57 protein-coding genes and 1 tRNA gene (1 of these 58 only partly in view) are annotated in these 55,446 nt (G+C 66.2%); 25 read left to right on the forward strand and 33 right to left on the reverse strand.

Annotated features, from left to right (window positions below; all coding sequences use genetic code 11):
- The 5 genes from ACQR50_RS08540 to ACQR50_RS08560 all read right to left on the reverse strand — a co-directional run.
- A protein-coding gene (locus tag ACQR50_RS08540; protein ID WP_428970671.1) for a DUF885 domain-containing protein crosses the window boundary here: on the reverse strand, window positions 1–642 show its 5' end (the start). It extends 1,188 nt beyond the left edge of the window; only the first 642 of its 1,830 coding nucleotides appear in the window; it begins with the start codon at window positions 640–642; its stop codon lies off the left edge, out of view.
- A 141-nt stretch (window positions 643–783) separates the two neighbouring features.
- Complete coding sequence (locus tag ACQR50_RS08545) at window positions 784–1,254, reverse strand: hypothetical protein (RefSeq protein ID WP_428967971.1); 471 nt, start codon at window positions 1,252–1,254, stop codon at window positions 784–786.
- A gap of 52 nt (window positions 1,255–1,306) precedes the next feature.
- A complete protein-coding gene (locus ACQR50_RS08550; RefSeq protein ID WP_428967972.1) occupies window positions 1,307–1,558 on the reverse strand; it encodes a DUF3618 domain-containing protein in 252 nt (83 codons plus the stop codon).
- A complete protein-coding gene (locus ACQR50_RS08555) occupies window positions 1,555–1,911 on the reverse strand; it encodes a phage holin family protein (RefSeq protein ID WP_428967973.1) in 357 nt (118 codons plus the stop codon). Before ACQR50_RS08555 ends, ACQR50_RS08550 begins: the two co-directional genes overlap by 4 nt.
- Complete coding sequence (locus ACQR50_RS08560; RefSeq protein ID WP_428967974.1) at window positions 1,908–2,441, reverse strand: hypothetical protein; 534 nt, start codon at window positions 2,439–2,441, stop codon at window positions 1,908–1,910. The genes ACQR50_RS08555 and ACQR50_RS08560 overlap by 4 nt, the downstream gene beginning before the upstream one ends.
- Before the next feature lie 157 nt (window positions 2,442–2,598).
- On the opposite strand from ACQR50_RS08560, the gene eno reads away from it, so the two are divergent.
- A complete protein-coding gene (gene eno, locus ACQR50_RS08565; RefSeq protein ID WP_428967975.1) occupies window positions 2,599–3,879 on the forward strand; it encodes a phosphopyruvate hydratase in 1,281 nt (426 codons plus the stop codon).
- A gap of 65 nt (window positions 3,880–3,944) precedes the next feature.
- Window positions 3,945–4,226 (forward strand): FtsB family cell division protein, encoded by a 282-nt coding sequence (locus ACQR50_RS08570; protein WP_089413591.1) that lies wholly within the window; start codon window positions 3,945–3,947, stop codon window positions 4,224–4,226.
- 34 nt (window positions 4,227–4,260) lie between these two features.
- Here the strand turns inward: ACQR50_RS08570 and ACQR50_RS08575 are convergent, their stop codons facing one another.
- Window positions 4,261–5,085 carry an alpha/beta fold hydrolase gene (locus ACQR50_RS08575; RefSeq protein ID WP_428967976.1) on the reverse strand — a complete coding sequence of 275 codons (825 nt, stop codon included), beginning with the start codon at window positions 5,083–5,085 and terminating at the stop codon, window positions 4,261–4,263.
- 219 nt (window positions 5,086–5,304) lie between these two features.
- On the opposite strand from ACQR50_RS08575, the gene ACQR50_RS08580 reads away from it, so the two are divergent.
- Window positions 5,305–7,422, forward strand: coding sequence for a prolyl oligopeptidase family serine peptidase (locus ACQR50_RS08580; RefSeq protein WP_428967977.1), 2,118 nt, complete (start codon window positions 5,305–5,307; stop codon window positions 7,420–7,422).
- 88 nt (window positions 7,423–7,510) lie between these two features.
- Window positions 7,511–7,870, forward strand: coding sequence for a hypothetical protein (locus ACQR50_RS08585; protein WP_380773262.1), 360 nt, complete (start codon window positions 7,511–7,513; stop codon window positions 7,868–7,870).
- Between the two features lie 52 nt (window positions 7,871–7,922).
- On the opposite strand, the gene ACQR50_RS08590 is transcribed toward ACQR50_RS08585, so the two are convergent.
- A complete protein-coding gene (locus ACQR50_RS08590) occupies window positions 7,923–8,483 on the reverse strand; it encodes a glycine zipper 2TM domain-containing protein (RefSeq protein ID WP_428967978.1) in 561 nt (186 codons plus the stop codon).
- A gap of 235 nt (window positions 8,484–8,718) precedes the next feature.
- A complete protein-coding gene (locus ACQR50_RS08595; RefSeq protein WP_428967979.1) occupies window positions 8,719–11,010 on the reverse strand; it encodes an ATP-dependent helicase in 2,292 nt (763 codons plus the stop codon).
- Between the two features lie 213 nt (window positions 11,011–11,223).
- On the opposite strand from ACQR50_RS08595, the gene ACQR50_RS08600 reads away from it, so the two are divergent.
- From ACQR50_RS08600 to ACQR50_RS08610, 3 genes are all read left to right on the forward strand, one after another.
- The gene (locus ACQR50_RS08600; RefSeq protein ID WP_428967980.1) at window positions 11,224–11,532 is read left to right on the forward strand and encodes a UrcA family protein; all 309 of its coding nucleotides are present in this window, start codon (window positions 11,224–11,226) and stop codon (window positions 11,530–11,532) included.
- 131 nt (window positions 11,533–11,663) lie between these two features.
- Window positions 11,664–13,304 (forward strand): inorganic phosphate transporter, encoded by a 1,641-nt coding sequence (locus ACQR50_RS08605; protein ID WP_428967981.1) that lies wholly within the window; start codon window positions 11,664–11,666, stop codon window positions 13,302–13,304.
- A gap of 46 nt (window positions 13,305–13,350) precedes the next feature.
- On the forward strand, window positions 13,351–14,625 hold the full coding sequence (locus tag ACQR50_RS08610) for an MFS transporter (RefSeq protein WP_428967982.1): 1,275 nt from the start codon (window positions 13,351–13,353) through the stop codon (window positions 14,623–14,625).
- Here ACQR50_RS08610 and rsmD read toward each other — a convergent pair.
- Window positions 14,616–15,152 (reverse strand): 16S rRNA (guanine(966)-N(2))-methyltransferase RsmD, encoded by a 537-nt coding sequence (gene rsmD / locus ACQR50_RS08615; RefSeq protein ID WP_428967983.1) that lies wholly within the window; start codon window positions 15,150–15,152, stop codon window positions 14,616–14,618. The genes ACQR50_RS08610 and rsmD overlap by 10 nt on opposite strands.
- A complete protein-coding gene (locus tag ACQR50_RS08620; RefSeq protein ID WP_428967984.1) occupies window positions 15,152–16,717 on the reverse strand; it encodes a pseudouridine synthase in 1,566 nt (521 codons plus the stop codon). The genes rsmD and ACQR50_RS08620 overlap by 1 nt, the downstream gene beginning before the upstream one ends.
- Before the next feature lie 108 nt (window positions 16,718–16,825).
- Here ACQR50_RS08620 and ACQR50_RS08625 point away from each other — a divergent pair, with 108 nt between their 5' ends.
- Entirely contained in the window at window positions 16,826–17,296 is a 471-nt protein-coding gene (locus ACQR50_RS08625) for a response regulator (protein WP_428967985.1), read from the forward strand.
- A 32-nt stretch (window positions 17,297–17,328) separates the two neighbouring features.
- Complete coding sequence (locus ACQR50_RS08630; RefSeq protein WP_428967986.1) at window positions 17,329–18,657, forward strand: AmpG family muropeptide MFS transporter; 1,329 nt, start codon at window positions 17,329–17,331, stop codon at window positions 18,655–18,657.
- Here the strand turns inward: ACQR50_RS08630 and ACQR50_RS08635 are convergent.
- The 13 genes from ACQR50_RS08635 to ACQR50_RS08695 form a co-directional block, all read right to left on the reverse strand.
- Window positions 18,647–19,075 (reverse strand): DUF6628 family protein, encoded by a 429-nt coding sequence (locus ACQR50_RS08635; protein ID WP_056434913.1) that lies wholly within the window; start codon window positions 19,073–19,075, stop codon window positions 18,647–18,649. The genes ACQR50_RS08630 and ACQR50_RS08635 overlap by 11 nt on opposite strands.
- 94 nt (window positions 19,076–19,169) lie before the next feature.
- Window positions 19,170–20,489, reverse strand: coding sequence for a bifunctional folylpolyglutamate synthase/dihydrofolate synthase (locus tag ACQR50_RS08640; RefSeq protein WP_428967987.1), 1,320 nt, complete (start codon window positions 20,487–20,489; stop codon window positions 19,170–19,172).
- 85 nt (window positions 20,490–20,574) lie between these two features.
- Window positions 20,575–21,429, reverse strand: a complete 855-nt coding sequence (accD, locus tag ACQR50_RS08645) for an acetyl-CoA carboxylase, carboxyltransferase subunit beta (RefSeq protein ID WP_056434911.1) — start codon at window positions 21,427–21,429, stop codon at window positions 20,575–20,577.
- Window positions 21,426–22,238 (reverse strand): tryptophan synthase subunit alpha, encoded by an 813-nt coding sequence (gene trpA / locus ACQR50_RS08650; protein WP_056434910.1) that lies wholly within the window; start codon window positions 22,236–22,238, stop codon window positions 21,426–21,428. Before trpA ends, accD begins: the two co-directional genes overlap by 4 nt.
- Window positions 22,235–23,467, reverse strand: coding sequence for a tryptophan synthase subunit beta (gene trpB / locus ACQR50_RS08655; RefSeq protein ID WP_428967988.1), 1,233 nt, complete (start codon window positions 23,465–23,467; stop codon window positions 22,235–22,237). The genes trpA and trpB overlap by 4 nt, the downstream gene beginning before the upstream one ends.
- Before the next feature lie 47 nt (window positions 23,468–23,514).
- Entirely contained in the window at window positions 23,515–24,156 is a 642-nt protein-coding gene (locus tag ACQR50_RS08660) for a phosphoribosylanthranilate isomerase (RefSeq protein WP_076716258.1), read from the reverse strand.
- A gap of 36 nt (window positions 24,157–24,192) precedes the next feature.
- Window positions 24,193–24,867, reverse strand: coding sequence for an orotidine-5'-phosphate decarboxylase (pyrF, locus tag ACQR50_RS08665; RefSeq protein WP_428967989.1), 675 nt, complete (start codon window positions 24,865–24,867; stop codon window positions 24,193–24,195).
- 7 nt (window positions 24,868–24,874) lie between these two features.
- Window positions 24,875–25,186: a lipopolysaccharide assembly protein LapA domain-containing protein gene (locus ACQR50_RS08670; protein ID WP_184104363.1), complete on the reverse strand. Its 312-nt coding sequence runs from the start codon at window positions 25,184–25,186 to the stop codon at window positions 24,875–24,877.
- 65 nt (window positions 25,187–25,251) lie between these two features.
- Window positions 25,252–27,534 carry a patatin-like protein gene (locus ACQR50_RS08675; RefSeq protein WP_428967990.1) on the reverse strand — a complete coding sequence of 761 codons (2,283 nt, stop codon included), beginning with the start codon at window positions 27,532–27,534 and terminating at the stop codon, window positions 25,252–25,254.
- Window positions 27,534–28,229, reverse strand: coding sequence for an endonuclease/exonuclease/phosphatase family protein (locus ACQR50_RS08680; protein ID WP_428967991.1), 696 nt, complete (start codon window positions 28,227–28,229; stop codon window positions 27,534–27,536). Before ACQR50_RS08680 ends, ACQR50_RS08675 begins: the two co-directional genes overlap by 1 nt.
- A gap of 57 nt (window positions 28,230–28,286) precedes the next feature.
- Window positions 28,287–28,361 (reverse strand) — tRNA-Thr (locus ACQR50_RS08685).
- Window positions 28,362–28,379: 18 nt separating this feature from the next.
- The gene (locus ACQR50_RS08690; RefSeq protein WP_428967992.1) at window positions 28,380–29,240 is read right to left on the reverse strand and encodes a hypothetical protein; all 861 of its coding nucleotides are present in this window, start codon (window positions 29,238–29,240) and stop codon (window positions 28,380–28,382) included.
- Window positions 29,224–30,564, reverse strand: coding sequence for a replication-associated recombination protein A (locus ACQR50_RS08695; RefSeq protein WP_428967993.1), 1,341 nt, complete (start codon window positions 30,562–30,564; stop codon window positions 29,224–29,226). The genes ACQR50_RS08690 and ACQR50_RS08695 overlap by 17 nt, the downstream gene beginning before the upstream one ends.
- A gap of 126 nt (window positions 30,565–30,690) precedes the next feature.
- On the opposite strand from ACQR50_RS08695, the gene ACQR50_RS08700 reads away from it, so the two are divergent.
- Window positions 30,691–31,290 carry a PadR family transcriptional regulator gene (locus tag ACQR50_RS08700; RefSeq protein WP_056434904.1) on the forward strand — a complete coding sequence of 200 codons (600 nt, stop codon included), beginning with the start codon at window positions 30,691–30,693 and terminating at the stop codon, window positions 31,288–31,290.
- Window positions 31,287–31,577, forward strand: a complete 291-nt coding sequence (locus tag ACQR50_RS08705; RefSeq protein WP_184104357.1) for a DUF2218 domain-containing protein — start codon at window positions 31,287–31,289, stop codon at window positions 31,575–31,577. The genes ACQR50_RS08700 and ACQR50_RS08705 overlap by 4 nt, the downstream gene beginning before the upstream one ends.
- On the opposite strand, the gene ACQR50_RS08710 is transcribed toward ACQR50_RS08705, so the two are convergent.
- Complete coding sequence (locus ACQR50_RS08710; protein ID WP_428967994.1) at window positions 31,574–32,710, reverse strand: glycosyltransferase family 4 protein; 1,137 nt, start codon at window positions 32,708–32,710, stop codon at window positions 31,574–31,576. The genes ACQR50_RS08705 and ACQR50_RS08710 overlap by 4 nt on opposite strands.
- A gap of 96 nt (window positions 32,711–32,806) precedes the next feature.
- Here ACQR50_RS08710 and radA point away from each other — a divergent pair, with 96 nt between their 5' ends.
- The 10 genes from radA (at window position 32,807) to mazG (ending at window position 41,827) form a co-directional block, all read left to right on the forward strand.
- A complete protein-coding gene (radA, locus tag ACQR50_RS08715; protein ID WP_056434901.1) occupies window positions 32,807–34,180 on the forward strand; it encodes a DNA repair protein RadA in 1,374 nt (457 codons plus the stop codon).
- A 130-nt stretch (window positions 34,181–34,310) separates the two neighbouring features.
- Window positions 34,311–34,814: a CvpA family protein gene (locus tag ACQR50_RS08720; protein WP_428970672.1), complete on the forward strand. Its 504-nt coding sequence runs from the start codon at window positions 34,311–34,313 to the stop codon at window positions 34,812–34,814.
- Window positions 34,814–35,251 (forward strand): iron-sulfur cluster assembly scaffold protein, encoded by a 438-nt coding sequence (locus tag ACQR50_RS08725; RefSeq protein WP_428970673.1) that lies wholly within the window; start codon window positions 34,814–34,816, stop codon window positions 35,249–35,251. Before ACQR50_RS08720 ends, ACQR50_RS08725 begins: the two co-directional genes overlap by 1 nt.
- Complete coding sequence (locus ACQR50_RS08730) at window positions 35,251–36,999, forward strand: cation:proton antiporter (RefSeq protein ID WP_428967995.1); 1,749 nt, start codon at window positions 35,251–35,253, stop codon at window positions 36,997–36,999. The genes ACQR50_RS08725 and ACQR50_RS08730 overlap by 1 nt, the downstream gene beginning before the upstream one ends.
- 2 nt (window positions 37,000–37,001) lie before the next feature.
- The gene (locus ACQR50_RS08735) at window positions 37,002–37,328 is read left to right on the forward strand and encodes a DUF423 domain-containing protein (protein WP_428967996.1); all 327 of its coding nucleotides are present in this window, start codon (window positions 37,002–37,004) and stop codon (window positions 37,326–37,328) included.
- 50 nt (window positions 37,329–37,378) lie between these two features.
- Window positions 37,379–38,935, forward strand: a complete 1,557-nt coding sequence (gene metG / locus ACQR50_RS08740) for a methionine--tRNA ligase (protein ID WP_428967997.1) — start codon at window positions 37,379–37,381, stop codon at window positions 38,933–38,935.
- A complete protein-coding gene (locus ACQR50_RS08745) occupies window positions 38,935–39,711 on the forward strand; it encodes a TatD family hydrolase (protein ID WP_428967998.1) in 777 nt (258 codons plus the stop codon). The genes metG and ACQR50_RS08745 overlap by 1 nt, the downstream gene beginning before the upstream one ends.
- The gene (locus ACQR50_RS08750; protein ID WP_428967999.1) at window positions 39,708–40,472 is read left to right on the forward strand and encodes an MBL fold metallo-hydrolase; all 765 of its coding nucleotides are present in this window, start codon (window positions 39,708–39,710) and stop codon (window positions 40,470–40,472) included. The genes ACQR50_RS08745 and ACQR50_RS08750 overlap by 4 nt, the downstream gene beginning before the upstream one ends.
- Window positions 40,469–41,044 (forward strand): retropepsin-like aspartic protease family protein, encoded by a 576-nt coding sequence (locus tag ACQR50_RS08755; protein WP_428968000.1) that lies wholly within the window; start codon window positions 40,469–40,471, stop codon window positions 41,042–41,044. The genes ACQR50_RS08750 and ACQR50_RS08755 overlap by 4 nt, the downstream gene beginning before the upstream one ends.
- A gap of 66 nt (window positions 41,045–41,110) precedes the next feature.
- Entirely contained in the window at window positions 41,111–41,827 is a 717-nt protein-coding gene (gene mazG / locus ACQR50_RS08760; RefSeq protein ID WP_428968001.1) for a nucleoside triphosphate pyrophosphohydrolase, read from the forward strand.
- Here mazG and hflX read toward each other — a convergent pair.
- From hflX to dusB, 7 genes are all read right to left on the reverse strand, one after another.
- Complete coding sequence (gene hflX / locus ACQR50_RS08765) at window positions 41,808–43,100, reverse strand: GTPase HflX (RefSeq protein ID WP_428968002.1); 1,293 nt, start codon at window positions 43,098–43,100, stop codon at window positions 41,808–41,810. The two genes, mazG and hflX, sit on opposite strands and share 20 nt — an antisense overlap.
- Window positions 43,097–43,588, reverse strand: a complete 492-nt coding sequence (gene hfq / locus ACQR50_RS08770) for an RNA chaperone Hfq (protein ID WP_042482301.1) — start codon at window positions 43,586–43,588, stop codon at window positions 43,097–43,099. The genes hflX and hfq overlap by 4 nt, the downstream gene beginning before the upstream one ends.
- A 128-nt stretch (window positions 43,589–43,716) precedes the next feature.
- Window positions 43,717–45,093 (reverse strand): sigma-54-dependent transcriptional regulator, encoded by a 1,377-nt coding sequence (locus ACQR50_RS08775; RefSeq protein ID WP_056434891.1) that lies wholly within the window; start codon window positions 45,091–45,093, stop codon window positions 43,717–43,719.
- A gap of 7 nt (window positions 45,094–45,100) precedes the next feature.
- Complete coding sequence (locus ACQR50_RS08780; protein WP_428968003.1) at window positions 45,101–47,335, reverse strand: ATP-binding protein; 2,235 nt, start codon at window positions 47,333–47,335, stop codon at window positions 45,101–45,103.
- A 64-nt stretch (window positions 47,336–47,399) separates the two neighbouring features.
- Window positions 47,400–48,854 carry a nitrogen regulation protein NR(I) gene (gene ntrC / locus ACQR50_RS08785; RefSeq protein WP_428968004.1) on the reverse strand — a complete coding sequence of 485 codons (1,455 nt, stop codon included), beginning with the start codon at window positions 48,852–48,854 and terminating at the stop codon, window positions 47,400–47,402.
- A gap of 24 nt (window positions 48,855–48,878) precedes the next feature.
- A complete protein-coding gene (locus ACQR50_RS08790) occupies window positions 48,879–49,946 on the reverse strand; it encodes a two-component system sensor histidine kinase NtrB (protein ID WP_428968005.1) in 1,068 nt (355 codons plus the stop codon).
- Window positions 49,930–50,931 (reverse strand): tRNA dihydrouridine synthase DusB, encoded by a 1,002-nt coding sequence (dusB, locus tag ACQR50_RS08795; protein ID WP_428968006.1) that lies wholly within the window; start codon window positions 50,929–50,931, stop codon window positions 49,930–49,932. The genes ACQR50_RS08790 and dusB overlap by 17 nt, the downstream gene beginning before the upstream one ends.
- 92 nt (window positions 50,932–51,023) lie before the next feature.
- On the opposite strand from dusB, the gene ACQR50_RS08800 reads away from it, so the two are divergent.
- The 3 genes from ACQR50_RS08800 to ACQR50_RS08810 are packed head-to-tail and all read left to right on the forward strand — an operon-like array spanning window position 51,024 to window position 53,207.
- Window positions 51,024–52,184 carry a bifunctional 2-C-methyl-D-erythritol 4-phosphate cytidylyltransferase/2-C-methyl-D-erythritol 2,4-cyclodiphosphate synthase gene (locus tag ACQR50_RS08800; protein WP_428968007.1) on the forward strand — a complete coding sequence of 387 codons (1,161 nt, stop codon included), beginning with the start codon at window positions 51,024–51,026 and terminating at the stop codon, window positions 52,182–52,184.
- Window positions 52,181–52,705, forward strand: coding sequence for a hypothetical protein (locus ACQR50_RS08805; protein WP_428968008.1), 525 nt, complete (start codon window positions 52,181–52,183; stop codon window positions 52,703–52,705). The genes ACQR50_RS08800 and ACQR50_RS08805 overlap by 4 nt, the downstream gene beginning before the upstream one ends.
- Before the next feature lies 1 nt (window position 52,706).
- Window positions 52,707–53,207, forward strand: coding sequence for a CinA family protein (locus ACQR50_RS08810; RefSeq protein ID WP_056434885.1), 501 nt, complete (start codon window positions 52,707–52,709; stop codon window positions 53,205–53,207).
- On the opposite strand, the gene ACQR50_RS08815 is transcribed toward ACQR50_RS08810, so the two are convergent.
- Together ACQR50_RS08815 and lipA are read right to left on the reverse strand one after the other, a co-directional pair.
- A complete protein-coding gene (locus ACQR50_RS08815; RefSeq protein ID WP_076716368.1) occupies window positions 53,168–53,626 on the reverse strand; it encodes a type II toxin-antitoxin system RatA family toxin in 459 nt (152 codons plus the stop codon). The two genes, ACQR50_RS08810 and ACQR50_RS08815, sit on opposite strands and share 40 nt — an antisense overlap.
- Complete coding sequence (lipA, locus tag ACQR50_RS08820) at window positions 53,626–54,549, reverse strand: lipoyl synthase (protein ID WP_076718178.1); 924 nt, start codon at window positions 54,547–54,549, stop codon at window positions 53,626–53,628. Before lipA ends, ACQR50_RS08815 begins: the two co-directional genes overlap by 1 nt.
- A 152-nt stretch (window positions 54,550–54,701) precedes the next feature.
- Here lipA and ACQR50_RS08825 point away from each other — a divergent pair, with 152 nt between their 5' ends.
- Window positions 54,702–55,352, forward strand: coding sequence for a carbonic anhydrase (locus ACQR50_RS08825; protein WP_428968009.1), 651 nt, complete (start codon window positions 54,702–54,704; stop codon window positions 55,350–55,352).
- Window positions 55,353–55,446 lie beyond the last annotated feature (94 nt).

Raw genomic sequence — 55,446 nt, forward strand, 5'->3', positions numbered from 1 at the left:
ATTGTCGAATTGGGCGATCATGTTGCGCACGACCAGCTTGGGCTGGACGATGCCGCTTGCCATGCCCTGCCGAAAGCGGGTGATCGCTTCGTCCAGCAGGCGGGCATATTCGACGTTGCGCTTCAGGTTGTTTTCGTAATCGGCCACCGTGTTGAACGGCGCTGCGCCCTGGCCCGAGGCGAATTCGGGGTAGAAGGTCTGGATGCCGTAAAAGTGATCCATGGGCCGTACGATCGTCAGCGCGACGATGGCGGGATCAAAGCCCCTCAGCGTCGTCTCGCCCTGCTGCTTGAAGACGTCATAGGCGACCTGGTTGGTCGGGGTCAGCCTGGCCCGATCGATCTGGCCCAGGGCCTTCAGATCCTTTTCGGTCGCCGCGCGCTCGGCCGCGATATAGGCGTCGGAAAAGAAATCGCCGATCCGGTCGGCTCGGCGCATGTCGCCACGGAAGATGCCGCTGATCGGGTTTCGCGCCAGGCTCGCTTCGTCGCTGTCATGGAAAAGCTGCTTGAGCCAGGCGTCCTCCTTGCCCTCGCCGGGTTGAGGCGCCGCGATGGGGGTGGCCTGCGCATGGACGATGGCGGGGGCGCTCAGCGAGAGGGCGGCGAGGACGATGGCGAGGGAGGAAGAGCGCAAGCGGATATCCCGGTGAGAGCGTTGGAGCGATATTGGTAGAAAGCCCCGTTCGCACCCGCAAGCCGTTGCGGCATAACCCCAAAAAAGAAGCGCCCCGCGATCGCCATCGGATCGCGGGGCGCCGTCTGCCCAGCTGAAGGGGCGAACTTAGACCGAGGTCTTGTTCGTGGCAGCCTTGGCAGCCGCCGAACCGGCATTGCTGGCGGCCTTGACCACATCGTCGAACAGCGACTTGGCGCGGTCCTTGGCGGCGTCCTTGGTCAGACCGGCATCTTCCAACTCGCGCAGGCCCGTCTCGCGCGCGGCCTGGGTCGCCTGGCGGATCGTCTCGCCCAGCTTCTTGCCGAGCGGAGTGAGCAACTCTTTCTCGCGTGCCGAACGCGGGATCAGCGCACCTGCGATCACGCCGACGACCAAGCCGCCGACGAGGATGCCGAGCGGATTGCTTTCAATCGTGCGAGCCGTCTTGTGCGCCAGCTCGCCCGCCTTGTCCTTCGAGGTGTGGAGTGCGGTTGCCGCCTTGTCCTTCGCATCGTGATAGGCCTGCGACGCGGTCTCGCGCGTATGGTCGATCTTTTCGCGGAGGGCGGTCTGCTGATCGTGGGTTTCGGTGGTCATTGCGAACATCCTTCTGGGCCGTGTCGCGAGGGCGCGCCCCCCGCGAACCAAATCAGCGTTTACGCTTGAACAGGCGGGCGATCCGCCGACGATTGAGGAAGAGGCCGACAACGGCCACGCCGCCAGCGACGGCGGCAGGGTTGCTCTTGGCGGACTCGAGGCCGCACTTCGCGGCCGTGACGCTCGCCTCGCGTGCCTGCGCGGCCAGTGCCTGCGGCTCCAGCTTCGCCTGGATGCGCGATGCGGTGGCGTTCAGCCGTTCGCGCGCCTCGGCCGCGCGGATTTCCGCTTCTGCGACGGTCATGCGCCACCTCCCGACAGACGGGACTTGCCCATCATCGCCAAGACGCCGGCAATGATGACGACCACGCCGACGACGATCAGCGTCGCCGCGAACGGCCCGGTCGCCGGTGCCAGCGCGAAGATCAGGCCGACCAGCAACGCGATCAGTGCCGACAGACCCAGCACCGCTGCTACCCCGAAAAAGATCGCCGCGCTGCGATAGCGCCCGATCTTGTCGGTCGCGCGGGCCTTCGCCAGATCGATCTCGGCGGTGATGAACGTCCGCCCATCATCGACGAGCTGCGACACCAGCGAGGTCAGCGTCTCCGGCTCGGGCGATACCGCCGTCCGCAGGGTTTCGACGACGCGGGTCACGCGGAGGCGTCGACCGACTGGCTGGTTTCGACACCCGACTGGACCACGCGCGCCAGCGCGAAGCCGAGGGCGGCGGCAATGCCGATCGCGACGGCCGGGCTCTTGGTGACGAAGGCGCGGGCGTCGTCGAGCAGTTCCTCGACGTCCTTGTCCTTGATCGCACCCGACAGCGAGGTCACGGAGTCGGCAGCCGAGCGGGCATATTGGCCATATTGGTTGCCTAGCTTTTCGTCGACTTGCCCGGCCGCGTCGTTCAGCAACTGCGCCACCTGATCGAGCGCCGACCCGGCCTTGGCCTTGCCGTCTCCGGCCAGTGCCTGAATCTTGTCGACGGCCTGCTGCTGGAACTTGCTGGCGCCGTCCTTCACCTGCTGCTTGGCGTCGGCCAGACCGGCTTTCGTCGTCGAAGCATCGGTGTCCGATACCAGCGGGGCGTTCGGGGCGGCCACTTCCGGCGCGACCGCGATGTTGGCGCCGAAACCGGGCGTCGCGGTGTCAGCGGCGGGGAAGGTGCTGTCGGTGTCAGCCATCGAAAAACCCTTTCGTTACGGCCCGGGCGAACGGGCGGTTTGCGTCTTAACCCCGGCAATGGAAGCACGGTTCCATGATTTTACCGCAATTGCCCTTCGCACAGTCACACGGTAGAGCCGCGCCGAGACCACTAGGCTGATGTAGGAGCATCGTTACGTGACCGCAATCATCGACATCCACGCGCGTCAAATCCTGGACAGCCGGGGCAATCCCACCGTCGAAGTCGACGTGCTGCTCGAAGACGGCAGCTTCGGCCGCGCCGCCGTTCCCTCGGGCGCATCGACCGGCGCGCATGAAGCCGTCGAGAAGCGCGACGGCGACAAGAGCCGCTGGATGGGCAAGGGCGTCGAAGCCGCGGTCGAAGCGGTCAACGACGAGATCACCGACGCGATCCTGGGCATGGATGCCGAGGATCAGGCCGATCTCGACCGCGCGATGATCGAGCTGGACGGCACCGAGAACAAGGGCCGCCTGGGCGCCAACGCCATCCTGGGCGTCAGCCTGGCGGCGGCCAAGGCCGCGTCCGAAGCGCGTGGCCTGCCGCTCTACAAATATGTCGGTGGCGTCTCGGCGCATCTGCTGCCGGTGCCGATGATGAACATCATCAATGGCGGCGAGCATGCGGACAATCCGATCGATTTCCAGGAATTCATGATCATGCCGGTCGGTGCGGCGAACATCATGGAAGCGGTCCGCTGCGGTTCGGAAATCTTCCACACGCTGAAGAAGGCGCTGCACGAAAAGGGCCTGGCGACCGGCGTGGGCGACGAGGGCGGCTTCGCCCCCAACATCGCCTCGACCACCGAAGCGCTCGACTTCATCATGGCCTCGGTCGAGAAGGCCGGGTACAAGCCGGGCGACGACGTCATGATCGCGCTCGACTGCGCCGCGACCGAGTTCTTCAAGGACGGCAAGTACAATATCTCGGGCGAGGGCAAGATCCTGTCGAGCCATGAGATGGCCGAGTATCTCGCCGAACTGACCCGCCAGTATCCGATCCTGTCGATCGAGGACGGCATGGCCGAGGACGACTGGGAAGGCTGGAAGGCCCTGACCGACCTGATCGGCGACAAGGTGCAGCTGGTCGGCGACGATCTGTTCGTCACCAACCCGAAGCGCCTGAAGAAGGGCATCGAGGGGGGCTATGCCAACTCGCTGCTGGTGAAGGTCAACCAGATCGGCACGCTGACCGAGACGTTGGAGGCCGTGTCGCTGGCGCAGCGTTCGCGCTATACCGCCGTCATGTCGCACCGTTCGGGCGAAACCGAGGACGCGACCATCGCTGACCTGGCGGTCGCCACCAACTGCGGTCAGATCAAGACGGGCTCGCTGGCGCGTTCGGACCGGCTCGCCAAGTACAACCAGCTGATCCGCATCGAGGAAGAGCTGGGTGACTCGGCGCGCTATGCCGGTCGCGATATTCTCATCCGCGCTTGAAATCGGAAGGCGACGGGACGATTATGGTTGCCGTGACCAAGAAACCGTCGCCTTTCATCCGGACCATGCGGCGGGCCGCGTTGCCCGCCCTTGGCCTGACGATCGTTGCCTTCTTCGGTGCCTATGCGGTGCTGGGGCGCAACGGCCTGCTCGCTTATGGCGAGTATCAGCGCCAGCTGGTCAAGCGCGAGCATGACTATGCCGCGCTCGACAAGCGACGGACGGTGTTGAAGAACAGGGTGGCGCTGCTCGATCCGGACCATGCCAATCCGGACATGGTCGACGAGATGGTCCGCAAGGAACTGAACGTCGCCCATCCGGACGAGGTCATCGTTCCCCTGAAGTGAAACCGGGCGGCCCCGCAAGGCCGCCCTTTTCGTATCACCGACCCAGGAAGGTCAGCAGATCGCTGGTCAGGCGGTCACTGTGCGTGACGTTCAACCCGTGTGGCGCGCCGTCATATTCGACAAGTTGCGAATGCGCGATGTCCGCCGCTGCGGCGCGGCCCGCCGCATCGATCGGAACGGTCTGATCGCCGGTCCCATGCACGATCAGCGTCGGCACCCGGAACGCGGACAGGTCGGGGCGGAAATCCGTCTGGCTGAACGACTCGGCGCAGGCCAGCGTCGGCTTGAGCCCCGCCTGCATCGCCACGCTCGTCGCCCAGTCGAGCACATCGTCGCTGACCGGGCTGCTGATGAAGCCCACGCCGAAGAACTGCTTGAAGAAGGTGTGGCGCAGGAAATTGGCGCGGTCGTCGCGCAGGCCCTGGCCGATCTGATCGAACACCGACTGGTCGGTGCCGTGGGGATTGTCGTCGGTCTTGAGCATATAGGGTACGACCGAGGCGATGAGGCCCGCCGCGATCACGCCCTTGCCGTCATGGCGGCTCATATAGCGGGCGACTTCGCCGCCCCCCATCGAGAAGCCGATGACCGCCGCGTCCTGTGCGCCCGTCGCCTCCAGCACATCGGCCAGATCGTCGGACAGCGTGTCATAGTCATAGCCCGACCACGGCTGGCCGGACCGCCCGAAGCCACGCCGGTCATAAGCGATGGCGCGGAACCCGGCCTCGGCCAGCGCCATCATCTGGGCGTCCCACATGTCCGCCGAGAACGGCCAGCCATGGAGCAGCACGACAGGGCGTCCTTCACCCCAGTCCTTGACATAGATGTCGGTTCCGTCGCGGGTCTTCACATAAGGCATCGTCTGCTCCTGCGCATATGGCGATAAGGCGGGACGTGAACGGGCCGGTCGTGCGGCCGTTCCGTATCCCCCGCGATTGCAGAGCGTCACGGAGTCCAACGATCCCATCGACTTCGATGGGGCCGATCAGAAGGGTAATAAAGCGGCAGTCCCGCATTGCCTTCGTTACGTGATGAAGTCACATTCCCATCATTCGCGATTGAGACGGAGCGTGACGGAATGCGGGGATGGCGTGGACTGCTGGCGGGCACGATGCTGGCCGGGCAGCTTGTGGCGGGGACTGCGATGGCGCAGACCAGCCCTATGACCGAGAACGATCCCTATATCTGGCTGGAGGACAAGGACGGCGCGAAGGCGCTCGCCTGGGTCGAGGCGGAGAATGCCAAGACCTTGCCACGTCTCCAGAACGATCCGCGTTATCAGACCTTCTATTCCGAAGCGCTCGCCATCGCCTCTGCCAAGGATCGCATTCCGATGCCGGGCCAGATCTATGGCCGCATCGTCAATTTCTGGCGCGATGCCGATCATCCGCAAGGGCTATGGCGCTGGACGACCGAAGCCGATTACGCCTCTGCCGCGCCGAAATGGACGACGTTGCTCGACCTCGACGCGCTCAGCAAGGCGGAGGGCAAGAAATGGGTCTGGAAGGGCCTGTCCTGCCTCAGTCCGGAGGATCGGCTGTGCCTGATCGCCCTTTCGGAAGGTGGTGAGGATGCGATCGAGTATCGCGAGTTCGATCTGGAAACCGGTCAGTTCGTCCCGAACGGTTTCCGCCTCTCCACCTCCAAGCAGGGCGCGGCCTGGCTCGACAAGGATACGCTGCTGGTCAGTCGTGACTGGGGGCAGGGGACACTCACGAAATCCAGCTATCCCTTCGTCGTGAAGATGGTGAAGCGCGGAGCACCGGTCGAACAGGCGACCGAGATTTTCCGTGGCGCACCGACCGACGAACTGGGCACCTATGCCAGTGTCCTGACCGATGCGAAGGGCAATCGGGCGGTCGTGATCGAGCGGCGCCAGACCTTCTTCGGCGGCAGCAAGCTGTTCTGGACGCCAGGCGGCGGGGCCAAGCCGATCGCGATGCCCGCCCGCGCCTTTCCGGCCGGGATGGTCGACGGCAAGGTGATCTTCCAGACCAGCGACGCTTGGGGCCAGCACCCGGCGGGTTCAGTCGTCTGGGCGCCGTTATCCGAGCTGGAAGCGGGGCAGATCACCCCGCGCGCGCTGTTCACGCCGACCGACCGACAGGCCGTGGAGGGGGTTTCGACCACGAAGGACCGCGTCGTCGTCACCTATATCGACAATGTCCGGGGCCGGGCCAGCGTATTTGCCCCGACCGGCAACGGCTGGGCGGCCACGGCCGTGCAGGTGCCGGACAACATGGCGGTCGATGTGGTCAGCACCAGCGACCGCTCGAATACCGTCTATCTGTCGACCTCGGGCTTCACGACGCCGACCGTGCTGTCGCGCTTCGACGCCAGCCGTCCGGCCGCGCCGCAAGTGCTGAAGACGCTCCCCGCCCGTTTCGACGCCGCGGGCACGACGGTCCATCAATATGAAGCCGTCTCAACCGACGGGACCAAGGTCCCCTATTTCGTCGTCCTGCCCAAGGGCGCGAAGCTGGACGGGACGACGCCGACGCTGATGACGGCCTATGGCGGGTTCGAGATTGCCCGCCTGCCCAATTATCTCGGTTCGACCGGCAAGATCTGGACAGAGCGGGGCGGCGCATTCGTGCTCGCCAATATCCGGGGTGGCGGCGAGTTCGGGCCGAAATGGCATGATGCAGGCCGCAAGACCAAGCGTCAGATCATCTATGACGATTTCGCGAGTGTGGCAAAGGACCTGTTCACGCGGCGCATCACCAACCCGCAAAAGCTGGGCATCTATGGCGGGTCGAATGGCGGCCTGTTGATGGGTGTCGAACTGACCCAGCATCCCGAGCTGTGGAAGGCGGTGACGATCCAGGTGCCGCTGCTCGACATGGTGCGGTATCAGAAGATCGCGGCGGGCGATTCGTGGAAGGACGAATATGGCTCGATCGACGTGCCGGAGGAGGCTGCGTTCCTGCGCAAGATTTCGCCCTATGCCAATATCCGCAAGGGCGTCGCTTACCCCGAGCCCTATATCTGGACCACGACTAAGGATGACCGCGTCGGCCCGCAGCATGCGCGCAAATTCGCCGCGCGCTTGTCGGAATATGGCATACCCTATCTTTTTTACGAAGACACGGCAGGTGGCCACTCGGGCGACGCCGACATTGCGCAAGGTGCGCGGTTGAGTGCGCAGCAGATGGTATATTTCGCGCAAAAGCTGATGGACGCGCCGAAGCGATAGCCGGTGAGGCCGGGCGTCTCGCACGTCCGGCCTTTCCATGGCCCCATGCGGCAATTATGCTCTTGCTGCGCCGCGACAGGATCGGCAAATGCAGGGGATGACCGATATGACGACGACCGAGCGCCGTCCGGCTGAACCGGCGGCAGGCGCTCCCGCCATCATCTTCGAAGCGATCGTCAAGATGCAGGCGGTGTCCGCCATGTATAATCGCGGCGAAGTGGTGCTGGCGCCCCATGTGATCTTCACGCGACACGACGAGCTGTATGTCGACGCGACGACCATCGAACGGGACGGAAAGCCGCCGCGCGAGGAAAAGATGGGCACGTTCAAGCTCGCCGGGCTCGGCGCGCTGCGCCTGACGCCCCGGCGGTTCACCGCAAGCGCCCTGTTCGAGCGCGATGCCGAGAAGTATCAGGGTGCGGCCCTGATGATGGTCGAGCCGGGCTGATCCTGCACAAACCAGGCACCGCGCTTCGATTGAAACGCGGTGCCTGGGCGCCTTAGCGGCAGCGGACCTGGTTCTGTTCGATCGAGCGACCGGCCAGCGCGCCGCCTGCCGCCCCGAGCAGCGTCGCGATCGTGCTGCTGCGCCCGCCGACCAGATTGCCCAGCACGCCACCGGCCGCGCCGCCGATGATCAGGCCGGTCGTGCCGTCTGGGCGACGGCAATAATAGCGACCATCGGTCCCCGCATAGACCCGGTCCTGCGGTTGCAGCACCCGCTCGCGATATTGCGAACCGTCGCGATAGTCGCCGACCGGATCGTAATAAGGTTCGGAATTGCGATCATATCCATCGGCCGGAATAGGCGGCGCGACCCGATATCCACCGGGACCAGCCTGTGGCGGGGCGGGGCGATAATCGCCATCGTCATAGCCGCCCTGGCTCCGCTCGGACTGGTACAGGTCCACTTCCTGACGATAGATCTGATATTCCCGATCGAAGCGGGCCTGCGCCGCCCGGAACCGCGCATCCTGTGCGGCGGTCTGAGCCGTCGCGGGAATGGCCGTTGCGGTGACGGCGGTGGTGATCGCCAAGATGGTCAGACGACGAAAGCCCATCGTTCCTATCCCTCCATACCCCGACAATCGGGGGAGGCGAGCGATACGGTCACGAAAGGATATGGTTCCTGAACGACATCAACCATTCCTGCCCTGCAAGGGGAGGGAGACCATGCGCAGCATGGTGGAGGGGTGTAACCGGTCGTAAGTTTGCCCGATCTCTCTAACGGTGACACCCCTCCGCCAGGGCTTCGCCCTGCCACCTCCGCTTGCAGGGGAGGAATGCGAAGGCTTTTCACCCCTTGGTGACGAAACTGTCCATCACCCGCTTGCGCCCGGCCTGCTCGAAATCGATCTCCAGCTTGTTGCCCTCGATCGCCGCGATCTCGCCATAGCCGAACTTCTGGTGGAACACGCGCTCGCCGACACGCAGATCGTCACGCCCCTTCTGCCCCAATCCGACGGAGGGCGAACGCGACTCGACGATCCGAGCGGGACGGGCAGGGGCCGCATTCTGCCCCGTCGCCGCCCGCTGCCAGCCCGGACCGCGCCCGGTGCCGCGCCCGACATTGGCGAAGGGGTCGGCATGTTCGGACCAGTTGGCCCGCCAAAGGCTTTCGCCGCCGGTCATGCTCGTCTCGCTCTCGATATGCTCGGGCGGCAATTCGCCGACGAAGCGGCTCGGCAGGCTCGACGTCCATTGGCCATAGATACGGCGATTGGCCGCGTGGAGGATCACCGCCTTGCGCCGCGCGCGGGTGATCGCGACATAGGCGAGCCGCCGCTCCTCCTCCAGGCTGCGCGTGCCGCCCTCGTCGATCGCGCGCTGCGACGGAAACAGACCTTCCTCCCAGCCCGCCAGGAACACCGTGTCGAACTCCAACCCCTTGGCGGCATGGATCGTCATGATCGTCACCTCGGGCTCGCGCTGGTCGCCGTCGCGGTCCATGACCAGCGAGACATGCTCCAGGAACGCGCCGAGCGACTCGTAATCCTCCATCGCGCGGACGAGTTCGGACAAATTCTCCAGCCGCCCGGCCGCCTCCGCCGACTTTTCGTTCTGGTACATGGCGGTATAGCCGCTCTCGTCGAGCAACTGCCGCGCCAGCTCCGGATGCGCGAGGTCGCGGGCCATGTCGCGCCAGCGGGCGATATCGCCGATCAGATTGCCCAGGCTCCGCCGCGCCTGCGGGGTCAGTTCGTCGGTGTCGAGGATGCGCGCCGAGGCGATGGTCAGCGGCAGCCCTTCGGCCCGCGCCAGCTGATGAATCTTGGCCAGCGCCTTGTCGCCCAAGCCGCGCTTGGGAACGTTGACGATCCGCTCGAACGCCAGATCGTCCGATGGCTGGTTGACGATACGCAGGTAGGCGAGCGCATCGCGGATTTCGGCGCGCTCGTAGAAGCGGAACCCGCCGACGATCCGATAGGGAAGGCCGATCGCGATGAAGCGATCCTCGAACTCGCGGGTTTGATGCGAGGCGCGGACCAGAATGGCGATATTGTCATAGGAGGTGCCAGCGCGTCGCGCCGACTCGATCTCCTCGCCCACCCGCCGCGCTTCCTCCGGGCCGTCCCAGACGCCCAGCACCTGCACCTTCTCGCCGACGTCCAACTCGGTCCAGAGCGTCTTGCCGAGCCGCCCGCCATTATTGGCGATCACTCCTGATGCGGCGCCCAGAATGTGCGGCGTCGACCGGTAATTCTGTTCCAGCCGGATGACCTTGGCGCCCGGAAAGTCCCGCTCGAAGCGCAGGATATTCTCCACCTGCGCGCCACGCCAGGAATAGATGGACTGGTCGTCATCGCCGACACAGGCGATGTTCTTGCGCGCCTGGGCGAGCAGTCGCAGCCAGAGATACTGGACGCTGTTGGTGTCCTGATACTCGTCCACCATGATATAGCGGAAACGCTGCTGATACTGCTCGAGCACGTCGCGATGCGTCTTCAGGATGGTCAGCATGTGGAGCAGCAGGTCACCGAAGTCGCAGGCATTCACGCTGCGCAGCCGGTCCTGATATTGGCGATAGAGCTCGGCGCCCTGGCCGTTGGCGTATCGCTCGGCTTCGCCCGCATCGATATCGCCGGGGACCAGCCCCTTGTTCTTCCATTCGTCGATCAGGCCACCCAAGGCGCGCGCCGGAAACCGCTTTTCGTCAATGTCCGCCGCCACGATCAACTGCTTGAGCAATCGCAGCTGATCGTCGGTGTCGAGGATGGTGAAGTTGGATTGCAGCCCGACCAGTTCGGCATGACGGCGCAGCATCTTGGCCCCGATCGCGTGGAAGGTGCCCAACCACGGCATTCCCTCCACCGCGTCGCCGACCAGCCGCCCGACGCGCTCGCGCATCTCGCGCGCGGCCTTGTTGGTGAAGGTGACCGACAAAATTTCCGACGGCCAAGCCTTCCGGGTATAGAGAAGGTGCGCCAGCCGCGCGGTCAGCGCCGCCGTCTTGCCCGTTCCGGCGCCCGCCAGCACCAGCACCGGCCCGTCCGTGGTCAGCACCGCCTCGCGCTGCGCGGGGTTCAACGTCCGAAGATAGGGATAGTCGGCCAGCGAAGCGGCGGGATCGGTAGAAGGCACGGTCATCGCGAACAGTTAGGGAACGTTTGCGGCGGGGGCAACCACCCGTAATCTTCACCCGGCCTTGTTTCATCGCGGGACTCGTCATTGTGCCGTCTTTTGCCCGACGCGAAAGCGACATGTGCGCTGCCTAGAGGCCCGGCGTGCCGACGAGCGGCGGAGTGATCCCATCACTCACGCCGCCGTGACGGGCACGATCCGATGCAGGAGCACCACAAGATGAAGAAGTTTACGGCAGCCGCCATTGCGGCTTCTCTGTTTGCGTCCGCAACCGCTCAGGCCGAAATCCGCGAGCCCGTCACCGTCACCGTTCGTCACGCCGATCTCGATCTGCACCGTGCCGCTGATCGCGCCCAGCTCGACGCGCGTATCCGCCGTGCCGCGATCATGGCGTGCGGCCATGTAACGGCCGATCTGCGCCGCAACGCCGACATCACGCGCTGCCGCCGGGAGATGATGGCGGACGCCGCGATCAAGGTCGCGGCATTGTCGACCGCCGCGCCGGTCGCGCTGGCCAGCAAGAACTGAGATCATCAACGGCACTCGGCCGGGCGGTCCAATGCACCGCCCGGTCGCGTTCCAATGCGAGACGGCATGAACCGGAAGGCACCGGGCAGCCGTCATGAAAATGTCACCGGAAAGGCGCAACGCGATTGGTCATGACATCCTATGCGCTCGCCGGTGGCCAATCCGAATCCCGCGTTCGCGGGCCGCGTCTCGATGCCGGGCTCCATCCGATGGGCCGTTGGGTGTTCACCGCCCTGTTGATCGGCGGCCTCGCCTATGCCGGCTATAGCATTGCGGTCGACACTGCCCGCGTCGGGGAGCCGATGGCGATGGGCGTGTTCGCTTTTCTCGGGCTGGCGCTGCTGATCGCGCTGGGCTTCGAGTTCGTGAACGGCTTTCACGATACCGCCAATGCCGTCGCCACCGTCATCTACACCCATTCGATGCCCGCCCCGCTCGCGGTCGTCTGGTCCGGTTTCTTCAATTTCCTGGGCGTTCTGACCTCGACGGGGGCCGTCGCCTATTCGATCATCACGCTGTTGCCCATCGACCTGATGCTTCATGTCGGCTCGGCTGGCGGGTTCGCGATGATCTTTGCGCTGCTGCTGGCAGCCGTTCTCTGGAACCTGGCGACCTGGGCGGTCGGGCTGCCCAATTCGTCGAGCCATGCGCTGATCGGATCGATCCTGGGCGTCGGGCTCGCCAACCAGCTGCTGTCGAGCGTTCCCGGCACCTCCGGGGTCGATATGGCACAGGTGTGGAAGGTCCTGTCCGCACTGCTGTTCAGCCCGCTGATCGGTTTTGCCGGGGCCTTGATGCTGCTCCTCGTCATGAAGCGTTTCCTGCGCGACAAGCGGCTCTATCGCGAGCCGGAGGGTGACACGCCGCCGCCGCGCGGCATCCGCGCACTCCTGATCTTCACCTGCACGGCAGTCAGCTTCGCGCATGGCGGCAATGACGGGCAGAAGGGCATGGGGTTGATCATGCTGATCCTGATCGGCTGCGCGCCGACCGCCTATGCGCTGAACCGCACGCTGCCCGAGAGTGCCATGCCCGCCTTCGTGCGCAGCGCGCAGGTTGCGGCGACCGCCTATGCGGCCCATGGTGCGCAAGGCACCCCCTCGGTCGATCAGGCGCGCGCGGACGTAGTCGATGCCGTCCGCAAGAAGGCGATCGATACGCCCAAGGTCTATGCGGGCCTGTCCGCGCTGTCGCGCGACATCGGCGAGCGGATCGGCAATTACGGCGCGCTCAGCCGTGTCCCCGCCGCCGTCGTGCCCAATCTGCGCAACGACATGTATCTGGTCCTCGACACCACCCGCATGGTGACCAAGAGCGAGACGGCCAAGCAGCGCTTCACCGCCGCCGAGATCGAATCGCTGAACAGCTATGCCGGGTCGCTGGAGCGGGGCACCCGCTATATCCCTCTCTGGGTGAAGGTCACGGTCGCGCTGGCGCTGGGCCTGGGTACCATGGTCGGCTGGCGGCGGATCGTGGTGACGGTCGGCGAGCGCATCGGCAAGACGCATCTGACCTATGGCATGGGTGCCGCGGCCGAACTGATGACGGCAGCGACGATCTTCGGTGCGGAGTATATCGGACGTCCGGTGTCGACCACGCATATCCTGACATCGGGTGTCGCCGGGGCGTCCGTCGCCAATGGGGCAGGCCTTCAGTTCCGGACGATCCGCAACATGCTGCTCGCCTGGGTCCTGACCCTGCCCGCCGCGATGCTGCTGTCGGGCACCCTCTATTGGCTGCTGCTGCAACTGGCCCGCGTGCTGGCGGGGTAAGCGGATAAGGCTTTACGCCGGGCGTCCGCTTCTGCACGAGCGAGGCATGACCCATGCCTCGCCTCCGTCGCATCGCCATATCCTGCTGGCCAGCCTGACCGGCACGGCGGTCGAATTCTACGATTTCTACATCTATGCGACCGCAGCGGCGCTGGTGTTCGGGCCACTGTTCTTTCCGGCATCTTCGGCGACGGCGCAGTTGCTGCTCTCCTATGCCAGCTTCGGTCTCGCCTTTGTGGCCCGACCGGTGGGGGCCATCGCCTTCGGCCATTTCGGCGACCGGGTAGGGCGCAAATCGACCCTGGTGGTCAGCCTGATGCTGATGGGCGGATCGACCGTCGCCATCGCTTTCCTGCCGACCTATGCGCAGGCCGGATGGATCGCGCCGCTGCTGCTGTGCATCGCGCGGTTGGGGCAGGGGCTTGGGCTGGGCGGCGAATGGGGCGGCGCCGCCTTGCTGGCGGTGGAGAATGCCCCGCCCGGCAAGCGCAACACCTGGGGCATGTTCCCGCCGCTCGGCGCGCCCGTGGGCTTCATCCTGGCCAATGGCTTTTTCCTGATCCTGGGGCTGATCCTGACCGACGAGCAGTTCCGCGCCTGGGGCTGGCGCCTGCCGTTCCTGGCGAGCGCGGTACTGGTCCTGCTGGGCCTGTGGGTCCGCCTGCGCCTGACCGAGACGCCCGATTTTGCCGAGGCGAAAAAGGCCGAAGCATTGCCCCGCGTGCCGATCGCGACTCTGCTTCAGGGCCATGGCCGTGCGCTGCTGGCGGGAACGGGCGGGGTGGTCGCCTGTTTCGCGATCTTCTATCTCGCGACCGCCTTTGCGCTCGGGCATGGGACGACGGTGCTCGGCTATCCGCGCGAGGCGTTTCTGAGCATTCAGCTGGTGGCGATCCTGTTCCTGGCGCTCGGCGTCGTCGTCTCCAGCGTGATGGCCGACCGGCATGGTGCGCCCTTCATGCTGCGGCTGGGCTTTGCGGGCTGCGTGCTGGTCGGGATCGCGATGGGACCGATGCTGGGATCGGGGTCGCTCGCCGTCGTGTTCGTCTGGCTGGCCGCCGCGCTGTTCGTGATGGGCTTTGCCTATGGCCCGTTGGGCGGATGGCTACCCGCGCTGTTTCCGGCGGGCGTGCGCTATACCGGCGTGTCGATGACGTTCAATCTGGGCGGCATCATCGGCGGCGCCCTCGCCCCCATCGCGGCCCAGGCATTGACCGAGCGCGGCGGGCTGAACTTCGTCGGTGGCTATCTGGTCGCCGCCGGTCTGCTCAGCCTCGCCGGGCTCGCCCTGATGCGTGGGCGCGGTGCCTATCAGGCCTGACGGAGAAGGGTCAGCCGCGCCTTTCCGTGGACGCGGGAGGCATCGACGGTGAAGCCCGCAATCTCGACCTCTTCCTGCTTGGCCGTCTCGATGCTGACCCAAGTCCCGGCGCCGACCCAGCCGAGCCGGGCCAGCTTGTCGAGCGCGACGCTGCCCGCACCCGTCGCATAGGGCGGATCCATCAGGATCAGGTCGAGCGGCGCGCGCGCAGGCCCCAGCGCCATCACCGACGAGGCCCGGACATCGCCCTTGGCCTCCAGCTTGGCAAGATTGGCCCGCAGCGCATCGAGGGCTGCGCGGTCCTGCTCCACGAACAGGCAGGACGCCGCCCCCCGCGACAAGGCCTCGATCCCGAGCGCCCCCGAACCGGCGAAGAAATCGCCGACCGCCAGCCCCTCGAAATCGCCCAGCCGGGCTGTGAGCATCGAGAACAAGGCCTCGCGCGTTCGGTCGGCGGTCGGGCGGGTCACGTCACCCTTGGGGGCGACGAGCGGGCGTCCGCGCCATTGTCCGGCGATCACACGCATCAGCGCTGCCCTCCCGGACGACCGGGACGCGAGCCGCCACCGTTAGGACGTCCTCCGCCGCGTGTGTCCGGTCGCGACGGTCCGCCGGAGCGTCCGGACGAACCCTGTGGGCCACGCGACGGACGGGCGGGGCGATCGCCACGATCGTCGAAACGCGGCTGGCGTGGACCACCCGCGGGCTTGCCAAAGGGCTTGGCATCGCCACGCGAACGGTCGGAGCGAGCGCCGTCCCGTGCCGGGCGTTCGCCCCGGTCGTCAAAGCGCGACGCCCGCTGTCCACCGGAGCCGTAGCGCTCGCCGGTGGCAGCGCTGCCGAAAGGCTTGGCATCCCGACGCGACCGATCGGAACGACCGCCCTCGCGAGCAGGGCGCTCGGCCCGGTCATCGAAACGCGATGGCCGCTGACCGCCGGAACCCGACCGATCGCCCGTTGGGGATTTGGCAAAGGGCTTGGCCCCCGGCCGCGCCCGATCCGACCGGACACCGTCACGCGCCGGGCGTTCGGTACGGTCCTCGAAGCGGGATGGGCGTTGTCCGCCAAAGCCGGACCGCTCGTTGGTCGGTGACTTGCCATAGGGCTTCGCGCCCTCACGCGGTCGGTCGGACCGAGCGCCTTCGCGGGCCGGGCGTTCGTTTCGGGTATAGGCCGACGACGGACGCGCGTCGTCACGGCGGCTCCGCTCGCCAGCTCCCATCCGCTCCTGCGACCGGGGGCGGTCGCTTGCTCCACCACGGGCCTCGCCTGCACCAGCGCGTGCCGGGCGCTCACCTGCGGCGCGCGTCGGCGGCGTGCGGAAGCCGGGCTTGATCTTCGCGGGCTTGACCGCGTCGGCGGGGATGCCGCCCTCCAGCGAACGTCGGAACTCGACGATATCGGCACCCCGGACCTCGCCGATGTCACCGACCGGCAGCTCGTCCAGCACGAACGGGCCATAGCGGAGGCGGATCAACCGGCTGACCTGCAACCCCAGATGCTCGAGCACGCGGCGAACTTCGCGGTTCTTGCCTTCGCGCAGCGTCATCTCGATCCAGACGTTCGCGCCGGTCCGCCGCTCGAGATTGGCGTCGATCTGGCCATAGCGGATGCCGTCGATCTCGATCCCGTGGATCAGCTCTTCCAGCTGCGCCTGGGTGATGTCGCCATAAGCGCGGGCGCGATAGGTGCGCTCGACGCCGGTGGCGGGCAATTCCAGCTGACGCTTGAACCCGCCATCGGTGGTCAGCAGCAGCAACCCCTCGGTATTCAGGTCGAGCCGCCCGACCGGCACCAGACGCGGCAACCCCTCGGGCAGGCGATCATAGATGGTCGGCCGCCCGGCGGGATCATGCTCGGTGACGAGCAGGCCGGTGGGCTTGTGATACAGGAACAGGCGCGTCGGTTCGGGCGCGGCGACAGGATCGCCATCCACGGTCACGCCGTCAAGCGAGGAAAGAAGCGTCGCAGGGGTGTCGATGGTCACGCCGTTCAGGGCGATCCGGCCCTCGGCGATCATCCGCTCGACCTCTCGGCGCGACGCGACTCCTGCCCGCGCGAGCAGCTTTGCTATACGTTGATCTGGTGTCATGATCCACGCTGATACAGAGGGTGTCGATCAAAGGAAATTAATTGCGTCGTTTCCCGCAGACAAAGCGTTACGCGAGCGAGCGGGACAGCAGGACAGGCCGATAGAGGGATGAGATTCTTCGGGCGAAAGAAGCGACAGCTGGTCAAGCTGCTCGTCGTTGAGGACGAGCCGCTGGTCGCGTTCGACACCGAACACGTCCTGACCGATGCGGATTTTGAGGTGGTCGCCACGGTCGACCGCGTCAGCAAGGCCGTCACCCTGATCGACGGCGGTGCCGGGATCGATCTGGTACTGGCGGATGTCCGGCTGGCGGACGGCAGCGGCGTCGACGTCGCGCGCGCGGCCCATGCCCGCGACATCCCCGTCCTGTTCATTACCGGCACGCCGCCCGATGGCGTCGAACAACTCGCCGAGGGGCTGTTGATGAAACCCTATGGCTCGCGCGAGCTGCTCGGCGCGATCGATGCGATCGAGGAGCGCCGCGCGGGCAAGGCGCCGGGTCGCCTGCCCTCGGGCTTTCGTCTTTTCACACGGGGCGGGACGTCCGGCCCCGTTGCCCCTGATGGCCAAGCCTTATAGGGTCCCCGCTTTCCGATAGGGTGAGCGGTTCTATGGCGAGTGGGCGTTGGTTGGATGGAGTGCGGCCCTATGTCGAGCCTGCGCCGCTGGCCTCGCTTGCGCTCGGCATATCGTCGGCCTTTCCGCTGACCATGATCAACGCCACGCTGGCCAGCCGGTTGGCGGAAGCGGGGATCGAGAAGAAGAGCGTCACCGCCTTCGCGCTCGTCATCCTGGCCTATAATCTGAAATGGCTCTGGGCCTGGATCGTCGAGGGGGTAAAGATCCCCCTCCTCCACCGGCTGGGCCAGCGCGTCTCGTGGCTGCTGGTCGTGGCGGCGCTGGTATGTGCGGCTGCGATCGGGCTAGGCCTGGCCGATCCGCGCGTATCGCTCGCGCAGACGGCGATGGCCGCGCTGGCGCTGGGCATAGCTGGGGCGACCTTCGACATTGTGATCGACGCGTACCGCATCGAACTGCTCGAGCCGCGCCAGCTGGGCGTGGGGGCGGGCATGGGCCAATATGGCTGGCGGATCGGATCGGCCTTGGTCGCGTCGCTCTCGCTGGTCATCGCGACGCGCGCGGGGTGGAGCGTGGCCTATATGGTCAGCTGCGCCTTCGCGCTGCCCGCAGTCCTGACCGTGCTGTTCATGGGCGAGCCGAAGCGGCATAGCGAGATCACCGCAAAACGCCCGACCGAGGGGATCGTCCGCGCGGTCGTCGGCCCTTTTGCCGAGTTTTTCCGCCGTCAGGGCGCGCTTATCATCCTGACCTTCATCCTGGTCCACAAGATCGGCGACACCCTGGCGAACCTGACCTTCCGCCTGTTGTTCAACGACCTGGGGTTCAGCAAGGACGAGATCGCGCTGTATGATGTCGGTGTCGGCTTCTGGGCGCTGCTGATCGGCGTGTTCGTCGGCGGGGTCCTCTATGCGCGACTGGGGATGAAGCGATCCGTGCTGATCAGCCTAGTGCTGATGGCCGTGTCCAACCTGTCCTTCGCGGGCCTGGCGGCGCTGGGTCATTCCAACTGGGGCATGGCGGGCGCGATCGGGTTCGAGAATTTTTCGAGCGGGATCGGCGGGGTCACCGTTGTCGCCTATTTCTCGGCGCTGACCGACCTGCGCTTCACCGCCGCGCAATATGCGCTCATCTCGGCGGCGGCGAGCGTGGTCGGACGTATCCTGAGCGGCACGACGGCGGGGGCGTTGGTCGAGCAGTTCGGTTATGTCGACTTCTATCTGCTGACGACGGTCGTCGCCGTGCCGGGCGTCCTGCTGTTCTGGTGGATGGCGCGGTCGGGCCTAGTCGACCGTTCGATCGGCAGCGCAGGCGTCGCCGGAGAGGGCGACGCCCGTCGCGAGGTACCGGTCAGTAACTGATCGGCCGCCCTTCGTCCGCGAAGGCCGCCGAGACGGCGGCGGCGCTCGCCAGGACGCTGTCGACCCGCCGCACGCCGAGCAGATCGGTCATCAGGAAATGCGCCTTTTGCGGCGCCGCTTCCATTTGGGAGAGGATGGTCATCAGGGCCGCCTCCGCCGCCGTCATCCGCGCACAGCAGCAGGGCGCAATGGCGATCTGGCCTGAGGCATGGGCGGCCAGATCGGCCATCAGCGTCCGCATCAGGATCAGCGGGCGCCGGAAATCCTGCCCGAACATGGTGAACAGCGTGTGCGACGCACGGGCATCCGCCAGCCCGTGCGCGCCCATCCGACGTATCGCGAACAGGGCAATCCGGGCGTGGGGGCAGGCCGGCAGCATGTGCGGCAAAGCTGCGGCGAGGGTGGTGGTTTCGGCCATCGGCGGGGGACTCCGTGATTACGGTCCCCATGCTAGACGGTCGCTATTGATAGTCAATCGCAAATAAAGCGGTTGGTGGGATCGGCTCGTCGCATCATTGCGGCGCCTCGTCATTCTGGGCAAGAACCTGTCCGGCCAGGTAAAGCGATCCCGCGATCAGGACATGGGACGGGGCTTCGAGCCGCTCGGCAACCAAGGCGAGCGCATGGGAAGGGTCACGGGCCGGAACCGCCTTGAGGCCCAAGGCATGGGCCTGTTCCGCAAGGCTTTCGGGCGGGTGGCAGGCGTGATCGGGTACGGGCACGGTGACGATCAGGTCGACCATCCCGCCCAGCTTTTCCAGAACCGGCCCGGCCTCCTTGTTCGCGAGCATCCCCAGAACGAGCGCGGTCGGCCCTTCGGAACGCCAGCCCGCCATGGCCCGCGCCACCGGCGTCGCAGCGGAAGGGTTGTGCGCGCCGTCCAGCCAGCATTGCGTCCCGGCGGGCAGCGCTTGGGTGAGCGGCCCATGCCCCAGACGCTGCATCCGCGCAGGCCACTGCGCGCCGGTCGCCGCCTTCTTCAAGGCCTCATCCGAAACGGTCACCTTCTGTTGATGCCGTAGCATCGCCACCGCCAGCGCCAAATTGCGTGACTGGTGCCCGCCTGTCAGGCTCGGCCGGGGCAAGGCGATTTGACCCCGCTCGTCCTCATAGGACACGCCGCTGCGCGTGGACGCGCTCGACCAAGCCTGTCCCCGTGCGAAGACGGGAGCCCCGGCGGCGGCCGCCACCTCGGCGATCGCGTCTCGCAGCGGGCGGGCATAGTCCATGGTCACCAGCGGCGTGCCAAGCTTGGCAATCCCCGCCTTTTCGCGCGCGATGCCGGTCAGCTTGCGACCCAGAAACGCCTCGTGATCGATGCCCAGCGCCGCGATGCCACAGACGGCGGGCGGCGGCAGGATATTGGTCGCGTCCAGGCGGCCGCCCAGACCCACTTCGATGATCGTAGCGGCGGCCGGATTGCGCGCGAAGGACAGGAACGCGGCCGCCGTCGTCACTTCGAAGAAGCTGGCACCGATCCCCTCGGCATGCCCCAGCACTTCGTCGAGCACCGCCGCCAGCGCATCGTCCGTGATCAAGCGGCCGTTCAGTCGGATCCGCTCGTTGAACCGGACGAGATGCGGGCTGGAATAGACATGCACGCTCTGCCCCGACGCCTCGATCGCGGCGCGCAGAAAGGCGCAGGTCGAGCCCTTGCCGTTGGTGCCCGCAACATGGAAGACCGGTGGCAGATGATGCTGCGGATCGCCCAGCCGCCCGAGCAGGGTCGTGATCCGCTCCAGACCCAGGACATCCGCACCCGGCGACAGGCGCCACAGCCGGTCGAGCTGCGCCTGGACGGCCGGATGGTCGGAACGGGCATGGTCGGGCATCGGCCGGTCTCTTGGGTAGTGGATATGAAAGAGGCGGACCTCTCGGCCCGCCCCTCTAATGCGATCGATGGGAAAACGCGACGGCTCAGGCGGCCTGACGCGACCCCGTCAGATAGCCGATCACGGTCGCCAGACGCTCACGCAGGTCGCGGCGATGGACGACCATGTCGAGCATCCCGTGGTCCAGATAATATTCCGAGGTCTGGAAATCGTCGGGCAGCTTCTCGCGGATCGTATTCTCGATCACGCGGCGGCCGGTAAAGGCCAGGGTTGCCTTCGGCTCGGCGATCTGGACGTCGCCCAGCATCGCATAGGCCGCCATCACGCCGCCCGAGGTCGGGTCGGTCAGCACGACGATATAGGGCAGGCCCGCATCGTGCAGCATCTGGATCGCCACGGTGGTACGCGGCATCTGCATCAGGCTGAGAATGCCTTCCTGCATGCGCGCGCCGCCCGAAGCGGTGAAGATGACATAGGGGCAGTTGTCCGCAATGGCCGCCTCGACGCCGCGAACGAACGCCTCACCGACCGCCAGGCCCATCGATCCGCCCATGAAGGCGAAGTCCTGCACGCCGACCACGACCTTGTGGCCCAGGATGGTGCCGCGTGCATTGACCAGCGCGTCGTTCTCGGCGGCGCTGGTCCGTGCCGCCTTCAGGCGATCGGCATAGCGCTTGGAGTCGCGGAACTTCAGCGGATCCTCGGGCACCTTGGGCGCGGGCAGCTCGTTGCAGCTGCCTTCGTCCAGCAGATGGCGGAAGCGCGCCTTGGGCCCGATGCGGTCGTGATGATCGCATTTCGGGCAGACGTTCAGATTGTCTTCCAGCTCCTTGGTGAAGACCATCTGCCCGCATCCCTTGCACTTATGCCAAAGATGATCGGGCGTCTCCTTCTTGACGACGAAGGGGATGACGTTGCGGACGCTGTTGAGCCAGCTCATGCGAGTTCCTTGCGTGCATCGGCCAGCGCCGACGACAGGGTTTGAATATAGGCGCGGACCGGGGCGGGGGCGTTCGCCCCATGCTCGCCCACCAGATCGACGATCGCCGAGCCGACGACGACGCCGTCCGCCACGCGACCGATCGCCGCGGCCTGTTCCGGGGTACGGACGCCGAAGCCGACCGCGACCGGCAAATGGGTCGCCGCCTTCAGACGGGCGACCGCATCCTCGATCGAGGATTGCGCCGCCTGCTGCTGCCCGGTGATACCCGCGACGGAGACATAATAGAGGAAACCGTCGGCGCCCGTCAAAATCGTCGGCAGGCGCACGGCATCGCTGGTCGGGGTCGCCAGCCGAATCGAGGCGATCCCCTTGCCGCGCAGCGCGACGCCCAGCGCATCGTCTTCCTCGGCGGGCACGTCGACGCAGATCACGCCGTCGACGCCCGCTTGTGCCGCCGCCTCGGCGAACCATTCGGGGCCGCGTACCGTCATCGGGTTGGCATAGCCCATCAGGACCAGCGGCACGTTCGGGTGACGGGCGCGAAAGGCCGTGGCGATCGCCAGCACGTCGGCGGTGCGGGTGCCCGCGCCCAGGCTGCGGATATTGGCCTTCTGGATCGCCGGGCCATCGGCCATCGGATCGGTGAAGGGCATTCCCAGCTCGACCACATCCGCACCGCCCTCGACCAGCGCGTCGAGGATGGCGGCGGTGTCGCCCGGCGTCGGATCGCCCGCGGTGACGAAGGTGACGAGGGCGGCACGGCCCGCATCGGCGCAGGCCGCAAAGCTATCGGCGATCCGGCTCACATCTTGGCTCCCAGCGCGTCGGCGACGGTGAAGATGTCCTTGTCGCCACGACCCGAAATATTGACCAGCACGATCTGGTCCCGGTCCATCAGCGGCGCACGACGGATCAGCCCGACCAGCGCATGGCTGCATTCCAGCGCGGGGATGATCCCCTCGACCTTGCAGCACAGCTGGAAGGCGTCGAGCGCCTCGGTATCGGTCACGCCTTCATAGACGACGCGGCCGGTATCGTTGAGCCAGCTATGCTCGGGCCCGATCCCCGGATAGTCGAGCCCGGCCGAGATCGAATGCGCCTCGGCGATCTGCCCGTCCTCGTCCTGCAACAGATAGGTCTTGTTGCCGTGGAGGATGCCGGGCTTGCCGCCGGTCAGGCTGGCCGCATGCTGGGTGGTGTCCAGGCCGTGTCCGGCCGCCTCGATGCCCAGCATCGCGACTTCGGCGTCGTCCAGAAAGGGGTGGAACAGGCCGATGGCGTTCGATCCGCCGCCGACCGATGCGATCAGCAGGTCGGGCAGGCGGCCTTCGGCCTCCAGGATCTGCGCCTTCGACTCGGCGCCGATCACCGACTGGAAGTCGCGGACCATCTCCGGATAGGGGTGGGGACCGGCCGCCGTGCCGATGATGTAGAAGGTGTCGTGGACATTGGCGACCCAGTCGCGCAGCGCCTCGTTCATCGCGTCCTTCAGCGTCTGTGCGCCCGACGTGACTGGGCGCACTTCCGCACCCAGAAGCTTCATGCGGAACACGTTCGGTGCCTGACGCTCGATATCGCGCGCGCCCATGAAGATGGTGCAGGGCAGGCCGAAGCGCGCCGCGACGGTGGCGGTCGCCACGCCATGCTGGCCCGCGCCCGTCTCGGCGATGATCCGCGTCTTGCCCATCCGCTTGGCAAGCAGGATCTGGCCGATGCAGTTGTTGATCTTGTGCGCGCCGGTGTGGTTCAGTTCCTCGCGCTTGAAATAGACCTTCGGCCCCTTGCCCTCGGGCGCGCTTGCACGAAGCGTCTCGGTCATGCGCTCGGCATAGTACATCGGGCTGGGACGACCGACATAATGGGTCATCAGATCGTCGAACTCGGCCTTGAAAGCCGGATCGACCTGCGCGGCGCGATATTCGCGCTCCAGGTCGAGGATCAACGGCATCAGCGTCTCGGCGACGTAGCGCCCGCCGAAATCACCGAAATGGCCGCGCTCGTCGGGCTGGGCACGGAAGGAATTGGGGGCGTTCATCTCGTTTCCCTTGAGCATTTGCGGGGCGACCCCTGCAAACGATCCTGTCACTGATTTGTCGCAACGGCTTTAAGGAACGTCGCGATCTTGTCCATATCCTTGACGCCCGGCGCGCTCTCGACGCCAGAGGACACATCGACCAAGGGCGCGCCCGTCCGCCGGATCGCCTCGGCGACGTTGCCGCCATCCAGCCCGCCGGACAAGGCCCAGCGCAGCGGATGGCGAACCCCGTCGAGCAGGCTCCAGTCGAAGCGCAGGCCCATGCCGCCGGGCAGCGACGCGTCGTCCGGGGTCTTGGCATCGTACAGGATCAGGCTGGCCGCCCCCGCATAGTCGCGGGCCTTCTCGACATCGCCACGCAGCTTGATCGCGACGGCCGCCCAGACCTCGCGGTCGAACTTCGATCGGATCGCGGCCACGCGCGCCGGTGCCGTGCGATGAAGCTGGATCGCGTCGAGCATCCCGGCACGCACCGCCGCCTCGAGCAACTGGTCATCGGGGTCGACGAAGACGCCGACACGCTGGACATGATCGGGCACCCGTCCCGCCAGTCCTGCCGCGACGTCGAAGGTCAGGTGCCGGGGCGAGGCGGGGAAGAAGACGAAGCCGACATGGCTCGCCCCGCCGCCCAGCGCGGCGTCGAGCGTGGCGGGCGACGTCAATCCGCAGATCTTGGCAGTGGTCGGCATGGTCGTTTCCCGAATGGGAGGGTCCGAAAAACGTATTTAGAGCGTGGCCGCGATCGCCCGAGCGGCCGCGTCGGGGTCCTCGGCCTGCGTGATCGGACGGCCGATGACCAGGATCGAGGCGCCCGCATCGACCGCCGCGCGCGGGGTGACGACGCGCTTCTGGTCGCCGATCACGCCATCGGCCGGACGCACGCCGGGGACGACGAAAAAGCCCTTGGGCCACGCCTTCTTGACGGCGGCGACCTCTTCGCCCGAGCAGACGATGCCATCCACGCCCGCCTCGGCCGCCAGGTCGGCCAGACGGCGGACATGATCCGCCGGAGAGCCGATGACGCCGGTGTCGCTCAGGTCGCTGGCGTCCAGGCTGGTCAGCATGGTGACGGCGACGACCTTCGTGCCGGTCGGCGCTGCCGCCTTGGCATCCTCCAGCATGGCGCGGCCGCCGCTGGCATGGACGGTCAGGATGGCGGGGGCGAGCGGGCCGAGCGACTGGACGGCCTTGGCCACCGTGTTCGGGATGTCGTGCAGCTTCAGGTCGAGGAAGATGGGCAGGCCGATATGCGCCATTTCGCGCACGCCGGTCGCACCGTGCGCACAGAAGAATTCCAGGCCCAGCTTCAGCCCGCCGACATGATGGCGGACCTTCTGGGCCAGCGCCTGTGCGCGAGCGAGATCGGGGGTGTCGATGGCGACGTAGATACGATTGCTCATGAAGGGATCAGACCGTCGGCTGGATATTGGTGGTAACAGGGGCAGTCGGGGCGACATAGGCGCTGGTCTCGGCCGACACGGCGGCCAGCGAGCGCTCGGCGGCGCTCAACCGCTGACGCAACCTCCAGCGCGCGGCATGCTGCCAGATCAGCGTCGGCACCAGACCGAGCAGGAAGGTCAGGAACAGCAGCAGCGGCAGGTTCACGTCCGCGACCAGCCCGCCGACCAGCCGGATCGGCACGGTCGTCCAGTTCCCCAGCGTGAAGGCCGCGGCCAGAAAGGCCAGCAGGCACCAGAAGAGCATTTTCAGGAACTGCATGGGTTTCTCCGCATCACCGGGTTCGGCGATGCGGTCTAGCGGCGTTGACCGGGCATGACCAGCCTTCAGCCGATCTCCCGGCGAAGCGAGGCGATCAGGGGCGCGATGGCGGTCAACCGCGCCTCTTCCTCGTCGAGTATGGCCAGGAAAGCGCGCCGCTTGAACGCGGCCACCGCGCCGGGTTTCAGCCGGATGGTCGGGGGCAGGGTGGAGACGGCGATGTCGATCATCCGCTCCGCGCCGTGCAGCCGCCCCCAGAGATAGTCGTTCTCGCGGTAGCTGCGGCTGAAGAACGCGCCGAAGGTCAGGAACTGGATGCCCTTCAAGGTCGCTTCGGCACCGCCTGCCCGGATGGCGGTGGCATCGTCGGGGGAGATGCGGTCGACCTTGATGGGGTCGAACTCGTCCAGCCCCTCGCCTTGCAGCAATGGCAGCGTCGCCACGTCGAAATAGGGGAAACCCAGATAGGTGAGCAGCAACGTGCGCCGGGCGGCCCGGGGCAACCCCGAAAAGGCCGCGGCCAGCCGGGCATCGGTCTCTCCGTCGAGCCGGATCAGATCGAGCCGGGCCTCCAGTCGATCGAGCATCGGAGCACCGTCATTGCGAACGGCGCGGATATCCTCCGCCCATTCGGTCAGACCGATACCGCTCTGGCGTTCCAGAAACTCGGCCAGCGATTCGTAGATGGCGTCGCGGACAGGCGCGAGCTCCGCCTCGCTGTGATCCGCCTCGAGCTCGGTCAGTCGCCGGGCGAGCAACCGAAGGCGACGGATGCGATAGCCCAGGTCGAAGGCGCGCAGGAAGGTCCGGGCGCCGTTGCTCGATCCGCCGGTGAAGCTGATCGCCTCGCCACCGACATGGCGGGTCGCGACGGTCCGCTCGATCATCGCGCGAAGGCGGTGGCGGCTCGGCTGGCCATCGTCGCCCATGGCCTCCGTCAGGATCGTCGTCATGCCGTCGATGACGTTGGCGAGCTTCAGATGACCATAGGCGGCATAGCTGAACCCCGCCTTCGCGGCGGCGGCAGCCTGCGCGCGAACCCGCCACGAAGCCAGCCGCGCAGCGGTCGGGCGGTCGAGGAAGAAGGTGCCGCCGAACAGCTGCTCAATCTCCTGCTCCACCTCCTCGCGAATGGCGGCGAGGATGGCCTGCATCCGATCGATCCGGCCGGATCGGGCGGCGATCGCCTCCAAATTGTCGCGGATGGGCTGCTGGCGGGGCAGTTCGCTGATCGCGCCGATGATCGTCTGGAAAAAGCCCGGATGACCGCCGCCGCCGGGCAGGCGGAAATGCATGCCCGGAAACGGGTCGATATAGACGAAGCGACGGTCGACCTGACGCCGGGCGGGACGGCGTCCGAGCGCGTCGATGGCGGGGCGGAAGGGCGCATTGACCAGCACCGAGCCGTCGATCAGCACCGCCTTGTCCGCCGCACCCGCCGCATGATGGCGGGGAAGCACGCGGCGCAGGAAATCGTCGCGCTCGGGCCAGTCCTGTTCGCGCGCCGCCAGCACCCGGTCCAACTCGGCGACGGTGAAGGGCGGGAAGGCGCCGGGGAAGCTCGACGTCGCCCTGGCCGCAAAGACCAGTTCGGGGATCGCCGCCAGCTTGCCGCCGCCGGTGTCGGTGAAGTCGACGACCATGCGATGTTCGGTCTCGACCACCTCGCCCGGCGAATGGAGCCGCAACCGCTGCGGCTGGCCGGTAAAGTCGGTGACGGTGACGAACAGATCGAGTGGCTGTCCCGGCGGGATCAACCGTTTGCCGACCGGACCGTCCGCCATTCGGTCGAAGGCTTCCAGTAACCGTCCGGTAAAGGCGTCGGCGGCGAAGGGCGGCTCGAACCAGCGCGAGCGGATTAGGTGACCGAGCTTGGAGCGCACCTCCTCGCGCGTATCCTCGTCGAGCGCCGCGACCTTCTCGCCGCTGCGCCCCGCCGCCATCCACGCGATGGGCAGCGCCCACATCTTGGAAAAGCGGGACGTCGGCGCGGCTTCGGGGGCGATCAGCGATTCGATATCGGCCGCCTCCAGCCAGAGGTCCGTCAGCGGATCGAGCGACTGGCCGGTCGACATGGCATGACCCAGGAATATGCCGTTGATCCCGCCCGCGCTGGCGCCCGCGATGATGTCGGCCAGGATACGCACGCGCACGCCGCCGCGCTCCGCCATGTCGTCGAGCAGATCGTGATAGACCGCATCGACCGCCGAGGCGGGAGGATCGCCCTCATGCGAGGCCCGGCTGGCGCGCACGACCCGCCAGATTTCCTTGGTGATGCCGTGCATGTAGACGGCCAGGCTGATCCCGCCATAGCAGACCAGCGCCAGCCGCAGCTCCTTTTCGCGCATCAGCGAGGCCCGATCGTGGCCCAGATGGGCAAATGGTCGGAGGCGCGGCGCGACATCGGCGTCGCATGAACGCCGCAGGCGCCGATCTTCAACTCCGGCGACACCATGATCCGGTCGAGCCGGCCGATCGGTCGCATCGCGTGGAAGCTCGGCCCCGTCTCCGCCACGGCGAAATCGCGGGTAAAGTCCTTCAGGCACCCGGCGGCGCGGGTCCATTCGTTCAGGTCGCCCATCATGACCGTCGGTTGCCGCTGCGCACAACTCGTCAGATGCGCCAGGATCGCCGCCGCCTGCCGCCGCCGCCACAGCCCCGACAGGTCGAGATGCATGCCCACCACCCGGACCACCCCGGCCTTGGTCTGCAGATCCGCCATCACCGCACCGCGCGGTTCCAGCGAGGGCAGGTGGATCGCCTCGAAATCCAGGACCTGTATGCTCTTGCGCACCAGGATCGTGTTGCCATGCCAGCCCATCGAGCGGGCCTTCATCCCATAGACGATGGGCTTCCAGTCGCTATGGTCGTCAAGCAGATGCAGCGGGATCACGCCTTCGCGTTCGCCGAAGCGACGATCCGCCTCCTGAAGGGCGATGACATCGGCATCGACCTCACGCAGTACGTCCAGGATACGATCGGGATTGCGCCGCCGGTCGGCGCCGATCCCTTTCCGAATGTTGTAGCTGGCGACCTTGATCATTCCGCCACTGTAACGCAGCGACGGGCTTTTGGTGCCAATTCCAGAGCAGGATGGAAATGGTGCCGGATGAGGGGATCGAACCCCCGACCTTCGGTTTACAAAACCGCTGCACTACCGCTGTGCTAATCCGGCGTTGCGATCCCCCTAGCGTCAAGACACGCCGAAGGTCCAGCCCTCCGTTTGCGCAACCTGATGGGTGAGGCCCGCCGGATGCCAGAGATCGTCGCGCGTCGCCATGGTGCGGAGCCAGGCGGCGGTCAGGATCGCATCCGTACTGTGATCGTCATAGCGATGGAGCGGATCGTGCGGTTCGCTGCCCAAGGCCACCAGCGCCGCGTCCAGCGCCTCGGCGCTGCGCATCTTGCTCCGCCCGCGCGGACGACCGGCGTCACGGGCGGCGATGGAGGTATAGATTTCGACCACCAGTGCACCGGAGGGCGGCACCGGGACGAACGGCCAAATCGCCATTCGCCCGTCCAGACGCCGGAGCAGCCGCATTCCGGCAAAACTCGCCTTCGCCACCTGCGACGCGCCGATCGCGTCATAAACGGTCGAAGGCTTGCGCGCGCCATCGGTCGCGATCTCGCAGGTTCGCCAATGGAGGAAGTCCGCCTTTCGCCCGTCCGCCGCGCCGAAATAGAAATGCCGCCCGCGCCGCGCCTCCAGGAAACTGCGCGCGCCCAGATCGGGATCGTCGCAACTGTCATCGACATAAGCCCAGAGCGCCCGCGCATTGGCGGTTGGCGGATCGCCCGGCAAATGCGCTCCCCGTCCGATGAAGGGCGCCGAAAAGCTGAAGTCGAAGCCGATAAGCAGCGGTTCGTCCGCCCGTGCCAGCAGCCACTCGGCCACGCCTTCGCGCGACCAGGCCCGGCCCGGCGGCGCGATGATGACGGGAGCGGCGTTTCCCGAACGGCAAAGGGCGACCTGGATACCCGGATGCGCCACACCATGCGCACCGGACCAGTCGATCGCGACGAAGCCGCTGAAACGGTCAGCCGCGACGGTCATCGCCGCCATCCTGCAAGGCACGGCGGCGCTCGCCCCACCAGGCCATACGCTCGGCGATGCGTTTCTCCAGACCGCGCCCCGATGGTTCGTAGAAGCTCTGCGGCGGCAACTCGTCCGGCCAGTAATTCGCGCCTGAAAAACCGCCATCGGCGTCGTGATCATACTGATAGCCCGCGCCATAGCCGATCTGCTTCATCAGCTTGGTCGGCGCGTTCAGGATATTGGCGGGCGGCATCAGCGACCCGGTTTCCTTGGCGGTCCGCCAGGCCTGCTTCTGCGCCTTGTACGCCGCGTTCGATTTGGGTGCGGTGGCGAGATACAGGCATGCCTGCACGATCGCCAACTCCCCCTCGGGAGAACCCAGAAACTCATAGGCGTCCTTGGCCGCAAGACACTGGGTCAGCGCCTGCGGATCGGCCAGCCCGATATCCTCGATCGCCGTCCGGGTCAGGCGGCGCAGCAGATAGAGCGGTTCCTCGCCCGCCGTCAGCATCCGCGCAAGATAGTAGAGGGCCGCCTGCGGGTCCGATCCCCGGATCGACTTATGCAGCGCCGAGATCAGGTTGTAATGCCCCTCCCGGTCCTTGTCATAGACAGCGACCCGGCGTTGCAGGAAGGCCGACAGCCCGGCGGCGTCGAGCGGTTCGGGCAGGTCGACCGCAAACAATGTCTCGGCCTGGTTGAGCAGGAACCGGCCGTCTCCGTCCGCGCTGGCAAGCAGCGCATCGCGGGCGGGCGGTTGCAGGGGCAGGGGGCGCTCCATCAACGCCTCTGCCCGCTCCAGCAACTGTTCCAGCGCCGGCTGTCCGAGCCGATGCAGGATCAATACCTGCGCCCGGCTCAGAAGTGCGGCGTTGAGTTCGAACGAGGGATTCTCCGTCGTCGCGCCGACCAGCGTGACCGTGCCATCCTCGACGAAAGGCAGGAAGCCGTCCTGCTGCGCGCGGTTGAAGCGGTGGATCTCGTCCACGAACAACAGTGTCCGCTGGCCGAGCCGGGCATGGTCCCGCGCCTCGGCAAAGACCTTTTTGAGGTCCGCGACGCCGGAAAAGACCGCCGAGATTGCAGCATAGCGCAAGCCTACTTCGGCGGCGAGCAGCCGGGCGATGGTCGTCTTGCCCGTGCCCGGCGGTCCCCAGAGGATCATCGACGACAGACGCCCGGCCGCGACCATACGCCCGATGGCACCCTCCGGACCGGTCAGGTGATCCTGCCCGACGACCTCGGTCAGCTTCATCGGGCGCATACGATCGGCCAGCGGCGCATCGGCCGAGAAAGAGGGCTGGGCGGGGGCGGGGTCCATACCCGCGAACAGATCGGCCATGGCCGTCATGTAGGGGCGCCGAAGCCCCCCGTCACCATTCCTATCGAAGATATATCGTGAGTCATCTTGACGAACTTCTTGCGCGATATATCTTGAGCGTATCAAAACCCAATCTGGAGTATCAGAATGCGACATTTTCACGGGCACGGACATGGCCAGGATCATCACCAACGGCGCGGCCGGTGGAGTTTCGGGCCGCTGGAAGTGCAGTGGGATTTCGAAGACCCACGCGGCGGACGGCGAGGGCCGGGCGGTGGCCGCCGGGGACGGATGTTCGACGGTAGCGAGCTGCGGCTCGTCCTGCTGAAGCTGATCGCCGACGAACCGCGCCACGGCTACGACCTGATCCGCGAGGTCGAGGCGATGACCGGCGGCGCCTATGCCCCCAGCCCGGGTGTCATCTATCCGACAATCACCCTGCTCGACGAAATGGGCTTTATCGAGGAACAGCGTTCCGAGGGGGCCAAGAAGCGCTTCGCCGCGACCGAAACCGGCCGCACGCACCTGACCGAGAATGCCGAACAGGTCGAAGCGTTGCTGGCCCGGCTGCGGGCCTTGGGTGAACATCGCCAGCGGGTCGATGCGGCGCCGATCCGGCGTGCCATGGGCGGGCTGAAGATGGCGGTGATGGAGCGCTTCGGCGGCGGCGACGCGCCGCAGGAGATGGTGCACGAGGTCGCCGCGATGATCGACGAACTTGCACAGAAAGTGGAGCGCCTGAAATGAGCCTGTCCATCGCCCGTGTGCCGACCCCGTCGGCCAGCCGCTATCTCCAGCAGCTCGCCAAGCACTGGAGCCACAAGATGGAGGTGTCCTTCACCGCCGAGGAGGGCACGATCCTGTTTCCCAACGGATCGAAACTGGAAATGCGCGCCGCCAGCGAGACGCTGGACATCGTGCTGACGGTGCCCGAGGACGGCGATGTCGCGCAGATGCGGCAGGTGGTCGCCAGCCATCTCGACCGCTTCGCCTTTCGCGAAGCGCCGCTGACCTTCGACTGGCGCGAAGGTTAAGCGACGAGGGCGCGATAGGCGTCGAGCACCGCGTCGTTGACCTTGTCCCACCGGTAATCGGCGACGCGGGCCTGTCCCGCTTCGCTGAACCGGTGGCGCAGGGCCTGGTCGTTGGCGATCCGCTCCAGCGCGTCGGCATAGCCGCTGATATCGCGCGCGCCGACCAGATAGCCGGTCTCGCCATCCGCCACGAGGTCCATCGCGCCGGTCGCGTTGGCAGCCACGACGGGCACGCCCGCCGCCATCGCCTCGGTCGTGACGTTGCCGAAGGTTTCGGTCACGCTGGGGTTGAAGAAGATGTCCATCGACGCGACCGCACGGCCCAGATCGTCGCCGGTCTGATAGCCCGCGAAGATGGCATCGGGTGTCGCCCTGGCGAACCAGTCCTGCGCGGGTCCCTTGCCGACGACCAGTACCTTGTGCGCCACGCCGCGCCGCCGAAGCTCCGCCAGCGCCTCGGCAAAGACGTCGAGGCCCTTTTCCTTGACCAGACGCCCCAGGAACCCGATCGCCACCTCATGGTCGGCGATGCCCAGCGAACGCCGCCATTCCAGGCTGCGGCGCGAGGGGCGGAAACGGTCATGGTCGATCCCGCGCGACCAGATGCCCATCGGCGGCGTCACACCCCATCCGCGCAGCAGCGCGATCATGCTGGGGCTCGGCGCCACGATCCGGTCGAACTTGTTGTAGAAGCGGGTCAGCAGCTTGATGATCGCCGGTTCCAGGAAACCCAGATTGTAATAGGCCGGATAGGTCTCGAACCGGGTATGGACCGAGGCGATCGACGGCACACCCTTTTCCCGTGCCCAGCGCACGGCGGCGTGACCCAGAAACTCGGGCGCGGAGACATGGACGATGTTGGGCGCAAACGCCTCCAGATCGGCCCGCACCTTGGCCGGAAGCCCGCGCGCCAGCTTGTAATCGGCGCGGAACGGCATCGGGATGGCGGGGACATCGACCAGATCCCCGACCGGCGGAAAGGCGGGCGTGGAGGAGGTCGGCGAATAGACCCGCACGGCAACGCCCCGCGCCAGCAGATGGCCGACCAGCAGGTTCAGGCTCTGGTTCGCGCCGTCGCGCGTGTAGTTATAGTTGCCGCTGAACAGCGCGACACGAAATTGTTCTGGGATCATGGAGTTCGCCCCATAGCCGCGCGGGCCCCCAAAGACCACTCCCGCCGCCCGATCAAATCCGTTCCATTTTCGTTCCACTCCGGCTAGAGCATCGGCATGGCCAAAATCCAGAAGCGCTATGTCTGCCAATCCTGTGGTTCGGTGTCCTCCCGCTGGCAGGGGCAATGCCCCGATTGCTCCGAATGGAACACGATGCTGGAGGAAGCGCCGGTCCAGCTGACGCCCTTTGCCGCCAAGCATAACCTGCAAGGCGGCGGCAGGGCGATCCAGTTGGTCGGACTCGACGCCGATATTCCGCTGCCCGACCGGATGGCGACCGGCATCGCCGAACTCGACCGCGCACTGGGCGGCGGTTTCGTCGAGGGTTCGGCCACGCTGATCGGTGGCGATCCGGGGATCGGCAAGTCGACCCTGCTGCTCCAGGCGGCGGCGAAGCTGGCGATGGCGGGCAAGCCGGTCGCCTATGTCTCGGGCGAAGAAGCCGCCGATCAGGTCCGACTGCGCGCACGGCGACTGGGGCTGGGGCAGGCCCCCGTACGGCTGGCGGCGGCGACCTCGGTTCGCGACATCCTGACCACCCTGTCGATCGGAACGCCGCCCGCGCTGCTCATCATCGATTCGATCCAGACCATGCACTCCGACCTGATCGAGGGTGCGCCGGGCACCGTCAGCCAGGTGCGCGCGTCGGGACAGGAGCTGATCCGCTTCGCCAAGGAACGCGGCACCGCCGTCGTGCTGGTCGGCCATGTCACCAAGGACGGCTCGATCGCGGGACCGCGCGTGCTGGAGCATATGGTCGACACCGTCCTCGCTTTCGAGGGCGAGCGCAGTCATCAGTATCGCATCCTCCGCGCGATCAAGAACCGTTTCGGCGGCACCGATGAGATCGGCGTCTTCGCCATGCAGACCGAGGGGCTGACCGAAGTCGGCAATCCCTCGTCGCTGTTCCTGACCAATCGCGAGGAAGGGATCACGGGCGCCACCGTCTTCCCCGCGCTGGAGGGCACGCGGCCGGTGCTGGTCGAAATCCAGGCGCTGACCGTGCGGCTGGCTTCGGGGGCCACGCCACGGCGCGCGGTCGTCGGCTGGGATACCGGACGCCTGGCCATGATCCTGGCGGTGCTGGAGGCGCGGTGCGGGCTGAGTTTCTCGTCGGCCGAAGTCTATCTCAACATCGCGGGCGGCTACCGCGTGCAGGACCCGGCCGCCGATCTGGCGGTGGCGGCGGCGCTGATCTCGGCCCTGTCCGAACGGCCGGTGCCGACCGACGCCATCGTCTTCGGCGAAATCGCGCTGTCAGGTGAAATCCGCTCCGTCGCGCATGGCCCGTTGCGATTGAAGGAGGCGGGCAAGCTCGGTTTCGAAAAGGCGATCGTTCCGCGCGCCATGGCCAATGATGAAGGCGGCCTGCGCATGACCGGCTTTCGCACCCTGGCCGAGTTCGTTGACCATATGCTGGGGCGCGGGTAGCGAAGGGGCTGATGGCGCCATGCCCCGAAGATCGTGGCTCATGGCTGGTTGAGATATGGGATAACAGGCGTTGACGGCCCTAGATATTCTTGTCCTGATCGCGGTGTTCGGCGCGGCGATACAGGGGTTCATGCGGGGCTTCGTCACCGAAGTGCTCGCGCTGTTCGCCTGGGTCGCGATCGTCGCTGCGCTGAAGATGTTCCATATCGCCTTGGCGCAGGCGCTGACCGGCGTGGTCGGCACCGTATCGGGCGCGGCCGTGCTGGCCTTCGCGCTGATCGTCGGCGTGACCTATCTGGGCGGGCGCATGATTGCGCGGGCCATCGGTTCGCGGACACGCACCTCCATTCTGGGTCCGGTCGACCGTGCCCTGGGCTTCGGTTTCGGTGCGCTCAAGGGCCTGATCCTCGCCAGCCTCGTCTTCCTGGTCGTCGCCCTGATGGTCGATACGGTCAGCGGCGGCCCCGCGCGGCGGCCCGAATGGATGGTCAAGAGCCACACCTACAAGCTGCTGAATGCAACCAGCGCCGGGATCGCCGATTTCGTCGATCGCCGTCGCCGGGGCCTGCCCGTCTTCGGCGCACCCACGCCCGCCACCGCCTCCGGCCCGACCAACAGCAGCGAGACCCCGTGATGAATGCGCCCCTCTACAACGCAGAGATTTTGCGCCTGACCACGGCGATCCCGCACGACCAGCGCCTGACCGATCCGATGGCCAGCGTCGAGCGCCGCTCGCCCATTTGCGGCAGCCGGGTGACGGTGGACGTCAATCTCGACGAAACGGGCCGGGTGGCCGAGGTCGGAATGCTGGTCCGCGCCTGTGCCCTGGGGCAGGCGTCGGCGGCGCTGCTGTCGGCGCATGTCGTCGGGCGCAGCGCGGTCGAACTGGCCGCCGCGCGCGACGAACTCACCGCCTGGCTGGCGTCGGGGCAGGGGGATGCCCCCGCCTGGCCGGGTCTCGACATTTTCACCCCGGCGCTGTCCTACACCGCCCGCCACCCCTCGATCCGGCTGGCGTTCGAGGCGGCGGCGCAGGCGGCCGAGGATGCGGCGGCCGGAGCCAGGAACTGATGCACGGCGAGTTATCGCTGCTGCGCGACGGGGCGATCCTGTTCGGGTTCGGACTGGCCTTCGTCCTGATATTCCGGCGTCTGGGACTGGGTGCAACGCTGGGATATCTCGTCGCGGGCGCGGTCGTCGGCCCGCACGTGCTGGGGCTGGTCGGGGATGCCGAGTCCAAGCTGGGCATCGCCGAGATCGGCATCACGCTCCTTCTCTTCATCGTCGGTCTGGAACTGAACCCCGCCCGGCTGTGGCGGATGAAGCATGAGATTTTCGGCCTGGGGCTTCTTCAGGTCGCGATTTGCGGTCTGGCGATCACCGGCATCGTCATCCTTGCGCATTTCTCGCCGGAGGCCGCTCTGGCGCTCGGCCTGCCGCTCGCCCTGTCCTCGACCGCGCAGGTGCTGCCGATGCTGCAGTCGTCGGGGCGGATGCGCACGCCCTTCGGCGAGCGGGCCTTTTCGATCCTGTTGTTCCAGGACCTGTCGATCGTCCCGCTCATCACCATCGTCGCGGCCATGTCGCGCAACCCGGCCGATCATACCGGGCCGCCGGGCTGGATCCTGGCGCTGGAGACGGTCGGCGCGATCATCGGCCTGATCCTGGCGGGGCGCTTCCTGCTGCGGCCTCTGTTCCGCCTGATAGGCAATATGGGCGAGCGCGAGATGTTCGTCTTTGCCGGACTGTTCACCGTGGTCGCCAGCGCGGCGGTGATGGAGTTGCTCGGCCTGTCGACCGCGCTGGGCGCTTTCATCGCGGGCGTCATGCTGGCCGACAGTCCGTATCGGCACGAGCTGGAAGCGGATGTCGAGCCTTTCCGCTCGATCCTGCTCGGCCTGTTCTTCCTGGCGGTCGGCATGATGCTCGACCTGCCCGCCATCGCCGAGCGGCCGGTCTTCGTCGCGATCATGGCGATGGCGTTGATCGCCACCAAGACTTTGGTCATCACGCTGATCGGGCTGGCGTTCAAGATGAACTGGCGTTCCGCCCTCGCGCTGGGCCTGCTCATGAGCCAGGGCGGCGAGTTCGGCTTCGTGCTGTTCGCCCAGGCCCAACAGGGCTATCTGATCGCGCCGGAGGCGGCGAGCCTGTTCGGGGCGATCATCACCCTGTCGATGGCGACGACGCCGTTCCTGATGGGCGCGACCCGCCGCATTCGTGAGGAGCCGGTCATCACCCGTGGCGGCCAGCGCGAGGGGCCGGTGACCGACGGGGCCAACGCGCTGATCGTCGGCTATGGTCGCTTCGGCCAGACCGTCGCGCAGATGCTGATCGCCAGCGACGTACCCGTGACCCTGATCGACCGCGATATCGAGATGATCGATATCGCCGCATCCTTCGGAGCCAAGGTCTATTATGGCGACGGCACCCGGCTGGACCTGCTGCGCCAGGCGGGCGCGGCAGAAGCGGAACTGATCCTCTTCTGTCTGGATGACGATCAGATCACGTTGGAACTGCTGGAAAGCGTCCATGCGGCGTTCCCCGATGCCTCGATCTTCGTCCGCGCCTATGATCGACGCGCAGTCCTCCGTCTCAAGGGCGGCCCCGCATCCTATGTGGTGCGCGAAGTGCTGGAATCGGCGGTGAAGATGGCCCGCCTGGCACTGGGCAGCCTGAAGATCGACCATGCCGAGATCGACCGGGTGGAAACCATGTATCGCGCCCGTGACAAGGAACGGCTGGCGGCACAGGCGGCCGCGGGCGACCTGCGGGCGGCGAGCGACCGGATCATCACGCAGGACGAAAGGAACGGCTGACCATGGGACTGGTGGCAATCCTGGCGGCGCTCTCGGGAGCGATCGCGATCACAGCCGGAGCCTTCGGCGCACACCGGGCCGAAGGCGTGGCCGTCGAATGGCTGCGCACCGGTGGACAATATCAGCTGATCCATGCCGTAGCGGCGCTCGTCGCATTGCGTATGGAGGCGAGGGGGGTCGCGTGGACCTTCGTCATCGGCGCGGCGATCTTTGCCGGGACGCTCTACGCCATGGCCTTTGGCGCACCTCGCTGGTTCGGAGCGATCACCCCGATCGGCGGTACGCTCCTGATCGGCGGCTGGCTGTGGCTCGCCTGGTCGCTGCGCTGAGGTTTCACGCCGGGCTTCACCTCCGCCTGGGGATGTTCTAGGGACCGGCCATGGCCGATCCATTCTATATCACCACCGCCATCCACTATCCCAATGGCCGCCCGCATATCGGCCATGCCTATGAGATGGTGGCGGCCGACGTCATCGCCCGGTTCCAGCGTCAGGCGGGCCGCGATGTCCTGTTCCAGACCGGCACCGACGAGCATGGCCTGAAAATGGCCCAGGCGGCGCGTGCGCGCGGCATCTCGACGCGCGAGTTCGCGGATGAAATGTCCAGCCATTTCCATGTGATGGCCGACCGTCTTGATATTTCCTACGACCGTTTCATCCGTACCGTCGATACCGATCACTATGCCGCCAGCCAGGCGATCTGGAAGGCGATGCAGGACAAGGGCGACCTGTATCTCGACCGGTATGAAGGCTGGTATTCGGTCCGCGACGAGGCGTTCTACGACGAAAGCGAACTGACGGTCGCCGAAGACGGCACCAAGCTGTCGCCGCAGGGCACGCCGGTCGAATGGACCGCCGAGGAAACGTGGTTTTTCCGCCTGTCGAAGTATCAGCAACCCTTGCTCGATCTGTACCGCGACAATCCCGATTTCATCCGCCCGGAAAGCCGCCGCAACGAGGTGATGCGCTTCGTCGAGGGCGGTCTGTCCGACCTGTCGGTGTCGCGGACCAGCTTCGACTGGGGCGTGCCCGTGCCCGACAGCCCCGGCCATGTGATGTATGTCTGGGTCGATGCGCTGACCAATTATCTGACCGGCACCGGCTATCCGAACAAGGACAGCGATTTGGCGCGCTTCTGGCCCGCCAATCTGCACCTGATCGGCAAGGACATTGTGCGGTTCCACACCGTTTATTGGCCCGCCTTCCTGATGTCCGCCGATCTGCCGCTGCCGCAGTCGGTGTTCGGTCATGGCTTCCTGCTCCACCGGGGCGAGAAGATGTCCAAGTCGGTCGGCAACGTCGTCGATCCGATGGGACTGGCCGACGCCTTCGGCGTGGATGCGCTGCGCTATTTCTTCCTGCGCGAGGTCAGTTTCGGGCAGGACGGCTCCTATTCGGCCGAAGCCATCGTTACCCGCGTCAATGCCGAACTGGCCAACAGCTTCGGCAATCTGGCCCAGCGGACCTTGTCGTTCATCGCCAAGAATCTGGGCGGCGAACTGCCCGAGGCGGGGCGTAGCGATCCGGCCGACGCGGTGCTGCTCGAGGAAGTGGTCGTCGCCTGTGCCGCGCTGAAGACCGCCTTTGACGATCTGGCGCTCAGCCAGGGGATCGAAGCGTGGATGCGCGGTGTCTATGCGTGCAACCAGTATATCGACGTGCAGGCGCCCTGGTCGCTGCGCAAGACCGATCCGGAGCGGATGCACGCCGTGCTCGGCACGCTGGTCCGCGCCATCCGTATGCTGGCGATCGCGATCCTGCCGGTGACGCCGCGGGGCGCCGGGTTGGTGCTCGACACGCTGGGGGCGGAGGAACGCGATCACGCCGCGATCGACGATGACGGCTGGTATGCCCGCCGCGCCGGCAACGGTGTACCGCTGGCCGCCCCGACCCCGGCATTCCCGCGCCTCGAAATCCCGGCCGAGGCCGAAGCCTGATGCTGGCCGACAGCCATTGCCACCTGAACTATAAGGGGCTGGTCGAAGAGCAGGCGGCGATCCTGACCCGCGCAAGGGATCGAGGTGTCACCGCGATGCTCAACATCGCGACGCGGGAAAGCGAATGGGATGCGGTGATCGCCACCGCCGAGCGTGAACCCGATGTCTGGGCGACGGTCGGCATCCATCCGCATGAGGCCGATGCCCACCCGCATATCGACACCGCCAAGCTGGTCGAGCGGGCGCGTCATCCGCGTGTCGTCGGTATCGGCGAGAGCGGCCTCGACTATTATTACGATCATAGCGACCGTGTGCGTCAGCAGGCGAGCTTCCGCGCGCATATCGCCGCCTGCCGTGAAACCCGTCTGCCGCTCGTCGTGCACACCCGCGACGCCGAGGCGGATACCGCCGCGATCCTGGCCGAGGAGATGGGGAAGGGGGCCTATCCCGGCGTCATCCACTGCTTCACGGCCAGTGGAGATTTCGCCGACAAAGCATTGGCGTTAGGCTTTTATATATCCATATCGGGTATCGTGACGTTCAAGAGCGCGAAGGATCTGCAGGAAACGGCCGCACGTCTGCCGCTGGATCGCTTGCTGGTCGAGACCGACGCGCCGTTCCTGGCGCCGGTGCCCCATCGGGGCAAGACGGGGGAGCCGTCCTTCGTCGCCGACACCGCCAAATTCCTCGCCGATCTGCGCGGCGAAACGGTCGAACAACTGACCCAGGCTACCGCCGAAAACTTCCATCGGCTGTTCGCGAAGACCCGCGCGTGAAAATCCGCATCCTCGGTTGCGGCACGTCTTCGGGCGTGCCCCGGATCGGCAACGACTGGGGGGCGTGCGATCCGACCGAGCCTCGCAACCGACGAATGCGCTGTTCGGCCTTGATCGAGCATGACGGCACCCGCATCCTGATCGACACCGGCCCCGACATGCGCGAACAGTTGCTGGCGGCCGATATCGGTACGGTCGATGCCGTCATCTGGACCCATGATCATGCCGATCACTGCCATGGTATCGATGACCTCCGGCAGATCTTCCATGCCTTGGGCGAGCCGGTGGCGGGCTATGCGCGGCCCACCACTGCGGCATCGTTGGAAGCGCGGTTCGGCTATGTGTTCCGGGGAAAAACGGGATATCCGCCGACCGCAACCATGACGCCGATCGATCGCGAATTGATGATCGGCCCGATCCGCATACGGACAGTGGACCAGCCGCATGGCCGGATCTTGTCGGCAGGCCTGCGCTTCGAATGTGACGGCAAGAACATCGGCTACGCCACTGACTTCCATGAGCTGACGCCCGAAATGGCCGAACTTTATAGCGGCCTCGACCTCTGGGTCGTCGACGCACTCCGCCGCCATCCGCATCCGGCGCATGCCGACCTGCCATCGGTCCTGCATTGGATCGACGCTCTCAAGCCACGCCGTAGCGCGCTGATCCATATGGACCAGTCGATGGACTATGCCACCCTGTGCCGCGAACTTCCGAAAGGTGTCGAGCCTGCCTATGACGGCATGGAATTGATCCCGTGAGTGGCGATCGGGCCATGGACATCGTCTATTATGGCCTGATCCTTCTGTTACCGCTCGGCGCGCTCGCGGCCCGGCGCATTCCGATCGGTCAGACGTTGCGGATGGCACTGATCTGGATCGGGATATTCGGTGCCGCTTTCCTGGTCATCGCACAACGGGACCGCTTGGCAAGCCTTTGGTCCCGTGAGGCTATGCCGGACGGGATAATGCGCATCCCGGTGGCCGAGGATGGGCATTTCTACGCCACCGTCCGCATCAACGGCGTCGAGCGCCGAATGCTTATCGACAGTGGCGCGACGACAACCGCCTTGTCCGAGGCGACCGCCCGAGCCGCCGGTCTCGATCTCAACGAAAGTCCGTTCGGCAGCCTGATCGAAACCGCCAATGGCCGAGTCACCGCATCGCATGTCACCATCGCCGAACTGACCATCGGACCGATCCGACTGAGGGACATCGGCGCTGACGTGTCACCGAACTTCGGCGATCAGGATATCATCGGCATGAACGTGCTGAAGCGGTTGCGCTCATGGCGGGTGGAGCGTGGACTACTGGTCCTGAACGCCACACCCTGATATATTTTTACATAATACATATTATCAATTCGAAGGAATGCCGAGTTGGAACGCTTGCTGGCCATCATGAAACGCCTCCGCGACCCGCAGACCGGCTGCGAATGGGATGTGGCGCAGAGCTTCGAAAGCATCGCACCTTACACCGTCGAGGAAGCGCATGAGGTCGCCGACGCGATCGCGCGCGGCGACATGGCGGATCTCAAGGACGAACTCGGCGATCTGCTCCTGCAAGTGGTCTTCCACGCCCAGATCGCCGAGGATCATGGGCAGTTTGCCTTTGCCGATGTCGTCACGGCGATCAGCGACAAGATGGAGCGGCGACACCCGCATATCTTTGGCGATCAGGCCGAAGGTGGTCATCATTTGTGGGAACAGATCAAGGCCGAGGAACGTCAGGCCAAGGCTGCGGGCGGTACGCTGGACGGCGTTGCCCTCGGGCTCCCAGCCCTGATGCGGGCGGACAAGCTTCAGAAGCGTGCCGCCCGGGTCGGCTTCGACTGGCCCGATGCCGAAGGATCGCGCGCGAAGGTCGACGAGGAAATCCAGGAGATCACCGAAGCCCCGCCCGAAATGCTGGCGGAGGAATTTGGCGATCTGCTCTTCTCGGTCGTCAACTGGGCGCGCCATTGCGGCATCGATGCCGAAGCGGCGCTCCGTTATGCCAATGGCAAGTTCGAGCGCCGCTTTCGCGCGATGGAAGCCGAGGCGGGCGATGGTTTCCCCGCACTCGAACTCGAAGCGAAGGAAGCCCTATGGCAGGCCGTCAAGCGTCGCGACGGGTGAACCGCTCGTAATCGGACTCGGCCAGGCGGACATCATAGACCGCCTGATCGCCCTCGATCACCTGATCCAGCACCTCGCCATGCGCGTGGAGCCAGGCGGCCCCCGCCCCGTCACCCGCATCCAGCGTGACGCGATACCGCCGATGCCCGGAGGTCAGCGCGGCCGCCACCTGCTCGATAAGGTCGTCAATGCCCTCCCCCGTCATCGCCGAGACTGCGACGATGTTGGGACGGCGTTCGGCGTCGACCAGCACATCCTGGCGCGCATCACCCTCGATCAGGTCGATCTTGTTCCACGCCTCAAACCGCGGTGTTTCGGGATCGACACCGATTTCGGTCAGCACCGCTTCGACATCGGCGCGCTGCGCCTCCGTGTCGGGATGCGCAATGTCGCGAACATGAATCAGCAGGTCGGCCGATACCACTTCCTCCAGAGTCGCCTTGAATGCGGCAACCAGCTGGGTCGGCAGGTCGGAGACGAAGCCCACCGTGTCGGACAGGATCGCCTTGTCGATGCCGGGCAATGAAATCTGCCGCAAGGTCGGATCGAGCGTGGCGAAAAGAAGATCTTTCGCCATGACATGAGCACCGGTCAAACTATTGAAAAGCGTCGATTTTCCGGCGTTGGTATAGCCGACCAGCGCGATCACCGGCCATGGCGCGCGCTGACGCCGCTCGCGATGAAGCCCACGCGTCCGACTGACCTGATCCAGCTCGCGCCGGAGCCTTGCCATGCGATCGCGGATCATCCGGCGATCGGCCTCGATCTGCGTTTCACCGGGACCGCCGAGGAAGCCGAAGCCGCCGCGCTGCCGTTCCAGATGGGTCCAGCTGCGTACCAGACGACCCGCCTGATAGTCGAGATGCGCGAGTTCGACCTGCAACCGTCCTTCGGCCGTCGCAGCACGCTCACCAAAGATTTCCAGGATCAGGCCGGTGCGGTCGATGACCTTGGCCTCCAGCGCGGTTTCGAGGTTACGCTGCTGCACCGGGGTCAGCGAGGCGTCGAAGACCACCAGCTGGGCTTCTTCCATCCGCACCTGCTGGGCGACCTGCTCCACCTGGCCGCTGCCGATCAGCGTGGCGGGCTTGGGCGCACGGACACGCAGCGCCACGCGCTCGACCACGTCCAGGCCGATCGCCATGGCAAGTCCGGCGGTTTCCTCCAGCCGCGCCTCGGCGTCACGCGCGGCATCGCCCTGGTCGGGCAGGACGATGACCGTGCGGGCACCGCGGGCGAATTCGCCGCGGTCGCGATCGAAACCCGTACTCAATCCTCGGCCGATCCCGCCTGCTCTTCGGCCAGATTTAGCGGACGAGCCGGCTGAATGGTCGAGACGGCGTGCTTGTAGACGAGCTGGGCCATGCCCTCACGCTGGAGCAGCATGCAGAACAGGTCGAAGCCCGCAATCTGTCCCTGCAGCATGACGCCGTTGATCAGGAACATGGTGACGGGGTCTTCGGACTTGCGCACCGCATTCAGGAAGATTTCCTGCAAAAGCGGGTTCTTGCGCTGCTGTTCGTTCACACCGTCGACGATCGCGGCGACGTCCAGCGGGCCCGAGGGCATGATGGTGGAGATGGCATGCTTGTAGATGAGCTGCGACTGACCGTCGCGGCGCAGCAATACCGAGAAATTGTCGAACCAGGTGACGATACCCTGGAGCTTCACGCCCTTCACGAGGAACATTGTCACCGGCGCCTTGGAGCGGCGCAGTGCATTCAGAAACAGGTCCTGGAGTGAACCCGATTTGTCGGCCATGGTCGAGCCCTTGTTCTTGGCGGGTCCGTGCCCGCGAGTAGCGCCGTTTCCCGGCGTCGGAATTGCGCCCGTGTACCGGGCGCGACCGATATCTATGGTCTCGACAGGCGTTCGTCCAGAGGTGGCGATCAATCCTCTCGCGTCTCGCTGATCCCCAGCAGCTTCAGCTTGCGGTGCAATGCCGAGCGCTCCATGCCGATGAAGCTGGCCGTGCGTGAGATATTGCCCGAAAAACGCCGGATCTGAACGCGCAGATATTCACGCTCCCAACTTTCGCGGGCCTCACGGAGCGGAGCGCCCATGATCGCCGTCGCACCACCGCCGCCCATATCGGCCCCCTCTCCCAGCACCTCGGCGGGCAGCAGGTCCAGATCGATCCGCCCGACCCGGTCGCCCGGCGCCAGGATGATCGTCCGCTCGACGACATTGCGGAGCTGGCGGACATTGCCCGGCCAGTCGTAGGATTGCATCGCGACCATCGCGTCAGCCGCGATCTCGGGCGTACGAACGCGGCGTTCGCTGGCGTAATGGGCCATGAAATGCTCGACCAGCGGCGGGATGTCCTCACGCCGTTCGGCCAGCGACGGGATGGTCACGGGAACGACGTTGAGACGGTAGTAGAGATCTTCCCGGAACCGTCCTTCGGCGATTTCCTGGGTCAGGTCACGCGCGGTGGCGGAGACGACGCGGACATCGACCTTGACGACGCGGGTGCCGCCGACGCGGGTAAAACTTTGATCGGTCAGCACGCGCAGGATACGCGCCTGGGTCGCGATCGGCATATCCGCGATCTCGTCGAGGAACAGCGTGCCGCCATGCGCCTGTTCGAGAAGGCCGGTACGGACGAGATCACCCCCCTCCTCCACCCCGAACAGCTCTTCCTCGACCCGCTCGGGCGTCATGCGCGCGGCACTGACCACCACGAATGGTGCATCCGCCCGATTGCTCCAGCCGTGGAGCAGGCGCGCGGCGACTTCCTTGCCGACGCCCGCCGAACCCATGATCAGCACCCGGCTGCCCGTCGCGGCCACCCGCTTCAGGGTCGCGCGGATGCCGTTGATGGCGCTCGACGATCCGGTCAGATCGGTCTCCCGCCCGGCCGACGCCCGCAGCGAGGCGTTTTCACGACGCAGCCTTTCGGTCTCGGTCGCGCGCGCGACCATCAGGAGCAGGCGCTCGGCCTCGAATGGCTTTTCGATGAAGTCGGCCGCGCCCTTGCGGATCGCGGCGACCGCCGTGTCGAGATTGCCATGGCCGGAGATGACCAGCACCGGGATCGACGGGTCGCGCCGCTTGATCTCGTCGAGCAGTTCCAGCCCGTCGAGCTTCGACCCCTGCAGCCACACGTCGAGCAGGACGAGCGACGGACGTCGCACCGCCACCGCCTCCAGCGCGGAGTCGCTATCGGCCGCGACGCGGGCGTCATAGCCCTCGTCCTCCAGCACGCCCGCGACGAGTTCGCGAATATCGAGTTCGTCGTCGACGACGAGGATGTCCAAAGCCATGATCTTTTTACGTCCGGGTACGAGTCAATGCGGTGAGCTGGCCCTCCCCAGCCAGTTCGGGTTCGGCGCCCCCCTGATCCAGCGCCGCCAGGGCACCGGCGTCGAACATCATCGAAACGATGGTCCCACCGGCGGGATTGTCGGAAAAGCCGATCGTGCCGGCATGTTCCGCAATGATCTTGTTGACGATGGCGAGGCCCAGTCCGGTGCCGCGCGCGCGCGTCGTCATATAGGGCTCGATGATGCGGTCGCGCTCCGGCGGCAGGCCGATGCCATTGTCGGTCACCGTGATCGTGACCATGCCGCCCTGCTGGCCGACGGTCATCACGACCTCTCCGCCCGTTAGCCCTTCCGGACGGGACTCGATGGCTTCGACGGCATTCTTGACGATGTTCGTCAGGGCCTGGCTCATCTGACGACGGTCGCAGACGAGGGTCGGGGCGGGCTCTTCTTGATCCAGCTGGAAGCGGACTTCGGGATGCGCGACCTCGTGCAGGAACATCGCCTGGGCGCAGATATCGGCGATGGCCTCTTCGCGGAACACGGGCTTGGGCATCCGGGCGAAGGAGGAGAATTCGTCGACCATACGCCGAAGATCGCCGACCTGACGGACGATGGTCTCGGTCAGGCGACCGAACGTCGGGTCTTCGGGCCCGACGACCTTGCCGTAGCGGCGCTGGAGCCGTTCGGCGGCAAGCTGGATCGGGGTCAGGGGGTTCTTGATCTCATGCGCGATGCGGCGCGCGACGTCCGACCAGGCGGCGCGGCGCTGGTCGAGCAATTGCTGGGTGATGTCGTCGAAGGTCAGGATCGGGCCGTCACCGGTCTGGGCGATGCGCACTGCGAGGGTCCGCATGTCGCCATGGAGCGCCACCTGCACCGTCGCTTCACGCCGTCCCTGGTCGAGCAGTTCGTCAAGCTCGGGTGCGACTTCGCCCAGCTTGCGCCCGACCAAACCGCCCTGATCGGCACCGAGTAGCAGATCCGCGGAATTGTTCGCGATTCGCACCTGCCGATCCCGTCCGATCGCAACGACGCCCGCGGAAACGCCCGCCATCACCGCCTCGATCAATGCACGACGATTGTTAAGCTGGGCATTGGCGGTGACCAATTCGGTGTTCTGCCGCTCCAACTGGCCGGTCATCTGGTTAAAGGCGTTCGCAAGGGTCCCGACCTCGTCACGGGTCTTGGGATCGGGCACGCGAGCGGTCAGATCGCCGCCCGCGATCCGCCGCGCAGCGTCGACCAGCTCGCCCACGGGGCGGACGAGGCGGTCCGCCACCGCGAGCGCGATCCAGACCGCGATGCCGACGATCAGCAGCGCGATCGCGAACAGGACGAGGTTGAACTTCAACTGGAGCGACCGGGCACGCCCCTGAAGCGCGCGATAATCGTCGAACACGTCCTCGGCGGCGAAATGCTGCTTGCTGAGGAACTCGGCATTCACTGGCGTGCCGATATAGAGCATCAGGCCATTACCCTCAGGCAAAGGCGTGACCACCCAGACGCGTTGCTCGTTGATGCCCACTTCGGGACGGCTCAGCTTGCTCGCCTGCTGGATCATTTCCGGCGTCACCAGCTCGCGAAAGGTCGTGTCCGAAGGCTGGTTGAAGAAGTCGTAGAATTTGAAGCCCTGCTTCCGATCGTAGGAGAACAGGACCGACTCCACTGTATCGCGCACGACCGTCTGCTGGACGAGATAGTCATGGAAATCGCGCCGGTTCTCGCGCAGCGCGGGCAGGTTACGGCCGAGGTCCTGCGACATGGCACGGCCGGTATCGACCCAGCGCTTGATGATCTGCTGCTGCGACTGGCGGGCAATGTCCATGGCGTCGCCGAACGCCTGGCGGGCGCGGTCTGAAATCCAGAATTCGGCCGAGGACTGGAACAGAACCGAAGCGGTGACGACGGTCAACAGGATCGGAATGCTTGCGGTCAGCGAGAACAGCGCGACCAGTCGCACGTGCAGACGCCCACCACCGCCGACCGGCGACTGGGCCGCCCGTCGCATTGCGACCCGCCGCCCGAGCAGCATTAGCAGAAGCACGCCCGGAACCAGATTGAGGGCGAGCAACCCGGCCATCACCGGCGGTGCAATCAGCCCCTGCGCATCATGGCGGCTGTCGATGTAGACATAGGTCCCGACTGCGACTGCGACCGCGCCCAGGATGACCGCGAGTTCCACGAGCGGCGTGACCGCGAAGCGAGAGCGCGGCCCTTCGGCAGGTTCAGCGGGCTTCACGGACGCCAACATCGTTGCAATCGTACAACGTGAAGCGTGTCCTGCAAGCCACAATTCATGAAAATTATGCCAAGGCCTCTCCACCCTCGTCATCGCCATTGACGGGGATGTTCAGCGTATCGAGGCGCTTGCGTAGCGTATTGCGGTTGATGCCCATGGCACGCGCCGCACGAAGCTGGTTGCCGCCGTGGCGTGCGAGCATCGCCTCAATCAGGGGGCGTTCGACCTCGCCGATGATCCGGTCATAGAGCGTGCCGTCATCCAGCGATGTCGGCTGCGACATGGCGAGACGCGCGATATAGGCACGCACCGCCGCCGACAGGTCGCCATCCGCTGCTGCGGCACCGACCGCTGCGGACAACGAACGCGCTTCCCCCAACATCGTCCGCACGGCTTCGGCATCGATCACCTCGTCGCGCGCGAGCACGGCGAGGCGCCGCATCATATTCTCCAGCTCACGGACATTGCCCGGCCAGTCATGGGTGACCAGCACGTCGAGCGCATGGGTATCGATCCGGCGCTTGGGCAGCCCCTGTAGCGCGGCATTCTCCAGGAAATGCCGGGCGAGCAGCGGAATATCCTGCCGTCGTTCGCGAAGGGCCGGCAAGGCGATCGGCACGACGTTCAGGCGATAGAACAGGTCCTCGCGAAATTGCCCCGAGGCCACCTGCTGGCTGAGATCGCGGTTGGTCGCCGCCACGATGCGGACGTCGGTACGGATCGTCCGCGCGCCGCCGACCGTCGTGAACTCGCCCGATTGCAGGACGCGAAGAAGACGCGTTTGCGCCTCCATCGGCATGTCGCCAATCTCGTCGAGGAACAGCGTCCCGCCTGCCGCCTGCTCGAATCGACCCGCATTGCGCTGCGCCGCGCCGGTAAAGGCGCCGCGTTCGTGCCCGAACAACTCGGCCTCGATCAGTTCGCGGGGGATGGCGGCCATGTTGAGCGCGACGAAGGGCGCGGCGCGGCGGGGGCCCAGGTCATGGATCGCCCGCGCGACCAGTTCCTTGCCGGTGCCCGACTCGCCCGAGACGAGAACGGTCAGATCGGTGGACACGACACGGGCGATCACACGGTATACGCCCTGCATCGCCTGCGACCGGCCGATCAGCGGCAGCGCGCGGTCATCCTCGCCCAACCCGTCCTCGACCAGCACGCCGCGCCGGGCGAGCGCGCCTGCGACGGCATGGGTCAGCGCATCAAGGTCGAAGGGTTTGGGAAGATACTCATATGCCCCGACCTCTGCCGCACGGACGGCGGTGGTCAGCGTGTTCTGCGCCGACAGGACGATGATCGGCAGGGCGGGAAACCGCTCGGCCACGCCCCGGATATGATCGATGCCGTCACCGTCCGGCAGGATCACGTCGGTGACCAGCACATCCGGCGCGCCACCCGCAAGGATACGGTCCAGCCGTGCCAGCGTCTCGACCGTCGTCACCTCGTGCCCCGCCCGCCGCAGGGCCTGACCGACGACGGTACGGATTGCGGCGTCGTCATCGACGACGAGGACGTGACTCATGACTGGGGGCTCATGGATGGGCTCTCATGGGTGGGCTCTGGGCAGAAGCAGACGGAAGACGGTCATTTCCGGCGTGCCCTCCCTGGCATATTGGATGATCCCGTTCATGTCGCGAACAAGCTTGTCGACGAGCGCGAGGCCAAGCCCCTGCCCCTCGCGCCGCCCCGACACGAACGGGTCGAACAAATGGTCGACGATATCGGCGGGTGCGCCGAGGCCGTTGTCGATCACGCAAATCTCGATCGGCAGCGGCAGACGGGGCTGCCCCTCGCCTGCGCTGACCGACATGCCGTGACGATAGGCGGTGGTCAGCACGATATGCGGGTTGCGAACCGCACGGACGGCCTCGCGCGCATTCTTCAGCAGGTTGATGACGATCTGGAGCAGCGCGTCGCGATTGATCCGTGCCGGCGGCAGCGAAGGGTCGAACCGCTCTTCGATCGGAATGCCCCGCGCAAAGCCTGCCAAGGCAACGCCACGGGCATGGCCGAGCAGCGGATAGATATTCTCCGACTCCAGCGGCAGCGGCCGGGTATCGCTGAAATCCTGCATCCGGTCGATCAGCGCAGCGATGCGGTCGACCTCGGTCGTGATGAGCGTGGTCAGTTCGCCGCCGTTAAGCAGTTGCGCCGCGCCGCGGATACCCGACAGCGGGTTCTTGATCTCATGCGCCAGCATCGCGGCGGCCCCCACCGCCGCCCGCGCGCCTGCGCTGCGATCCGAAGCATGGGCCAGCCGACGCGAAGGGCCTGCACTATGCAAGGTGATGGCACGCCAGCCGGGATGGTCGGGAATCTGCGCCTCGACGAAATCGACCCGAATCTTGGGACCGTGCGGTATGGCGATCACCGTGTCGTAGACGGCAAAGCCATGTCCGTCGCGACTGCGCGGCGCATCGGGCGGCGGCAGGATCGCGGCGAGCGGCTGTCCGATCATCAACCGCTCGGACAGGTTGAGCAGTTGCTCGGCCAGCCCATTGGCATGGGCGATACGATCGTCGGGATCGACCACGACCACGGCGACCGGAAGCGCCCCGAACAGCGCGCCGAAACCAGGCCGACCGCGACCGGCCGTGTCAGGCAGCCGCTGCAAGCTCGATCTGCGGCATGTAGAAATCGTACAGCATCGCCTTGACCCGCTCGGCGCTGGCTTCGTGGTTCACCGTGTTGCGGAACTCGGCCGAGCCATGCAGGCCACGGGTGTACCAGCCGATATGCTTGCGGGCCATGTTGACGCCCGTCTCGGTGCCATAATGATCCAGCATCGCGTCGTAATGCTCGGTAACGGCGCGATATTGTTCGTCGAGCGCCGGGTCCTCGCGGCGTTCGCCGGTCGCGAACCAGTGCATCACCTGCCCCAGCAGCCAGGGACGGCCATAGGCTCCGCGCCCGATCATGACGCCATCCGCCCCCGACTGGTCGAGCGCCTTGTCGGCATCGTCGATCGAACAGATGTCGCCATTGGCGATGACCGGGATCGACACCGCGTCCTTGACGTTGCGGATGAACGCCCAGTCGGCGCTGCCCTTGTACATCTGGTTGCGGGTGCGGCCGTGGACGGTGATCATCTTGACCCCGATATCCTCGGCGATGCGCGAGAGTTCCGGCGCGTTCAGGCTGTCATGGCACCATCCCATCCGCATCTTCAGCGTCACCGGCACGTCGACCGCCTTCACCGTCGCCTCGATGATCGCCGAGGCCAGCTTCAGGTCGCGCATCAGCGCCGAGCCCGCATCGCCATTGACGACCTTGCGCACCGGGCAGCCCATGTTGATGTCGATGATCGCGGCCCCGCGATCGGCATTCAACTTGGCCGCCTCGCCCATTTCATACGGGGTGCAGCCGACAAGCTGCATCGACACCGGCTCTTCCAGCGGATGCCATGCGGCCTTCTGGATCGACTGGCGCGTCTCGCGGATCGCGGCCTGGCTGGCGATCATCTCGGTGACATTGAGGCCTGAGCCATAGCGGCGAACGAGCGTGCGGAACGGCATGTCGGTGACGCCGGTCATCGGTGCCAGCACGACGGGGCTGTCGATCGTCACCGGACCGACCTGGATGGGAGCGAGATTACGCATCATACTGCCTGAAAATTAAGCAGTCGCCATACGGGAAGTGGGCCGCCATGGCAAGATTGGCGACTGGGCCCAAAAGCCGCTAGGCGGACCCGATGAGCCAGGATGGAAAGATCGCCGCACTGATCGTCGCGGCGGGCGGGGGTTCCCGCATGGGCGGCGGCGTGCCGAAGCAGTTTCGCGATCTCGGTGGTCGGCCGATGCTCGGCTGGAGCCACGCGGCCTTCACCTCGCACCCGGCGGTCGACATCGTCCTGACGATGGTCGGGGAAGAGCAGATCGATCATGCACGGTCGTTGCTACCGGGCGCCTGGGTGGAGGCGGGCGGTGCCAGTCGTCGGGAATCGGTGGCACGTGGCCTGCGCCATCTGGCGCTGGCAGGTGTCACGCAGGTGTTGATCCATGACGCCGCGCGCCCTTTCCTGTCGGCGGACGTCATCGCACGCGTGCTGGCGGGGCTTGGCTCGGCCGATGGGGCGATGCCCGTCCTGCCCGTGGCCGACACACTCGCCCGGTCGCTGGACGATGCCTTGGGCGAGACCGTCCCCCGCGACGGCGTGGTCCGTGTCCAGACGCCGCAGGGTTTCCACCTGCAAGCCGTGATGGCCGCCCACGCTGCCTGGCCCGCCGAAGCGGAAGCTACGGACGACGCACAGATGGTGCGACGGCTTGGCGGGCGCGTCGCTTTGGTGCAGGGCGATGCCATGCTCGAGAAAATCACCTATCCCGACGACATGACCGGAGCCGATATGCGCCTGACCTGGGAAACCCGGACCGCGATGGGCTATGACGTCCACCGGCTGGAGGATGGCGAGGAATTGTGGCTGGGCGGCGTGCTCATCCCCCATCATCAGGGCTTGTCGGGGCATAGCGACGCCGATGTCGCGCTCCACGCGCTGACCGATGCGCTGCTCGGTACAATCGCGGCGGGCGATATCGGCACGCATTTCCCGCCCAGCGATCCGCAGTGGAAGGGTGCCGAGTCGGGCCAGTTCCTTGAGCACGCCGCCAAGCTGATCGCCGACAAGGGCGGCCGGATCGATTTCGTCGACCTGACCATCATCTGCGAAGCGCCGAAGATCGGCCCGCACCGCGCCGCCATGGTGGAGCGGATCGCCGGACTGCTGAACATCGACCAGAGCCGGGTCAGCCTGAAGGCCACGACCACCGAACGGCTGGGCTTTACCGGGCGGGGCGAGGGGATCGCGACCCAGGCGGTGGCAACCGTCCGCCTGCCCGGCGGGGCGGCGGCATGAAGCGGCTGGGCCTGATCGTCGCGCTGGCCGCACTAATCGCCCCCGAGGTCGCGACGGCGCAGCGGGCCTGCATCACCGCGCCCGAGGCGGAGGCGATGACGCTGGTCGCCATGCCCGACATCCTGCGCGAGACCGGCCGGGTGTGCGGCGCACGGCTGCCCGCCAACAGCCTGATCCGGGGCGGCGGTTCGCTGATCTCGAAATACGAAAGTGCGGCCGACCAGGCATGGCCCGCCGCACGAGCCGCGATCGTCAAGCTGTCCGATCCCGCGATCGATACGCTGCTTCAGTCGGACTATGCCCGGCCGCTGCTGACCTCGCTGTTGGTGCCGTTCATCGTCGGGCGTATCGGCCTGGAGGATTGCGGGACGATCGACCGGCTGGTGACGCAGTTGGCTCCCCTGCCCCCGCGCAACATGGCCGGGGTGGTCGTGACCGCCCTGCAATATCTCAAGACTGAAAAGGCACGGGGGCGGCAGGTGGCCGTGCCCGACCTGCCGCTCTGCACCAACGGAAACTGATATGGACGTCCTTCTTCCCCGCGAGCTGATCGAACTGGCCGAGCGCGTCGTCGTTGCCAACCGCGCGGCGGGTCGGCGCGTGGCGCTGGCGGAAAGCTGCACCGGCGGTCTGGTCGCGGCGGCGCTGACCGAAATCCCCGGATCGTCCGATGTCGTCGAGGCGGGGTTCGTGACCTATTCGAACCAGGCCAAGATCAGCCTTTTGAAGGTCAATCCGGAAGTGATCGAGACCTTCGGCGCCGTCTCGACCGCCACGGCTTGGGGCATGGCGCAGGGTGCGCTGGCCGCCAGCGAGGCGGACGTGGCGGTTGCGATCACCGGCGTCGCGGGCCCAGGTGGCGGCACGGCGAAGAAGCCGGTCGGCACCGTCGTCTTCGCCCAGGCGCTACGCGGCGGCGACCCTGAGGATGTGAAGGCCGAGCGCCACGAGTTCGGCGATATCGGTCGCGGCGGTATCCGGCTTCAGGCGGCGCTGTTGGCGTTGGAGTTGCTGCTGCCGTAAAGCTTGGCGGCGCGATCCTCGAACGCGCCGATCATGCGGCGGAGCGCAGTGCCGAACACCTGCCCCGCCAGCATTTCGAACACCCGGTTCTTGAACGCGAAGTCGACGGTGAAGTCGACCGCGCAGCCCTGCTCCTCCGGGCGGAAGCGCCAGTTGTTGCGCAGATACTTCAGTGGGCCGTCGAGATATTCGACATCGATCGATCCCGGCCGGTCCTTGGTGACGCGGCTGGTGAACGTCTCGCGCAGCCCCTTGAAGCCGACGATCATGTCGGCCACCGTCTCGGTCGGCGTGTCCGAGCGGACCCGCATCGCCGACACCCAGGGCAGGAACTCCGGGTAGCGGGCGACATCGGCGACCAGATCGAACATCTGCTCCGGCGTATAGGGCAGATGCCGCGTCTCGCTATGCTTGGGCATCAGCGCGCGCTTGCGAGCTTCGCCTCGCGGGCCGACCGCAGCCGCTCGAAATCGTCGCCGGCATGATAGCTGGAGCGGGTCAGCGGCGAGCTGGCGACCAGCAGGAAGCCCTTGGCCCGCGCGATCGCGGCATAGGCATCGAACGCCTTGGGCGTGACGAATTCGGCGACCTTGGCATGGCGCGGCGTCGGCTGGAGATACTGGCCCATGGTCAGGAAATCGATATCGGCCGAGCGCATATCGTCCATCACCTGATGGACCTCCAGCCGCTCCTCGCCGAGACCCAGCATGACGCCGGACTTGGTGAAGATCGACGGATCATGGCGCTTCACGCTCTCCAGCAGGCGCAGCGAGGCATAATAGCGCGCGCCGGGCCGGATCGTCGGATAGAGCCGGGGGACCGTCTCCAGATTGTGGTTGTAGACGTCGGGCCGCGCCTCGACGATCGACTCGATCGCGGCCTGCGCCTTGTTACGGAAGTCGGGCGTCAGAATTTCGATCGTCGTGTCGGGCGTCGTACGGCGCAGCGCCTGGATCACCTTCACGAACTGCGATGCGCCGCCATCGGGCAGGTCGTCGCGATCGACCGAGGTGACGACGATATGCTTGAGCCCCATCTGAGCCGCGGCATCGGCGACATTCTGCGGCTCCATCGCGTCAACCTTGCGCGGCATGCCCGTCTTCACGTTGCAGAAGGCGCAGGCGCGGGTGCAGGTGTCGCCCAGGATCATGACGGTCGCATGCTTCTTCGACCAGCATTCGCCGATATTCGGACAGGCCGCTTCTTCGCAGACGGTCGTCAGGCTCTTGGCACGCATCAGCTCGCGGGTCGCGGCGAAACCGGCGCTCGTCGGGGCCTTGACGCGGATCCAGTCCGGCTTGCGCGCGCGCACCGGCGCGGCCAACGGTGTCAACTCGTTCATGCCCGCGAAATAGCGATGCTGTCCGCCCGACACAATGCCCACAAGCATGGCGAACATATCGGTGGACAGACACATTTTGATATGGAACCGAAACGGCCATGCTCGGGTTCGCCTGCTACAGCATCGTTTCCTTCACTGGATAAGAGAGAGCAATGACCGACTTTAACGACCTCGTGGATGGCTATCAGCGCTTTCGGACCTCCGATTGGCGTCGCCAGCGCGACCGCTGGGCCGAGTTGAAGGAAGGCCAGAGCCCCAAGGTGATGGTCATCGCCTGTTCGGACAGCCGCGTCGATCCGGCGCAGATTTTCGACACGCTGCCCGGCGAAATCTTCGTCGTGCGCAACGTCGCCAACCTCGTCCCCCCCTTCGAGACGGGCGGCGGTCATCACGGCGTCTCGGCCGCGCTGGAATTCGCGGTGACGCAGTTGGAAGTGACCGACGTCGTCATCATGGGCCATGGCGCCTGCGGCGGATGCAAGGCCGCGCTGACGCAAGGGTTCGCTCATGCCCCGCAGGGTGAAGGCGGCTTCGTATCCGATTGGGTGAGCCTACTCGACGGCGCGCGTGAGAAGGTCATCGCCAAGCATGGCGACGGTCCGGACGCGATGCGTGAGATGGAACTCGAGTCGGTCCGCACCTCGATCGCCAACCTGCGCACCTTCCCCTTCGTCACCAAGCGCGAGGAAGCCGGTACGCTGACGCTGCGCGGTGCCTATTTCGCGATCGCCGACGGCGTGCTGCACCTGATGGACGAGAGCGGCGAGTTCAAGCCCGCCGCCCCGGCACTGGTCGCGGCGTAAGGAAGTCGGTCCGGGCCCCTGGCCCGGACACGACACGCGAAAGGGCGGACGCCGCATCCGGCGCCCGCCCTTTTCGTTACCCTGTGATTCGGGA

The organism is Sphingomonas sp. Xoc002 (assembly GCF_050408055.1).
GTDB lineage: Bacteria > Pseudomonadota > Alphaproteobacteria > Sphingomonadales > Sphingomonadaceae > Sphingomonas > Sphingomonas yabuuchiae.

Bases quoted from the DNA above. Each gene is read 5' to 3' on its own strand.
- ACQR50_RS08545 (WP_428967971.1), bottom strand. From the start codon at position 1,254: ATGACCACCGAAACCCACGATCAGCAGACCGCCCTCCGCGAAAAGATC.
- ACQR50_RS08550 (WP_428967972.1), bottom strand. From the start codon at position 1,558: ATGACCGTCGCAGAAGCGGAAATCCGCGCGGCCGAGGCGCGCGAACGG.
- ACQR50_RS08560 (WP_428967974.1), bottom strand. From the start codon at position 2,441: ATGGCTGACACCGACAGCACCTTCCCCGCCGCTGACACCGCGACGCCC.
- ACQR50_RS08570 (WP_089413591.1), top strand. From the start codon at position 3,945: ATGCGGCGGGCCGCGTTGCCCGCCCTTGGCCTGACGATCGTTGCCTTC.
- ACQR50_RS08575 (WP_428967976.1), bottom strand. From the start codon at position 5,085: ATGCCTTATGTGAAGACCCGCGACGGAACCGACATCTATGTCAAGGAC.
- ACQR50_RS08580 (WP_428967977.1), top strand. From the start codon at position 5,305: ATGCGGGGATGGCGTGGACTGCTGGCGGGCACGATGCTGGCCGGGCAG.
- ACQR50_RS08585 (WP_380773262.1), top strand. From the start codon at position 7,511: ATGCAGGGGATGACCGATATGACGACGACCGAGCGCCGTCCGGCTGAA.
- ACQR50_RS08590 (WP_428967978.1), bottom strand. From the start codon at position 8,483: ATGGGCTTTCGTCGTCTGACCATCTTGGCGATCACCACCGCCGTCACC.
- ACQR50_RS08595 (WP_428967979.1), bottom strand. From the start codon at position 11,010: ATGACCGTGCCTTCTACCGATCCCGCCGCTTCGCTGGCCGACTATCCC.
- ACQR50_RS08600 (WP_428967980.1), top strand. From the start codon at position 11,224: ATGAAGAAGTTTACGGCAGCCGCCATTGCGGCTTCTCTGTTTGCGTCC.
- ACQR50_RS08605 (WP_428967981.1), top strand. From the start codon at position 11,664: ATGACATCCTATGCGCTCGCCGGTGGCCAATCCGAATCCCGCGTTCGC.
- ACQR50_RS08610 (WP_428967982.1), top strand. From the start codon at position 13,351: ATGACCCATGCCTCGCCTCCGTCGCATCGCCATATCCTGCTGGCCAGC.
- rsmD (WP_428967983.1), bottom strand. From the start codon at position 15,152: ATGCGTGTGATCGCCGGACAATGGCGCGGACGCCCGCTCGTCGCCCCC.
- ACQR50_RS08620 (WP_428967984.1), bottom strand. From the start codon at position 16,717: ATGACACCAGATCAACGTATAGCAAAGCTGCTCGCGCGGGCAGGAGTC.
- ACQR50_RS08625 (WP_428967985.1), top strand. From the start codon at position 16,826: ATGAGATTCTTCGGGCGAAAGAAGCGACAGCTGGTCAAGCTGCTCGTC.
- ACQR50_RS08630 (WP_428967986.1), top strand. From the start codon at position 17,329: ATGGCGAGTGGGCGTTGGTTGGATGGAGTGCGGCCCTATGTCGAGCCT.
- ACQR50_RS08635 (WP_056434913.1), bottom strand. From the start codon at position 19,075: ATGGCCGAAACCACCACCCTCGCCGCAGCTTTGCCGCACATGCTGCCG.
- ACQR50_RS08640 (WP_428967987.1), bottom strand. From the start codon at position 20,489: ATGCCCGACCATGCCCGTTCCGACCATCCGGCCGTCCAGGCGCAGCTC.
- accD (WP_056434911.1), bottom strand. From the start codon at position 21,429: ATGAGCTGGCTCAACAGCGTCCGCAACGTCATCCCCTTCGTCGTCAAG.
- trpB (WP_428967988.1), bottom strand. From the start codon at position 23,467: ATGAACGCCCCCAATTCCTTCCGTGCCCAGCCCGACGAGCGCGGCCAT.
- ACQR50_RS08660 (WP_076716258.1), bottom strand. From the start codon at position 24,156: ATGCCGACCACTGCCAAGATCTGCGGATTGACGTCGCCCGCCACGCTC.
- pyrF (WP_428967989.1), bottom strand. From the start codon at position 24,867: ATGAGCAATCGTATCTACGTCGCCATCGACACCCCCGATCTCGCTCGC.
- ACQR50_RS08670 (WP_184104363.1), bottom strand. From the start codon at position 25,186: ATGCAGTTCCTGAAAATGCTCTTCTGGTGCCTGCTGGCCTTTCTGGCC.
- ACQR50_RS08675 (WP_428967990.1), bottom strand. From the start codon at position 27,534: ATGCGCGAAAAGGAGCTGCGGCTGGCGCTGGTCTGCTATGGCGGGATC.
- ACQR50_RS08680 (WP_428967991.1), bottom strand. From the start codon at position 28,229: ATGATCAAGGTCGCCAGCTACAACATTCGGAAAGGGATCGGCGCCGAC.
- ACQR50_RS08690 (WP_428967992.1), bottom strand. From the start codon at position 29,240: ATGACCGTCGCGGCTGACCGTTTCAGCGGCTTCGTCGCGATCGACTGG.
- ACQR50_RS08695 (WP_428967993.1), bottom strand. From the start codon at position 30,564: ATGGCCGATCTGTTCGCGGGTATGGACCCCGCCCCCGCCCAGCCCTCT.
- ACQR50_RS08700 (WP_056434904.1), top strand. From the start codon at position 30,691: ATGCGACATTTTCACGGGCACGGACATGGCCAGGATCATCACCAACGG.
- ACQR50_RS08705 (WP_184104357.1), top strand. From the start codon at position 31,287: ATGAGCCTGTCCATCGCCCGTGTGCCGACCCCGTCGGCCAGCCGCTAT.
- ACQR50_RS08710 (WP_428967994.1), bottom strand. From the start codon at position 32,710: ATGATCCCAGAACAATTTCGTGTCGCGCTGTTCAGCGGCAACTATAAC.
- radA (WP_056434901.1), top strand. From the start codon at position 32,807: ATGGCCAAAATCCAGAAGCGCTATGTCTGCCAATCCTGTGGTTCGGTG.
- ACQR50_RS08720 (WP_428970672.1), top strand. From the start codon at position 34,311: ATGCGGGGCTTCGTCACCGAAGTGCTCGCGCTGTTCGCCTGGGTCGCG.
- ACQR50_RS08725 (WP_428970673.1), top strand. From the start codon at position 34,814: ATGAATGCGCCCCTCTACAACGCAGAGATTTTGCGCCTGACCACGGCG.
- ACQR50_RS08730 (WP_428967995.1), top strand. From the start codon at position 35,251: ATGCACGGCGAGTTATCGCTGCTGCGCGACGGGGCGATCCTGTTCGGG.
- ACQR50_RS08735 (WP_428967996.1), top strand. From the start codon at position 37,002: ATGGGACTGGTGGCAATCCTGGCGGCGCTCTCGGGAGCGATCGCGATC.
- metG (WP_428967997.1), top strand. From the start codon at position 37,379: ATGGCCGATCCATTCTATATCACCACCGCCATCCACTATCCCAATGGC.
- ACQR50_RS08745 (WP_428967998.1), top strand. From the start codon at position 38,935: ATGCTGGCCGACAGCCATTGCCACCTGAACTATAAGGGGCTGGTCGAA.
- mazG (WP_428968001.1), top strand. From the start codon at position 41,111: ATGAAACGCCTCCGCGACCCGCAGACCGGCTGCGAATGGGATGTGGCG.
- hfq (WP_042482301.1), bottom strand. From the start codon at position 43,588: ATGGCCGACAAATCGGGTTCACTCCAGGACCTGTTTCTGAATGCACTG.
- ACQR50_RS08775 (WP_056434891.1), bottom strand. From the start codon at position 45,093: ATGGCTTTGGACATCCTCGTCGTCGACGACGAACTCGATATTCGCGAA.
- ntrC (WP_428968004.1), bottom strand. From the start codon at position 48,854: ATGAGTCACGTCCTCGTCGTCGATGACGACGCCGCAATCCGTACCGTC.
- dusB (WP_428968006.1), bottom strand. From the start codon at position 50,931: ATGCGTAATCTCGCTCCCATCCAGGTCGGTCCGGTGACGATCGACAGC.
- ACQR50_RS08800 (WP_428968007.1), top strand. From the start codon at position 51,024: ATGAGCCAGGATGGAAAGATCGCCGCACTGATCGTCGCGGCGGGCGGG.
- ACQR50_RS08805 (WP_428968008.1), top strand. From the start codon at position 52,181: ATGAAGCGGCTGGGCCTGATCGTCGCGCTGGCCGCACTAATCGCCCCC.
- ACQR50_RS08810 (WP_056434885.1), top strand. From the start codon at position 52,707: ATGGACGTCCTTCTTCCCCGCGAGCTGATCGAACTGGCCGAGCGCGTC.
- ACQR50_RS08815 (WP_076716368.1), bottom strand. From the start codon at position 53,626: ATGCCCAAGCATAGCGAGACGCGGCATCTGCCCTATACGCCGGAGCAG.
- lipA (WP_076718178.1), bottom strand. From the start codon at position 54,549: ATGAACGAGTTGACACCGTTGGCCGCGCCGGTGCGCGCGCGCAAGCCG.
- ACQR50_RS08825 (WP_428968009.1), top strand. From the start codon at position 54,702: ATGACCGACTTTAACGACCTCGTGGATGGCTATCAGCGCTTTCGGACC.